Raw genomic sequence first — 56,305 nt, forward strand, 5'->3', positions numbered from 1 at the left:
GTTCCACATGGTCGGCACGCCGGCCATGATGGTGAGGCGGTCGCGGCGCAGCATGTCCAGCATCGACGCCGGGTCGAAGCGGGCCAGCAACGACATCGAGCCGCCCACGGTCAGGGTCGCCATCATGACCGATGCCTGGCCGAACACATGGAACAGCGGGAGTCCGGTGCCGGTGCGGTCGGCGCTCGAGGCACGGCTGCACTCGGCGCCGATCTCCCCGGCGGACAGCAGGTTCCCGACGCTGAGTTGGGCACCCTTCGGCCGGCCCGTGGTTCCCGAGGTGTACAGGATGGCCGCGGTCTCGTCGCGATGCCGGTCGACGACGACGACAGGCGCAGCGGCGACCGACGCGCCCGGGGACAGCGTCCAAGCGGGCACCGAGAGCGCCGCGGCCGCCTCCGCCACAGCGGGGCCGAGGGCGTGCCATGCGATCGCCGTTGCGCATCCGGCGTCGGCGAGAACGTACTCGACCTCAGCCCGGGTGGACATCGTGTTGACCGGCACCACGACACAGCCCGCGGCCTGAATCCCGAGGTAGGCCACCACGAACTCGGGCACCGACGGCGCCGCGAGCAGCACCCGGTCCCCCGGGGCAAGGCCCGCGGCGACCAGGGCGCCCGCGTACCGCAGACTCGCGTCACGCAGCTGAAGGTAGGTCCACTGATCCGTGGCGCCGCGCAGTGCGATGTTGTCGGGGGTGGCGGCCGCGTGGCGGCACACAGGATCGAAGACGCTGGTCATGGGTGTGCCTTCCGGTGGATCGTCAGGTGGTGATCCCGAAGCGTTCGGCGAGTTGGCGGCGGGTGTCGGCGGCGCTGGTGTGCAGTACGCCCTCGATTCCGATCCGCGCCGCTCCGTCGAGGTTGTGCTGCAGATCGTCGATCATGACCGCCTCCTCGGGGTCAATGCCGAGGCGTTCACATGCGATCGCGTAGATCCGCCGGGAGGGTTTGCGGATCCCGACCTCCGCGGAGATGACGATCACATCGGCGACAGCGGCGAGTTCGACCCCGTCGTAGGTTCCGGTACCGAAGGAGTTCGACACGAGCGCAACGGGACGGCCGGCGGCTCGGAGATCACCGAGCAGCGCGAGCATGTCCTGGTCGATCGACATTGCCGCCTGCATGCGGGCCGTGAGCCCCTCGGCCACCACGTCGGCGCCGTGCGCACGGAGCCGTTCGGCGAATCCTCGCTCGAACGCCTCGGCGTCGATACGGCCGCACTCGTGGTCGACGAGGAGGGTGCGTGATGCCTCGTCCCGGCGGAGGAGGTCGAGCGGCAAGCGCGGGTCCCCGCCGAGCGAGGCGCCGAAGTCGGTGAAAGCCTGCAACACACTGGAGGTGATGACCCCACCGAAGTCCACGAGGACCGCGGTTCGCGCCTTGTCCGTCACTGTCGACACCTCAGGCAACCTCGAACAGTCCGGCTGCGCCCATTCCGCCGCCGATGCACATCGAGATCACCACGTACCGGACGCCCCGGCGCTTGCCCTCGATGAGGGCATGCCCCACGAGTCGGGCGCCGGTCATTCCGTACGGATGGCCGACCGAGATGGCGCCGCCATCGACGTTGAACCGCTCCGGGTCGATGTGCAGTTCGTCCCGGCAGTACAACGCCTGGGAAGCGAACGCCTCATTGAGTTCCCACAGGCCGATGTCGTCAATGGTGAGGTCGTGCTGCTTCAGCAGCTTCGGAATGGCGAACACCGGCCCGATGCCCATCTCGTCCGGCCCGCATCCGGCAACGGTCATACCCCGGTAGACGCCCAGCGGTTCCAGCCCGCGGCGCTCGGCCTCCTTCGACTCCATCAGCACCGACGCCGAGGCCCCGTCCGACAACTGCGAGGAGTTGCCCGCCGTGACGCCGGAATGCTCGCTCACCTGACCGTCCGGCAGCACCGGCACCAACCCGGCCAGGCCCTCGAGCGTCGTCGACGCGCGGTTGCCCTCGTCCCGGGTCAGGGTCACAGCCTCGTCCCGCACCTCCCCGGACTGCTTGTCGAGGACCTTCTTGACGCTGTCGAGCGCGACGATCTCATGGTCGAATCGGCCGGCGTCCTGCGCGGCAGCGGTGCGCTGCTGCGACACCAGCGCGAACTCGTCCTGGCGTTCCCGGCTCACGCCGTAGCGCTCGGCGACGATCTCCGCCGTGTGCAGCATCGGCAGATAGATGTCCGGCTTGTGCTCGACGAGCCAGGGATCCGCCATCCGGTGGGTGTTCATGTGGTCGTTCTGGACCAAGGAGATCGACTCGACACCGCCGCCGACGGCGACCTGCATTCCGTCCGCGATTATCTGCTTGGCGGCCGTCGCAATGGCCATCAGACCCGACGAGCACTGACGGTCGATCGTCATCCCCGACACGATGTCCGGAAGTCCGGCGCGCAGAGCGGCCTGACGCGCGACGTTGAAGCCCGAGGACCCCTGCTGCACAGCGCAGCCGAAGATCACATCCTCGACCTCACCTCCCTCGAGCCCGGCGCGCTGCACGGCGTGCGAAAGGGCATGGGCGGCAAGTTCCTGCGCCGGGGTGTCGTTGAACGCACCGCGGTAAGCCTTTCCGATCGGCGTCCGTGCCGTCGAAACGATGACTGCTTCCCTCATGTCGCCTCACTGTTTCCTGTTGGTCCGGTTCGCCCGGGACCGTCGGGGCCGGAACTCCGAATGCCGCGAGCCGGCTCGATTGCGCATGTCATGGCCGCAGGGGTGACAGGGGTCGGCCTGGCCACTCGTTATAGTTGAATTCGACGTCAGATTCAATCGGCCCGGGAGTCTTGACAGTCCGCCTCCTTCCCGGGAGGGTACCGACCAGTCGGTACAATGAGGTGGATCGTGACTCAGCTGAGCATCTCCACGGGTGCGGGCGTGTTCGACGCGATCGTGGCGGGCCCGCCCGAGGGCCGCCCGGTGCTGCTGCTGCACGGCTTCCCGCAGACGGGGCTGGTGTGGCGACGGCAGATCGAGGCGTTGGCCGCACACGGCTACCGGGTGGTGGCACCCGACCAGCGTGGGTACTCCCCCGGTGCCCGCCCCCAGCGGCCCGAGGACTATCGCATCGGCCTTCTCGTCGATGACGTGGTCGCGATCAGTGAGGAACTGGGCTGGCCGGCGTTCGACCTGGTCGGCCATGACTGGGGAGGCGCGGTGGCCTGGTGGACCGCGCACACCCACCCCGGCCGCGTACGCACCCTGACGATTGTCTCGACCCCGCACCCCGGCGCTCTGGCCACCGCCCTGCGCACCGACCAGGATCAGCGCAAACGCTCCCAGTACATGCTCGACTGGCGCGACACACCCGCGACCGAGGAGCGCATGCTCGCCCACGATGCCCAGGAGCTTCGCGGTTTCTACGCCGGAGGGGTCCCGCAGGACAGTGCGGACGCCTATGTGCGCCACCTGTCCCGGCCGGGCGCTCTCACCGCGGCACTGAACTGGTACCGGGCAGGCCGCCCCGACGGCGCGATCGACGTCATCGACCTGCCCACGCTGTACGTCTGGAGCACCGAGGACATCGCGTTCGGCCCGGCAGCCGCGCAGGAGACCGAGCGATGGGTCACCGGGCCGTACCGGTTCGAGACGCTCCAGGGCGCCGGCCACTGGATCCCCGAGGAGGCGCCCGAGACACTGAGCCGCCTGCTGCTGGAACACCTGCGCGCGCACGGCGAGTACTGACCCCGCAGCTCATATCCCGTTCGTCGACTCTCCGCAAAGGTGACCCCATGGAGACTGCGCGTGCGGCCTGGCGCCGCCTCGAGCCCGTCCACGCAATGATCTACTTCGTCCCCGAGGGGAGGCGACGGTACGCGGACCTGGGCCTGAGCCGTCGCGCCGGGTACTTCACCTCCAGGAGCGCCGCGTTCGGCCGCTCATCCGCCGAACTGGTCATCTCGACCTTCTACAACTTCAACCCCGATTTCGTACGGCAGGCGGTGGACGGAGCCTGGGACGCAACTACGCCGCAGCAGGTGTTGGACGCGCGGTACGCAGCGGCGGGCGATGCCCTGCGACGGGCGGGAATCCACGGGTTGCCCAACTTCGACGAGGTGCTGGCACTGACCCGTCGGGCCGCCGAGGCGGCCTGCGAACACGCGCAGGGCCGCCCGCTGTTCGCCGCGCATGCCGCACTGCCGTGGCCGGAGGAGCCGGTACTGCAGCTGTGGCACGCTCAGACACTGCTCCGGGAGTTCCGTGGAGACGGCCATGTCGCGTGTCTGCTGAGCGAGGGCGTCGGAGGATTGGAGGCCCTGGTTCTGCACGCCGCGACCGGTGAGGTTCCCGTCGACTTCCTCAAGGCGAGCCGTGCGTGGCCCGAGGAGGAGTGGGCCGGCACCCAGGAGCGCCTACGCACGCGAGGTCTCCTCGACGGCGACTCCCTCAGCCCGGAAGGCGTGCACCTGCGCCGGCACATCGAGGACCGCACCGACCGCCTGGCCCTCCCCGCCTACGCCGTCCTGGGTGACGCCGACTGTGAACGTCTCGCCGAACTCGCTGGCCCCTTCGGCCGCGCCGTCGTCGAAGCCGGCCTTCTCAGTCTCGGCTGACCGGATCTTCGTCCACTCGCCTGGACGTAAAGACGCCTGTGTCAGGAGCTCTCAGAAGGCGAAGGAGCGTTCAGTCGACCTCGCCGGTCTCACGCAGGAGGTCGTGGTCCGCCTCCGGAGCCGTCAGCGGGCCGGCCTTACGCGTGACCGGGACGCACGCTTCTCCGGCATCCTCCAACAGCTTCTCCAGGTCCTCGATGCGGAGATAGCAGTCACCATCGACGCCCCAGTCACGGCCCCATGAGTTGCGCAGCCGCACAACGGGGATCGTGCCGTTGTGTCCGTTGAGACGCGCCTTGAACGAGACGCCGCGGACGAGGATCGCATGGCCACCAGTGCCACCCTCAGACACTTCGAGCAGTCCGTTCGGGGCCGGCTCCATCATCGAGTCGTACCAGTTGACACCGATGACGACGGGGCCGAAGTAGCCGAGCGTGCGCAGCACGTCGTCGACACCGAACGCCCAGCGGTACTCCTCCATGTATCCACGGGCAACGACCGCCTTGGCGCCCGCCAGCACCGAAGTACCTTCGTAGTTCTCACCGGGCCACTCATCGAGCCGCTGCGCTTCCCGGTACACCTTGCGCGCGAATCCGTCGTCCACGCCGGGTACCTGCACGGGGGTGGCGATGAGCTCATGAGACCAGGCGAAGCCGACGCAGGCACCCTCGCGGCCCTGGTCGAGCCAGCTCGGACAGGCCCATCCGGCCGAGCGCAACGGTGCCCGCTCGGCAACCAGCGCCCGAATCGGAAAGTTCCTGCTGCGCTCGTCGAACTGCGGGACCCGGTCAAGGCGCGGATCGAAGGTCGTGTAGCCGTTCTTCAAAGGCAGGGCACTCATGTGGCTCCTCGTATCGCTGCAACGGTAACCAGTTGACCGGAGCCCGCACCGGAGCGCACCCGGAGTGCCTGGTTCTTACGCCAAGCGAGGCGGGTGCATGTCGAGAACGCGGCGTAGGACGAGCGGAGAAGCGCCCCCTGCGCGTCACGCGCGGGGCGGCACCGCCGATGACACCTCGGCCAGGAGGCGTTCCACCTCGGTGCCCCAGCGCGAGGCGATCACCAGGTCGCGTGCCGGGTCCACCCACAGCAGGTGGTTGCCGCCATTGCCGCGGGCGCAGCGGCCCGTGCGCGGTGCCCCGGGCCATACCGTGCCCTGGTCGTTGAGCCACCACGACAGGCCGTACTCGGGCTTGACCCGGCAGGGAGTCCACAGCTCCTCGATCCAGCCCCGCGACAGGACCTGACGCTCCCCCCATCTCCCGCCGCGCAGACACAGCATGCCGATGCGGGCCAGGTCCAGGGCGCTGATCCACAGGCCGCCACCCCAGTGCGCGCCTCCGGAGACCACAGGTACGTCCGTGCCGTCGATGTCGACCACCGAGTTCTCGTAGCCGTGCCAGGACCAGCCGTCGGAGGCGCCGACCGGCGTCATGACCCGCTCGCGCAGCACGTCCGGCAGGGCACGGCCGAACAGGACCGTGAGCGCCAGAGCCGTCAGGTTCACCCGCACGTCGTTGTAGGCCCAGCCCGCGCCGGGCGCGCCGCCCGCCGACTCCGTGCCCTCGCGGGTGCTCTGCGCGTCCACCCAGGTCGGCTTGGACCACAGCTCTCCCTCCCACTGGCTGGTCTGGTCCAGCAGGTGGCGCCAGGTGATCGCACGCCCGTGGGCCGTGCCGAACTCGGGCAGGTCCACCGACTCCGACACGGGCTCGTCCAGGCGCAACGCCCCGTCGTCGAAGGCGACTCCCGCCACCAGCGACAGCACGCTCTTCGTGGCGCTGTAGGCCATCTCCGCCCGGGTCGGGTCGCCCCACGAGGCCAGAACCCCGCCGCGCCGCACGACGACACCGCAGGCACCCTGACCGTCGAGGAGCGGACCGAGGACCTCGCGGTGGGAGGCGTCCGACACCTGGCGGGCGAGATACGCCGCCATGTCGTCGATGCCCGCCACCGCCCGCCCCGCCTGGGCCCGCACGGCCTGCGCGAGAGCTGCCGCGGCCACTCCCTCCCAGGGGTCGCCGGCCCGGTCCCGCTCCAGCAGCACCTCACCGCCGTACCGCGATGTCCCCGCTTCCACGCCACACACCTCCGTCATCGTCGGCGCACATGTCATCCGCCCTGCCACTCGCCGACGTGCTCAACGCCTACCCTCAACGGAGCGCGTCCTGCAGGCCGCTCCTGCACTGCCGGCGCCCTACTGGGCCTGCGCTCAACGAAGTTGTCGCAATACACCCTGGTAGACTTCCCGGCCTCGATCCGCAGCCGTGAGGCCCTGCGGCCATGGACACGGCAGAGCCGTCCGGTGGCCGGGGCCGGTCCCGGTGCAAGATCTCCGCTCACGCGTTGGAAGGTCTTGCTGTGGACAGGTTCGAGCAGAGTGAGAAGAAGCCGGTCACCGAAGGCATCTGCCTGCTGACCGTCGTCAGCCCGCGCAGGGACGAAGGCAACAGCCCGACCGGGATCGTCGGCCGGTGCCTGGCCCGACAACTGCTCGCCATGGGGCGGCACGTGCGGGTGATCGCGGAGCCGGACCAGTGCGATGGCTGGCCCGACACCGTCGACGTCGTGGAAGGGTCCATCACCCGGCCGCTGGAGTGTGCCCGGGCCTTCGACGGTGTTGAGGCCGTGTTCCTCGCCGGTGCCCATCCGTCGACGGTCCAGGACGCCCTCGCCCTGGCGCGAAACGCCCGCGCCACCAAAGTCGTCGTGTTGTCGTCTCATGGCCCCGAGTACGAGGCGGCCCATCCGCCGGAGACCTGGTTCTGGCTGGCGATCGAGAAGGCGGTGGAGCGCTCGGGCATCGCCTGGACGCACATCCGGCCGTCGGCTGTGATGGGTGCCGTCCTTGAGGGCACCTACCCGGCAACAGGGTCGGACTGGTCCGACACCGTCCGCGCCGACGGAGTGGTCCGGGAGGCCTTCCTCGATCAGGGCCACTACCCCTTCATCCACGAGGAGGACCTCGCGGCCGTAGCGGCCGCAGCCCTGATCAGCAACGAATACACCGGGATGGTGGTCGAGGCCGCGGGCCCACCGTTGAGCACACGTGCACGGATACGGAGCATCGCGACCGCTCTCGGCCGCGACATCGGCACGGTCGATCTGGCGGCGGATGAGAGTCGGGAGATCTGGCGGCGCCGTGGCTGGCCGGACGGTGCGATCGACGTGACCTTGTACGCACTTGAAGAGTACGGCGCCCGCTTCGACGAACTCGTTCAGTGGACGGCCGACCAGCGGCCGTCCGTGCAGGACATCATCGGCCGCCCTATGCGGACTTATGACGACTGGGTGAGCGAGAACATCGACTCATTGCGCTGACCTCAGCTGTGCGGGACGTCCGGGACGTCCTTCACGAACACGATGCCGTCGGTGTCCGCCAAGTGGGCCGGGTCGAACGAGGCGTAGCCGAACCAGGAGGATTCGCGGAGCGGGGGCGGCGTTTCGCCGAGCGCGGCGGCCAGGCGCGGGGCGTCGATGACGCAGCGGTCGTCCGGGAGCGCGTACAGGAGCCCTTCGAGGGTGTCGGGGGGCGGGGTGTCCACTCCTCGGTGTCGGATCGTGCCGAGGGTCGTGGCCACGAAGGCGTATTCGTCACCGAGTTGGGCGCTCACCAGTGCACCGGCGCTCCACCATTGCACGGGCCCCTGCCACATCTGCATCGTGCTCTTCTCCCGCTGGAGATGGGAGTTGTGGGCGTGGATGAATGCCGGGCCGCGAGTGGCAACGGCGAGGAGGTTGTGGGACATCAGCAGATCCCGTTGTGCGCACAGCCGGGTCATGCGCGCCGGTGAGGTGTCGGCCATCCAGTGGTGGTAGCGCAGCAGGCCGGTCGCGGTACGTCCGTACAGGCGTGCCCGGTCCCAGTCGTCCCGTGCGGTCGCCGTGAGCAGGTGAGGGGTCTGGGCGTCGAGCAGCGCGACCAGATCGTCGGCGAGCAGGCGCAGTTGACCGGCGTCGGCGGACTGGCCCACGGACTGGGCCGGGTCCATCATCGCGGCGGGCTCGGTCCACCGGTCGTCGGCACCGAGCAGGCGGTTCAGTGTCTCCGCGGTGCAGGGGAGCAGATCCGCGTCCACTCGGGCCGCGAGGTAGCCGTGGAGTGCGGTGAGGGCCTGTCGGGGGCTCGCGGCGCGGGTGATCTCCAGCGGGCCGTCGAAACCGGCGAAGCGGAGTTGCTCGGACGCGGGCCGGCCGTCGTTGTGGGCGCGCATCCAGCGCACGAGCTCGCGGTTGCCCGCGTAGGCGCCCCAGCCGTGGCTGAACCCGTACTCCATGACCTCATCGAGAGACCCGCTGCCGGAGGTGACGTAGTCGTCCACGAGCAGGCCCATCATGCAGTCGCTCTCGATCGCGATCGTCCGGTAGCCCTCCTGCTCGACGAGTTGCCGGAACAGCTCGTTGCGCAGTTCGAGCAGCGTGTCCTCCCCGTGGGTGGGCTCGCCCAGGGCGAGCAGCCGGGGCCGGGCGGGCAGCAGCCTCATGACCGCCGCAGCCTCGAAGGATTGGACGGCATCCTTGATGTGAGTCGCCATGCCTTCAACGGTATCGTTGAATCTCCGGTTGAAAGTTTCTCGCGATATCGGCAGGGACATGGGACAGAACCTTCAAACCGAGGAACGGCTCAGGCCGGTCGATCTGGCGCGCGGGCACGGTCTGTCCACGCAGGCCGTCCGGAACTACGAGGAGGCCGGCATCCTTCCGGCCGCCGGCCGCACACCCCACGGCTACCGCACCTACACCTCGCTGCACGCGGGGGCTCTGCGCGCCTTTCTCGCGCTGGTGCCCGGCCACGGCCACCAGACGGCGACGTCGATCATGCGGGCCGTGAATCGGGGCGCCGTCGACGAGGCGTTCCGTCTCATCGACGAGAGCCACGCCCAGCTCCTCGACGACCGGCGGACCCTCCAGGCAGTGGAAGGCGCCCTGCGCGACCTGGCGCCCACTACAGCGGCCGAGCCGGGTGGGCGGTCCGGGCCAGTCGCGGTGTCCGGGGCCGGCGGAACCTTCATCGGGCCGCTGGCGGAGGAACTGGGAATCCGGCCCGCGACGCTGCGCAAGTGGGAACGCGTCGGCCTGGTGACGCCCCGCCGTGACCCGCGGACCGGGTACCGCCGCTACGACGAGACCGACGTGCGGGACGCCCGGCTGGCCCATCAACTCAGGCGGGGCGGCTACCTGCTGGAGCAGATCGCCCCGCTGATCGCCCAGGTGCGGACGGCCGGCGGTCTGGAACCCCTGGAGGCCGCCCTGTGTGACTGGCGCGGCCGACTGTCCGCCCGCGGACGGGCGATGCTGACCGGGGCCGCGGAGCTGGAGGCATACCTCCGTCAGCGAGGATAGGTTCTGGCCGCGGGCTTCTACGTCGCTGAAGCCGGCCTTGCTGCTGGAGAACTCGGCCCGCTGAAGCCGACCACTGCGGTGCCGGCTATCGGAGGCATTCCCCGGAACGTGGGCGCGGTCTGCCTTGAACGCGAGGCACGAGCAGGCGGCTTCGAGGTAGACGTGAGGCTTGCTCGCAGCGGATGGGCGACGAAGCCTCGCCAACTGCGCGGCAGCCGAGGCGCCACTCCGCCGCGCAGCTACTCAAAGACGTCAGCGCTGCGCGATCGCCGCTTCAGCCGCTGCCTTGATCCGGGCACCGAAGGCGTTGGCATCCTTGCGGGCGGCGGCGAGTGCAAGGCCTACCAGGAGCTTGCCGACGCCGTGGCCCTCCAGGACGTTGTAAATGCGGACCCGGGTCCTGCCCTCGGCAAGGGACTCCAGGTCGTAGCCGCCTTCGCGGACCGTGACGGTGTTCTTCGATGCCTCGGCCCACCGGATTCGCACCGGGGCTTGGAGGTCGGTGATGCGGAACTCCCTGGCAGTCTTCATGCCGGCGTCCTTGACCGTGCTGCGGAAGACCGTACCGACGGCGGTCGGGGCGTCCGGAACCCGCTCGATCCCGAGCACTCGGGGGCTGAACTGCGGATCGTTGCGTCCGTCGGCGAGGTACTCGAACACCGCCTCGACAGGTCGATCGACCTCGACCGTCGCTTCAAACTGTCCTGACATCAGCGCTCCTCGTATCGGCACCGTGACCCTATGGGACCACCGAGCATCTCGCGAGGCGAGGAGCGCAGCAACGAGGGCGGCCAATTGGGCAGTACGGCAACGTCCGCCACCGAGCCGAACGGGGTCGGGCCGCGACGGGTCCCGACCGTGCCGGTTCATGTGCCGGCAGGAGCGGGCGGATAGGTGAACATGGTCGGCATGGACGCGTTCACTGCCAGGCTCAACCCCGACATGTACGTCGTCACGGCCACGGCCGGGGACGAGCGGGCGGGCTGTCTCGTGGGGTTCGCCTCGCAGTGCTCCATCCGGCCGGTGCGGTTCGTGGTGTGGCTGTCGAAGGTGAACCGCACTTATGAGGTGGCCTGTGCGGCCGACTTCCTCGCCGTGCATCTGCTGACCCGGGAGCAGCAGGAACTCGCCGCCTTGTTCGGTGGCGAGACCGGTCACCAGGTGGACAAGTTCGCGCGTACCGCTTGGGCCCGGGGGCACAGTGGGGCCGCCGTGCTGCAGGACGCGTGCGCGTGGTTCGTCGGCAGTGTCGAGCAGAAGATCGACGCCGGCGACCACGTCGGCTTCATCCTGGCTCCCGTGCAGGGCAGCGAGGGCGGGAACGCCGACGGCCCGGCGCTGCTGCGGCTCTCCGATGCCCTCTCCATTGAGCCCGGGCATCCGGTGGGCTGAAGGGGGCTACGGCCCCCAGCCCTACCTGGTCCGGTAGGCCCGGAGAAACGTCCGCACTCCCTCGACGACGAGCGGCCGGACACGGGCATCCTCCGTGGCGTTCGCCGAACCGAGCCTGTCCAGCGCGACGCCGAACGTCAGGGCGATGAACTGGTCGGCCGCGAGGCGCGGGTCGGGGACCTCGAGCAGCCCGGCCGCGGCGAGGGCGGCGAATCGCTCGGCAATTGCCTCGTCGGGGGTGTCGGCCATGGAGTTGTAGCCCCGGTGCGGCAGGTGGGCGGATTCCGCCCGGACCAGTCGTTGCAGGGTTGCGTACTCCGCCGAGCCGAGCATGTCGGTCGCGATGCGCATCGAGGACGTGACCAGGGCGTCCTCGAGTTCGGCGTCCTCGGTGAGGTCGGTGAGGGTGTCGTCGAGAGTGCGCCGGATCGTGGTGACCAGTGACTGGCCGACGGCGTCGACGACCGCTTTCAGCAGCGTCTGCTTGTCGCCGAAGTAGTCGTAGACCGTCCGCTTGGACACCTCGGCCCGGGCGGCGACCGCGTCGACGCTGGACCGGTCGAAGCCGTCGGCGAGGAACAGTTCCTGGGCCGCCGAGAGGATGGCGGCCCGCTTCGGCGTGGACCCCTCGCGCAGCGTCTTCGTGGTCGGCATGGGTACATCGTAACCGTCCTACACTGCACGGTGTAGTGTAATCTCGAACTCATGGCACGGGCCGCACTCGTACACCCGCTCCGCCCGGTGGGGCCGTTCATGCGCCAACTCGGCCGCCACTGCCCCGGGTTGCACTGGCAGCACTATGCGTGCGGCCGATCCCTCACTCGCCCGGCTATGACGGAAAGGACGTCCATGACCGCAACGCTCGCTCCTTCGGTCCGCATCGGGAGGGCCGCTGTCGGGGCCCTCGGCATGCTGGCAGTCGCCACCGGTGCCTTGGAGTCGGTGGTGACGCCGACGCTCCCGCTTCTGCAACGGGAGCTGGATATGAGTCCCGCCGAAGGCGCGTTACTCAGCATCGTGCTCCTCATCACCGGCGCGCTCATCACACCCGTCGCAGGCAAGTTAGGCGACCGCTACGGCGGAAAACGGGTCCTGATACGGCTGATGGCGGTGGTCTCGGCCGGCGGCCTGGTGTCCGCCCTGGCACCGAACTTGCCCGTGCTGCTGCTCGGCCAGGTACTGCAGGGGGCGATGGTGGGCGCGCTGCCCCTGTCGTTCATCCTGGTGCGCGAACACCTCCCCGCGGGCGAGTCGAAGGTGGCCATCGGGGTGGTCAGCGGGTTGTTCGTGGGCGGCGGGATGGCGGGAACGCTGTCGGCCGGGCCCGTGGCGGAAGGGCTGTCCCGGCACTGGATGTTCGCGCTGCCGACGATCGCGGTCATCGGGGCCACCCTGCTGGTGAACAAGCTGATGCCGCATGATCTGCCGGGCCGGTCCGGCCGGTCGGCCGCCGCCGGGGTCGACTGGCCCGGCCTGGGTCTCCTGAGCGGAACGCTGGTCACTCTCATGCTCGTGCTCGCGCTGGCGCCCGACATCGCCGCGCAGCCCCTCGTGCTCGGCGCCCTCCTCGTGGTTCTGGCCGCGTTCGTGACCGGATGGATAGCCGTTGAGCGTCGTGCGGCCGAGCCGATGGTCGATCTGCGCATGCTGGCGCGGCCCTCGGTGTGGAAGTCGTGCGTGCTGACGTTCGTGATCTGCGTCGGCACCGCCGTGCCGGTCTACCTCGTCCCGCAGCTGTTCGCGGTGTCCTCCGACGAATACGGCTTCGGGGCCGGCGCCACCGAGATCGGCTTCTATCTGCTGCCCGGCGCCGTGGCCGCGTCGCTGGCCGGGCCGCTGGGTGGGATCGGGGCTCGGCGTTTCGGCTCGCGTGCCGTGGTCACCGCCGGGATCGTCATCATGGCCGCCGGACTGATCGCCCTGGCAGCCGTGCACACCGAGGTCTGGCACCTCGTCATCGGCAAGATGATGATCGCGCTCGCCAACGGCCTGTGCGTCACGGCACTGGTGACCAGCACCGCCACAACCGTCGAGCAGAGCGACACCGGCATCGCCACCAGCCTGGTTCTGGTGACTCGCGTGCTCGGCTACGCCGTGGGTGTGCAGGTCAGTGGCGCCATCCTCACCGCCGGGACCCCCTCCGGGTCGGATGTCCCGGCCGAATCGGCCTTCGTCACCGGCTTCGTCATAGCCGGCGCCGTCACGGCGCTGTGCCTGCTTGTCGTCCGGACCATGAGCAAAGGAGTCAAGGAATGACGCGCACTGACCTGCCGAGGGAGTCGACAGGGTCGCGGGAGTCGAGGGACGTCCGTACGACACCGAAGCGCAAGGTCCTGATATCCGGGGCCAGCATCGCGGGGCCCGCCCTCGCGTTCTGGCTCAACCGCTACGGATTCGCCGTGACGGTGGTCGAGAAGGCAGGCGCACTTCGTGGCGGTGGGTACCCCATCGACGTACGCGGCACCGCACTTGAAGTCGTCCGGAGGATGGGAATCCTGCCGCGACTGCGGGACGCCCACATCGACCTGCGCCGGCTGACCTTCCTCGACAGGGACGGCAGCGAGGTGGCCTCGGTCAGCCCGCACTCCGTCACCGGCGGTGTCGCGGGACGGGACCTGGAGGTGCGGCGCGGGGATCTGACCGACGCGCTCCATGCGGCGGTCCGTGACGACGTGGAGTTCTTGTTCAACGACTCCATCGACACCCTCGACCAGTCCGGCCACGGGGTCGACGTCACCTTCCGCGGGGGCGGCAGGCGTACGTTCGACATGGTCTTCGGTGCGGACGGTCTGCACTCACGTACCCGCGAGTTCCTGTTCGGCCCCGAAGAGCAGTTCCACCGATACCTCGGCTACTGCTTCGCCGGGTTCACCATGCGCAACACCTTCGGGCTCTCCCATGAGGCCGTGCTGTGGAACACCCCGGGCAGGGCCGCGGTGCTTTACGCCGTGGGGGACAACGACGACGTGCACGCCTTCCTGAACTTCGCCCAGCCGGAACCGCCGTTCGATGCGTTCCGGAATCCGGAAGCCCAACGGGACCTGGTCGCCTCGGTCTTCGCCGACGCCGGATGGGAGGTCCCGGGCATGCTTGCCGCCATGCGCGATGCGGATGACCTGTTCTTCGACGGGGTCAGCCAGATCCGCCTGCCCCGCTGGTCCAGCGGCAGGGTCGCGCTGGTGGGCGATGCCGCGTACGCGCCCTCGTTCCTCACGGGACAGGGCTCCAGTCTCGCGCTCGTCGGCGCGTACATGCTCGCCGGTTCCCTGGCCGCCCGGCACCACGCCGCGGGCTTCGCCGCCTACGAACACCACACCCGTGAGTTCGTGACCGCGAACCAGGATTTGGTCGGCGACGGTGATGCCGCACTCTTCCCGACCACCGCCCGGGCTTTGGAGCAGCGCAACGACATGCTGCGCACGCTCAGCGCGATGCCCCCCGCGGAGGGACGACCGGCCCATTCGGCCCTCACCCTGCCGGAGTTCACGCCGGTACAGGCCCCTGACATCTGTCAGGGACCGTTGGGACCGGTGGCCCTCTAGGTTGCTGTCGGTCGCCCCCTCGCAGCTGGTGCCCGTCGGCGATCACATCACCTGCGACACGGGCAACTTCTGCGCCGGCGTATGGGACCCCACGGTCGGCCAGTGGCGGGTCTTCTTCCTGTACGCCTGCAACCGTTACTACCTGGCGAACTGGCACGGCACGGGCGAGGTCATGAACAGCCAGACCGACAACGCCCAGGCGACGATCTACGGGCAGAACGGCAACGTGATCCAGACCTTCCCGGTCAGCACCGAGTCACCGGACGTGGACTGGGAGCCGGTCTGGTCGATCCGCAACTGCTGACCAGCGCTTGGGCGCCTACGCCTTGGGACGGACAAGGTCTGGTCCGGGTCATCGGGCAGGGCGAGTGCCTCGGTTCGAAGGGTGAGTTCCCCGACCACCGGGTGGTGAATGGGCTGATGCCGCCCGCGGCCATCTGACGCGACGGAGGGCTGGTCACGCTGGTCGGTGCTGTGATCATCCATGATTCCTGGATGACGCGGTCGGCCGTTGAGGGCGTACGGCCCGGAGGTCAGGGGCTGCCGGAGTCCGGCTCGCGGAGAGTGATCGCCCCGGAGGGGCAGACGCCGACGGCCATCCGTGCTGCCGCGAGCTGGGCTGTGGACGGCTCGGTATGCAGCAGGAGCACGCGGCCGTCGTCCGGATCCTGGTCGAAGACCTCGGGGGCGGTCAGGGCGCACATCCCGGCGCCGATGCAGCGCTCGCGGTCGACGTGCAGGTGCGTCGTTTTCATGACCCCGCCTTGTCCCAGGTGACGGGGAGGCTCTTCACTCCGTAGATGTCGGCGGTCTCCGGGCGCAGGCCGACCTCTTCAGCCGGTACGGCCAGACGCAGCGTGGGGAACCGCTCGATCAGCGCGCGGAAGGCGACCCGCATCTCGACGCGGGCCAGTTGCTGGCCCAGGCACTGATGGATGCCGTGGCTGAAGGCCAGGTGCCCGGCCGTGTCCGGCCGTTGGAGGTCGAGCGCGTGAGGGTCGGCGAAGCGCTCGGGGTCGCGGTTGGCGGTGTTGTAGGACAGGACGACGGTGGTGCCGGCCTTGATGGTTCGGCCGCCCAGTTCGACGTCCTCGAGGGCCGTCCTCATGAACGTCTTGGCGACGCTCAGGTACCGCAGCAGTTCCTCCACGGCCCGGTCGGTGAGCGCGGGGTCGGCGCGCAGCGCGGCCAGTTGTGCCGGGTTCTGAAGGAGCGCGAAGGTGCCGAGGGAGAGCATGTTCGCGGTGGTGTCGAATCCTGCGGCCAGCAGGATCAGGCTGATCCCCTTCAACTCCTCGTCGGTGAGATCGCTGTCGGTGAGTTCGCTGAGGACGTCGTCGGTGGGGTTCGCGCGCTTGGCGGCCACCAGTTGGGCGAGGTACTCCTGCGTTGCGGTGTAGGCCGCAATCAGTTCCTCGTCGCTCGTCTCGCCTCCCATGAACGTGTCGATCTGCTCCTGGAACGAGCCCCGGTCCTGGTACGGCACGCCCAGCAGCTCGCAGATGACGATGGTCGGGATGGGCTTGGCGAACGCGCTCACCAGATCGGTCGGCGGCCCGGCCTTCTCCATGGCGTCCAGGCAGTCGGCGGTGATCTGCTCGATCCGCTCGGTGAGAAGTCGCATCAGCCGCACGGTGAACTTGCCCACCAGTGGCTTTCGGTAGCGCCCGTGCTGCGGCTCGTCCATGAGGAGGAACTCGCCCGGCGGTGCCGGAGGAACCTCGAAGTCGCCCACGTTCAGCAGCTCCTTGCGCGAGCTGAACCGCGAGTCGGCCAGAACCGACCTGACCAGGTCGTATCCGGTGATCAGCCAGCCGGGTTTTCCGCCTTCGTGGGTGAAGCGGCTGATGGGCCCGTGCCGACGGGCATCGAGCAACTCTGCCGGCGGGTCGAAGGGGCACCCGGACTGACGAGCCGTCGGCAGCGTCGTGACGGTGTGGAGGGACTCGCTCATTGCCATTCCTCATCTCGCGATACGACGTGTTTGACGTTGCTCGAAAGCTACGTTGCATTCACGATCGCGTCAATCTAGGTGAGTACGTAATGCCAGGTGAGCAACGCCAAATTGAAGCAATGGCTCTGCCGACAAACGCAACGACTCGTTGCAATGAATGAAGCCGAAGGCAATAGCCGAAATGCTCGACCCGGGGCGGAGCTCGCCCGCGACTGGCGAGCGGCACACGACACGCCGACCCTGACGCCAATCACCATCGCCGCACCCGATTTGTCATATTTTCTGATCGTTCTCCGCCTCCCCAACAGGAACACCGAGGCCTGCCCTGCCATGCACGACGGACAGCCCAACCGGATGCACCCAACTCACGACCTCCTCGCGCACACCCTGAGGGTCTGCGCCGTCTGCGCTGCCACCGCAGTCGTGGTGTCGCTCGCGGCCTGCTCCGCCACCGGCACGCCTCACGCGCACGAGACGCAAACGCCCTCCGCGCGGGCGGGCGCACCCGCCCGCGGGCTCGCGGCGCCGCCGCGAGAGAACCTGCGTGCCACTCTCGCGCGGGCGCTCCGGCCCGTCCTGCCGGACGGCGACACGCGGTTGGCGGTGGCGGTGCTCGACCTGGACAGCGCCAACCAGCGGATCACCTCGTACGGCGAGGACACGACCTTCGTCACGGCGAGCATCAGCAAGGTGAACATCCTCGCGACGCTGCTGCTCCAGGCACAGGACGAGGGCCGCGAGCTGACGTACCCGGAGCGCATGTACGCCGAGGGGATGATCCGGACGAGCGACAACGCAGCGGCTGACGCCCTGTGGCGGGTGATCGGCAAGGCCGAGGGACTCGACGCAGCGAACGAGCGGCTGGGGCTCTCCTCGACACAGGGCGGCCCCAGCAGCTGGGGCCTCACCCGGACCACCGCAACGGACCAGGTCAAGCTGTTGCGGGCGGTCTTCGCCGAGGGCCGGTCGGCTCCGCCCGCTCCCAGAGGGCTGACCCAGGCGTCCCGCGCCGCCATCGGGAACCTGATGGGCGGCATCACGGACGACCAGGACTGGGGCGTGTCCGCCGCCCGCTCCCCCGGCTCTCGATGGGCCCTCAAGAACGGCTGGCTGCAGCGCAACACGACCGCCCTGTGGGTCATCAACAGTGTCGGCCAGGTCAGGGTCCACGGTCACCGGTATCTCGTCTCGGTCCTCAGCGACGGCAATCCGACGATGGAAAGCGGGATCTCACTCGTCGAACGAGCGGCGAGAGCGGCGATCGGCGCGGCCAGCACACATGCACGGCCTTGGCCGGAGTGAGGGTCCTCGGTTGTCCCACCCGCGCTCACGGCAGCCCGCATACGCACGCGGTTCAGCGCCGCGCTCGTCCCCGCCTACGTCGTAAGAGGTATCGCCGCACCGGCGGACTCATCCGCACGGCGGAAGACATCGCGACCGGTGACTGACGTGTGCGGGGCGGGCGTTGAGCAGGATCGGTCGTGGCGGAGCGAGGGTCGTCCACTCGCTCCGGCGCTGCGTTCCACGACCCCGAATGGAGTTCCGTGATGTCCCGATCCAAGCCGCGCGGCCGCGCCGTCACGTTCCTCGCGGCGACCGCCGTGGTGGCGACCACCGCGGGGATCGCCTCCGCGTCAACAGCCCCCGCGTCCACGCCCGGCAAGCCCCCGCGGGCCTCCGCCTCTTCCGCGGCTCTCATCTCCAGCCTGAAGGGCTGGGGCCGCATGGACTACCCCGATGCCGGTCACGACATCCAGGTCACCGTCGACGCCCATGCCACCTTCAAGGGCGTCGGCTGGACCAAGCCCGACAAAGCATGGGGCAGCTTCCGCATCTACCACCGGATGCCTGCCGCCAACGGCGAGCCCGCGAAGGTCAATTGGGGTGACTTCGAGGTCGACTGCCTGACCAGCGGCGGCCCCACCGCCACGGTGACCGGGCGCATCGTGCGCACCGGGGGCAACGTCGGCGCCTGGGACGACTATCTGAAGCGCCGTGTCCGCATGGGGATCAGCTTCTACGTGGGAGACGGCTCGGGCAGCGGTCCCAGCCGCATCGGGCTCTCCGGAGGCACAACGGACGGCGAGCCGCTGCTGAGCAAGTGCATGGCGCCGGCCGCCGACTCCAAGGTGATCAAGGGCGGCTACGACCTCACGGACAGAGCGCCTGCCCGGTAGGACTGCTCGTTGCAACGGCCGGGGCCCCGACCCTGATCCGCCGGCCGTCGCGCTCGCCGAAGAACTCGCCTTACGGCCGAGTCCGTTACGCGTCCCGCCGGTCTCCACCGGACAGCAGGTCCTGACGGCGCAGGATCAGCATGTCGGCGACTAGGCAGGTGATCTCGCCGTCGGCGTCCCGGCCGATCCACACCGGGTACGAGCCGTCTCCCATGCCGCTCGGGTAGCCGATGAGGTTGCCCCCGGATTCCGGGTCGTCGAGGGTGAAGATGCCGTCGGCGCTGTCGCGGTCCGGGAGGGTGTCCTCCCCGCCCGCGAGCGTGCCCGCCGCCACGGCGTCGACGAAGCAGCCGGTGCCGGTGTCCACGCCGAAGCCGTAGAACTCACCCTCTCGCAACGTCCGCACGTCCTCACCGGGCCGCAGCGCCAGCTCCCAAGCCGCCGTGGGTTCCTCGGAGACGAGAATGCGCGCTCCGATGAAATCCTCCATGCGCAGCGACTTGCCCCAGTGCTCGACCGGGTAGACCGCGGTCGCGATCTGCATGCGGTAGCTGCCGGGCCGTACGGCCACAGTGAACGGCTCGTCGGGATCCGTCCAGCCGGGATCGCATGCGACGACCCGGCCTGTGGGCAGCCGTAGCAAACCGGCATCGATGATGCGCTCGACGACGTACGGGCCGGTCGCGTGGCTGTCCGGCGGTGAGAAACAGGTGCCGGGTACGAACATCTCGTCGACGTGGCGGGGGCGCAGCGGGCGGGGCGGACTCCACCCGGGGGCGACAGCTCCGCCGTCCTCCTCCCGGTCCTGCGCCGTACCGTCTCGCTGAGGAGTTTCCTCCGGTACGTCCCGCAGGTCGACGTCGTCAGCAAGTCCGCCGGTAGCCAGGGCCACCGCCCATGCCCAGTCACCGAAGGCAGAGGGCGACACCCAGCGCTCCTCGTCCGGAACACCGGCCAGGGTGTGCAGCGAGCTGCCCAGGGCGCCCTTCGGTTGGAAGACCTTCCCGCCCGTGCCGTCCGGGTAGAGGTCGACGAGGACGCGTCCCGCGTCGTCATCGAACTCCTTCATCGTCTCGGTGGCGTAGTGCCACTGCGCGATGTGGCGGGAGAAGAGCCGGCCGGGTTCCAGGCGCCGCAGGTCGAACTCACGGAAACGACGGCCGTGCTCGTCGTACGCCCAGACACCGACATAGTCGTGAGCCCATGCGATGTTCAGCACGGCGATCGGCTGCGGGCGCCCTCGCTCGCGCAGCACCACGGCGTACTGCTCACCGGCGGCGTCACGGCTCGCGGCGAGCTTCCGGCTGATGGGTCCGAGGACCGTACGGGAGGCGGAGTCCCAGCCCTCTCCGTACGTCACGTCAATGATCACGTTGATCTCAGCGTAGGAGAGGACGGACTCGTCACTGCGGATGCCGTCCCTCAAGAGTCACCAGCTCGCAACGCGAGGTCGGCCCCGCTACGCGGCCAGCGTCTTGTCCTCTCGCGTGGGGCCCTCACGGTCGGCGCAGTACCTCTGCAGCAGCGCATCCGCTGCGAACAGGGCGTCGGCGGCGGTGCGGGCGTCGGTGATGACGCAGAGCGTGTACGTGGCGTGTTCGAGAGCGCGGCTGGTGCGACCGGTGGGGAGCACGTCGTGGGCGATGCGCGCCTCGGCGAACCGGGCCAGCGCGGCACGCAGTTCCTTCTCAGCCGGAAGGAGCATGGCGATTCCTCTCTCAGGGCACAGCTCGCTCGGCGGCCGACGCCGCCGCGAGGAACAGGCTGCATACATGGCTCACGCCCGTGATCGACACAGAGCAGCGCGAGCAGAAGTCCAAGTGCCCCGCCTGGAAAGGTCTATGCCTGTGGACCGCCGTGATCCCTCGCTCGGGGGAACAGCCGGCCGGCCTCACCTGCCCGGTCCGGGGTCCGGCCGGACCGGTGATTCGATGCCGGCGCGGGCCGCTTCCAGCTGGGCGGCGAACGCGATGCCGAGGAAGAGCGCGACGGCGGTGAGGTTGGCCCACAGCAGCAGGGCGATGAAGGCGGTGAGAGGGCCGTACACGGCGCCGAAGGCACCGCTCTCCTTGACGTACAGCGCGAGCAGCCAGGTGGCCGACACCCACAGCAGCAGGTGCACGGCCGAGCCGAAGGCCAGCCACGTGTAGCCGGGCTGGACGCGCCGCGGTGACCAACGGAAGATCACGGCGGAGGCCACCCAGGCCAGCGCGAGCCCCAACGGAATGTCGAGCACACTCCACCACTGCGGCACGCTGTCCGCCCAGCCGGCGGCCTCCGCCACCGCGTCGCCCACGGCCTCGCCGGCGACGAGTACCACGAACCCCAGTACCAGCGGCAGACCGGCCGCGACCGCGAGAACTGTCGCCCGCGCGTATTTGCGCGGGAAGGGACGGTCGCGCTCGATGCCGTAGATACGGTTGGCGCCGCGCTCGATCTGGCCCATGGCCGAGGCGAGGTTAAGCAGCGCGAAGCCCAGACCGAGCCACAGGGCGAGCGTGCTCCAGACATCGCCGTGCGCGGTGCGCCGCGTCCCGTCGAAGGCATCCTCGACGATCTCCGCACTCGCGCCCGGCACAATTCGGCCGAGCGTGAGCTCGACGACCCGGCCCACGCCCTCGGTGTGCACCGATGTCGCCAGGCCGACCAGCGCCACGGTGCAGGGAACAAGCCCGAGCACCACCTGGAAGGCCAGCGCCCGGGAGTTGGTGAACCCGTCCGCGTAACGGAACCGTGCGAAGGAGTCGGCCAGCAGCCGCAGCCCCCCGTAGTGGCGCAGAGCGGCGAACGCCTCGTCTCCGGAGAGCTCCTCCCCGATCATGTCCCGGGTCTGCGGCACGTGGACGGCGGTACCCATGGCCTCGCCCCTCCTTGTCGTACGACTGCTCCCTGACCGAATGCCCACCGAACCCGTTCGTCCGACCTCGGATTTCAGGTATGCCCTGGAGCCGGGTCCACGTCTCGAGCCCGGCATCCCTTGCCTCACGCGCATCGGCACCGTACGCTCACGGGCCATACCGACCGGATGGTATGCCTGTCGACAGGTCACCGCGAGGACTGAGGAGTCGCCGAAGATGAGCCGAACCAACCACCAGGTGCGCCTGGCCGCGCGTCCCGTGGGCGAGCCGCGGTCCACCGACTGGGACCACGTGGAGGAGCCGGTCGGACAACCGGGCGACGGGGAGTTCCTGGTGCAGGTGCTCTGTCTGTCGATCGATCCGGCGATGCGCGGCTGGATGAACGCGGGCAGGTCTTACATCCGCCCGGTGGAGATCGGTGAGGTCATGCGTGCTGGTGCGGTGGGACGCGTGATCGCCTCACGGCACTCCGGATTCGCGGTCGGCGACCATGTGTCGGGGTCGTTCGGCGTGCAGGAGTACTGCATGTCGGACGGGCGAGATGTGATCAAGGTCGATCCGGCGGCGGCCCCGTTGCCGACGTATCTCGGCACCCTCGGGATGTCGGGGCTGACGGCCTACTTCGGCCTGATCGACATCGGGCGTCCCGAGCCGGGCCAGACGGTCGTCGTCTCCGGTGCGGCGGGAGCGGTCGGCAGCGTCGTCGGCCAGATCGCCAAGATCATGGGCTGCCGGGTCATCGGCATCGCCGGTGGCGAGGCCAAGTGCCGGCTGCTGGTCGACGAGTTCGGGTTCGACGCCGCGATCGACTACCAGAACGAGGACATCCGCAAGGCGCTGCGCACCCACGCCCCCGACGGCGTCGACGTGTACTTCGACAACGTCGGCGGTGACGTCCTGGACGCTGTACTGCTGCGGCTCGCACGCGGCGCCCGCGTCGTCGTCTGCGGCGCGATCTCCCAGTACAACAGCGTCAAGCCGCAAGGCCCCGCGAACTACCTGTCGCTGCTGGTCAACCGGGCCACCATGACGGGCATGGTGGTCTTCGACTACGCCGACCGGTACGCCGAGGGAATCACCCGGATGGCCACGTGGCGGCAGGAAGGCAGGCTGAAGTCACTCGAGGACGTGGTGTCCGGTGACGTGGCGGCGTTCCCCGACACCCTCATGCGCCTGTTCCGCGGTGAGAACCGGGGCAAGCTCGTGCTGAAGATCGCGGACTGACCCGGCAGGGGGAGGAGCGATCCGATGAAGGCACTCACCTACCACGGCCGTCACGACATCCGTTACACGGACGTCCCCGATCCGGCCGTCACGAGCCCCACCCACGCGGTCGTCCAGGTGACCACGGCCGGGATCTGCGGCAGTGACCTGCACATTTACCAGGGCACGCCGTTCAGTTCGGAACTGGGCTACACGCCGGGACACGAGTGTGTCGGCGTGGTCGTCGACGTCGGCGACCAGGTCACCCGCTTCAAGCCCGGCGACCGGGTCCTGGTTCCGGCCTCGGCCGGCTGCACCCGGTGCAAGACCTGCGCGGCCGGGTTCACCGCCCGGTGCGAGTACGCCAAGTCCAGTATGGAGCTCTGCTACGGCGTGAGCCCACAGCTCCCCGGCAGCCAGGCCGAGGCGCTCGCGGTGCCCCATGCCGACATCAACCTGGTGCACCTGCCCGAGGGCATCTCCGACGAGGCCGCCGTCGTCCTGACGGACAACGCTCCGACGGCCTGGTACGGCTGCCGTCGCGCCCGGATCCAGCCCGGCGAGACCGTACTGGTGATCGGCCTGGGTCCGGTCGGCCTGATGGCCGCGCAGTCCGCGTTCGCGATGGGCGCCGCGCGTGTGCTCGGTGCGGACCTGGTCGCGGAGCGACGCGCGTTCGCCGCATCCCTGGGCGTCGAACCGGTGGAGGGCGAGGACACGAAGGCCGCCGTACGGGAGATGACCGGTGGACGTGGCCCGGACGCGGTGGTGGAGGCCGTGGGCTCGGACGCCACCATCGAGCTGGCCCTCAAGGCGGTCCGGCAGGCCGGCCGGGTCAGTGTCGTCGGAGTCAGCCACAGCAAGGCGTTCCCCTTCCACATGGGACTGGCGCAGATCAAGGAACTCGAGTTCGCCATCGGTCTGTGCTCGATCCACTACGAGCTTCCGACCCTGATCGCGCTGGCCCAGGCGCGCCGGATCGAGCCGGAGGTCGTGGTGTCGCACCGTTTCCCCCTCTCGCAGGGCCCTGCCGCGTACGAACTCTTCGCCGACCGCTCGGACGGGGTCCGCAAGATCCTCCTCGATCCCACCGGCTGACCTTGATCGGCCCACACCCGGTTCGTGACGACTCGCTAGAAACGCAACGCCCGTACGGTGCAGGGTGTTTGGGTGTGGGTATCTCCATCTGATCCGGGAGGGCCGGGTCGGGCGGATGCGACGGGGGCGGAGCGAGTGGGCAGAGAGGTGTGGAGCGGCAGCGCCGGGATCGAGGCGGCCGACGCCGTGTTCGAGTTGATGAGGCGACTCATCGACAACTTCCGGGACAACCCGCCGGTGACGCCGCTGGTGGTGCTGCAGGCCACCGAGGAGGACGACAGCGGGACCCTCGACCGGCGGGTGGAACAGGTCGTGGACTTCGTCCGCCAGGGCCATCAGCCGCGGGGGCTGATCGCCAAACGGCTGGACGGCGGAGGCGGCGTGGACGCCTATTCCTCCGCGATCGACATGGTGCGCCAGCTGTGCGAGCACCCTTGGGACAACCAGAGCCAGTCGCAGTACAAACCGTTCACCTTTCCGCGCTCGCGGCTGCTGCGGGCCATCGAGCAGGCCGCGCCGGAGGTCGGCGGTGAGGTCAGCACGGTGTGGTCCGCAGCCCAGCGCCGCGAACGGCTGATGCGACGGCTGGCAGAGCTGCGCTGGCGTCCGGGGCGCGACCCGGACGGCGCCGATGAGGAGAACCGGGCCTCGGCGCTGACGGACACCGTCGGCGCCGTGGTGAACCCGTCCGGTTTCGTGGGGGCGATGTTCATCGCCTGCCTGAGCGTGCTGTTGGGCGAGGGCGGTTGGCAGACGGCAGTGTGGGGCGGCGCCCTGGCCTTGGCGGCGTTCGGCGTGGCGCATCTGCTGGCGCGCAGCGCGCCGCCGCTGCTGTGGCTGCGCCGGGCCAGCCGGTGGTTCGCGACCACGACGTTCCTGGCGCCTTCGAGCGACCGGCCGGCCGCCGCCGAGTGGTCGCGGTGGCGGCCCACGAAGTCCTGGGAGACCATCCGCGGCCGGGCTTTCGCCGCGGCCCAGCAGATCGTCGCCGCCGAGAGCGGTGATGTGACGGCACGTCAGTTCCACTTGGAGCTACGGGTGCTGGCGTTGCTGGAGGACCTTCGCGAGAACTTCCGGCCGCGGACGCTGGACCTGCGGCGGCGTAAGCGCACGGTCCCGCCCGTGGTGTACCTGCCGTGCGCCACCGAGGACGACGGCGGCCTGCTGTTGCTGCGCGCGATCAGTAACGTACGCAGCCGTCGCAGCGAAGTGGACCCGCTGCTGGTGCTGGCCGCGATCCCGGCGGCCGAGCGGTTGCGTCCGCCCGGATCCGAGGAGCCCGGGCTGCCCACAAGGGAGCCCGGCCTGCCCGCCGCACCGTCTCCGGACGGGTCGGCGGGGCAGGATCCGGAGCGCGCCTACGGAGCGGACGCCAGGTACCAGGAGTGGGTGACCGGCCTCAACGTCGGCCAGTCCCCCGGGCGCGCGGCCGCGCTGCCGTGGATCCTGCGGATACCGCTGTCCGCCGACGAGTTGGTCCGCCGGCACTCCACGCAGCACTCCACCACCAGGATCCGCCGTACGCCGGCCTGGCTGCTGTGGTCCAGGCCCTGCCTGGCGGTGGTCCTCGCCATCGCCCTCGCCCTCGGCTTCCTGGGCAACCGGTGGATGGCCCAGCGCTACTGCGAGGGCCGGCTGGTCGGCTCCAACACGGACTCGGTCCTGGTCGGCGGCGAGTGCGTGGGGGTCGCGACCGGGGACGTCCGGCTGGCCGCGGGCAACGCGCTGGAACTGTACGGCGCCGGCAAGGGCGTCACCTTCGACGCCGTCGAGCAGGCGATCCGGGCCGAGAACGCGAAGATCGGCCCGCAGGACAAGTACGTGACGATCGTCTACGCCGGCCCGGTCACCGCGGCGGACGAGTCCGGCACCCGCAAGGGACTTGAGGAGATCACGGGCGTCTACCTCTACCAGAGGTACGCCAACGTCAGCACTCATCAGCCGACGAAGATAAGAGTCCTGCTGGCCAACGCGGGCGAGAACATGCTCCAGGTGCTGCCCATGGCCCGCCACATAGCCGAGCTGGCGCGGCGCGACCGTTCGGTCGTCGGCGTCGTCGGCCTGGGACGGGACACCACGGAGAGCGATGACGCCGTGGAGATCCTCAAGGGCGCGGGCCTGCCCGTGGTGAGCACCACCAACTCCGGGAGTCATCTGGCGCGCAAGTTGTCGAACTGGTTCGGTCTGGCCGCCACCGACGAGGAGGAGGCGAACGCACTGCTCGTCGTCGCCGAACAGCTCGCCGAGCGCGAGGGCGGCGGCCGGGGCGTGGTGCTGGCCCGCAAGGTCGGCAGCGAGAAGGACTTCTACACGACCGAGCAGGCCAGAGTGGGCAAGGGCATGCTGGACCGGGCCGGCTTCACCCTGCTGCCCTCCCGCTCCTACCGGCTCAGTCCCAACGGCGAACCGGAACTCACCGACCCGGTCGAGGACATCTGCGCCAGTGACCCCGTGCCCCGGGCCCTGTACTTCGCGGGCCGGGTGGAGGACGTGCCCAACCTGATGTCCCAACTCGGCTCCACGCCGGGCTGCTCCGGCCGGCACATGACCGTCTTCACCGGCGACGACCTGACCAAGAGCAACTACGACGAGGGTGAGAGTCTGCGCATCCCACCGGAGGTCACCCTCTACCACTTCGCGCTGGCACCGATGGACCTCGTCGGCGCGACCGGCTTCTACCAGGACTCCCACCGCGTGCTCAGCGAGCTGCTCCCGGCGGGCACGTCGGCGACCGCGCTCGCCGACCCTGCCCGGCCGTGGAACGACGCGCTGTTCTCCAGTGGTCAGTCGGTCCTGGCCTACAGCGCCACCGCGGTGCTGTACCGGGCCTCGAAGAACGGCGACGCCCCGCAGACCGCTCCGGAGACCTGGGCCGACCTGCGCTGGCGCCCCAACCCGAACCTGCCGGTCGGCACGGTCAGTTTCGCGGGCAGCCAGCCGTACGCCGACCAGCAGGGGCACGGCTACAAGATCGTGCGGGTCACCTACCGCGACCACAAGGTGCGCTCGGCGACCGTGTGCGGGCGGCCGGCGGGCAGCGACCAGCCGCTCTCCGCACCGCCGGGCCGCAAGGGGGCCGATCCTCGTACGGTGTGCCGGGAGGAGTGACCCCGACGGCACGGCACCTCGCGCAGGCGCCCTGTGTATGCTGACGGCTGTTCGTGTCAACAGGTGATCGGTGAAACAGGGAGGTGGGGTTGATGACCGCGCTCGTGGCCACCGTGTGCAGTGTCCGGGTCTCCCTCACGTCCCGGGCCGTGGCCTGACGTCACCCTGTCCGCCCTCGCTGGGAGCGTGAGCTCGCGGGGCGCCCGCACGAACACCACCTCGAAACGGATCATCATCCATCATGCGCAACTGGATCACGCGCGCTGAGACCAGCGCCGACATCCCCGCCGTCCGCGACATCAACCTGGCCGCGTTCGAGACTCCCTTGGAGGCCGACCTCGTCGACGCACTGCGCGCCGACCCCGCCTGGATCGAGGGCCTGTCCCTGGTCGCCACGGACGACGACGGCCGCCCCGTCGGCTACGCCCTGCTGACCCGCTGCCACATCGGTGAGGTCCCGGCCCTGTGCCTGGCCCCGTGCGCCGTGCGGCCGGAGCAGCAGAGCAGCGGCGCCGGCTCCGCGGTCATCCGCGCCGCCCTCGCAGCGGCCAAGGAGAGGGGCGAGCACTACGTGGTCGTCCTCGGGCACCCGACGTACTACCCCCGGTTCGGCTTCAACCGCGCCTCCGCCCACGGCATCGGCCTGACCATCGACGTCCCCGACGAGGCCCTGATGGCCCTCACGTTGGACGCCACCCACCCGCTGCCGGGCGGAACCGTCCGCTACGCCGCACCGTTCGGCATCTGACCGACCCGCGGTGCGAGGCCACGACATTCGGCCTCGCACCGCGGCCGTGGGGGTGTTGGCCGCCGCTCAGTCGCGGCCGCCCCGCACGGCCGCGAGGCAGTCGTCGTACAGGTCTGCCAGGTCGAGTCGTCCGTCGTGGCCGGCCCAGAGCTCGGTCGCTGTGTCGATACAGGCGAAGACCGTCGCGACGATCGCCTTGGCACGCGGGTCGGGGTCCGGGCCCGGGCCCGAGCCGGACGCGGCGCCCAGCCGTGCCTGGATGACCGGGACGAGCTCGGCCTGCCAGCGCAGCCGCTTCTCGATGTAGCGGGCGTGCAGCGAGGGAGTGTCGAAGATGAGGCGGGACAGCTCCAGCACCCGCTCCGGGGCGTGGTTGGCGGTCAGGACGACCTCGAATCCGGCACGCAGGGCATCCCAAACGGACGCCTCGGCCGGCTGCTGCTCGACGGTCCGCTTCAGCAGCTCGCCCAGCGCTTCCTGGTCCCCGCAGACCAGGTCCTCCTTGGTGCCGAAGTAGCGGAACAGAGACCGCTGCGAGATCCCTGCCTCCCGGGCGATCTGCGCGATCGTCGTCTGCTCATAGCCCTGCTCGCCGAACAGGCGAACCGCCGTGTCCAGGATTTCCTGGACGGCGACCTGTCGCGAGCGGTCCCACAAGGTCGTCATGAACATCAGGCTACTCCTCTAGACAGCAGCCGCCTACCTGGCATTAACTGCCAGAAAAGCAGCGACTGAAAGAAGGGCAGCCATGACAGCCGTCGACTACCACGGGCAGACCACACTGATCACCGGAGCCAGCGCGGGTCTCGGCGCAGAGTTCGCCCGTCAGCTCGCCGCCCGCGGTTCGGATCTGGTGCTGGTCGCCCGCCGCAGGGAACGTCTGGAGGAGCTGGCGGCCGAGCTGCGCGCGGATCGCCGGATCCAGGTCCACGTGGTCCCGATGGACCTGGCCACGGACAACCCCGGGCAGGCACTGGCCGCGCACGTCGAGGGGCTCGGCCTGCACGTCACCAGCCTGATCAACAACGCCGGGTTCGCCACCTTCGGCCCCTTCCACCGCACGGATCCGGAACGGATGCGCCGGGAGATCGCCGTCGACGTGACCGCGGTGGCCGACATCAGCCACGCCTTCATCGAGCAACTGCGTACGGCAGGGCGCGGGGTACTCGTCAACGTGGCGAGCATGGCCGCCTACCAGCCCAACCCGCGGATGGCGCTCTACGGGGCGACGAAGGCGTTCGTACTGAGCCTCACCGAGGCGTTGTGGGAGGAGTCGCGCGGCACGGGTCTGCGGGTGCTGGCCCTGTCCCCCGGCGCCACCCGGACCGAGTTCTTCGACGTCGCGGGCACCACGCAGGCCGCCGGAGGAATGCGGCTCGCCTCCCCCGTCGACGTCGTCCGCACCGCGCTTGGCACCCTGGACCGCAGAAACCCCCCGCCCAGCGTCATCGCAGGCCGCATGAACCGGGTGTTGGCCTTCCTCGCCCGCCGCCTGGCCAGCCGGCGGCAGGTCATCAGGGCCATCGGCCGGCTCACGGCCGACGCGGCATGACGAGGGGCACGGTCGGATCAACCAGGGGCGACAAGGTGGACGGCCCAGACGCCCCGCCTCACCCGTCCGCCCCGGTCAGCGCCGGGGTCAGCCCGGACCAGGGGTTCGGTGGTTCGCCCGTCACCGGGCCGCACACGCCCGCGCCCCGCTCCTGTGCGGTTCTCATGGCGAGCGGCACGAGCGGTTCGGGTACGCCGTAGACCAGGTGGCACAGCCGGTCGGCGGGCAGCCGCTCGGTCCACGAGGGGCGGCTGAAGTCCGACACGTATCTCGACCAGGGGCCCTCGAAGGTGACCGTCAGGTCGGCGAGCCGGGCGTAGCCGGGCGCGGGATGGACGCCGGGGTTGAGGACGACGGTCGAGGCCCCGAGCCGGCGGGCGGAGCGGACCAGGCGGCGGCAGTCCGGCAGTGCGTCCGGGGCTGCCGGTACCTGGTCCAGGAAGCAGCCGTCGACGGCGTACCACTCCTGATGCCGGCGCAGATCCGCGGTGATCTCGGCGGGTTCACGGGCTCCGTAGTCCGTGTCGAGGTAGCCGAGCAGGCGGGCTCCCGCCGCGCGCAGTGCCTCGGCGGCCTTGACGAACGCCGGATCCGGGGCCCGGCCGGGGCCGTTCGCCGGGTTCAGCACGACGGCGTAGGTGCGCGCGGCGCGCGTGATGAGCCGGTGCCAGGCGCCCGGGTCCTCGGCCGGATGCACGTACAGCGGAATCAGCAGGCTCACCGCGCCGGTGCCCCCTCGGCGCTGCGGGCCCGTGGGCGGACGGCCGCCCACAGTGCCGCCAGGGACGCGTCGAGGGTGTGGGACGGCGACCAGCCCAGGGTGTCGCGGGCGGCGGTGATGTCCGAGCACTGCCACGAGACCTGCGCGGAGCGGGCGGATCCGCCGGACTGCGCCTCGTCGATCCGGCCGCGGAAACCGGCCGCGTCCGCCAGCCCCCTCACCAGGTCCCGCACCGGGCGGGCGTCACCGCCGCCGATGTTGAGCACCGGCGGCAGTGGTCCCGCGGCGGTGACCGCCAGTTGGGCCGCCCGCGCCACATCCCGTACGTCCACGAAGTCGCGGTACGCGGAGAGGTCACCGAGCCGCAGCGTCGCCGCCGGGTCGTCCCCGGCGGCGGCCAGCAGAGCGGCGACTCGGCCGGGCAGCCCGGTGGGCGGCGCCCCCGGGCCCACCGGGTTCCCCACCCGCAGCACCACCGCGTCCAGCCCGGACGCGGTCACCGCCACCGTGCCGGCCAGCTTGGTCGCGCCGTACGGGCCGGCCGGCCGGGTAGCCGCCGACTCCGTCACCCGCGCTCCGGCCTCGGTGGGTCCGTACTCGGCTGCCGAGCCCAGATGGACCAGGCGGGCCCCGGGCGCCGCGTCCCGCAGTGCCGCGCACAGCACGGCCGGGCCGCGGGCGTTCACCTCCGCGAGGGTGACGGTGTCGCCCCCGGTCGCGCCCGCGCAGTTGACGACGGCGTCGGGCGCGATGTCGGCCAGAGCTGCCGCCAGTTCCTGCGGACGGTCGGCGGCCAGGTCCACCCTGACGTCGGCGGCAGGCGAGCGGCCGCCGACGAGGACCCGCGCGTCGGGCAGGGTGCGCAGGTGCTCGGCGACGTGCGTGCCCAGGTAGCCGGTGGCGCCGAGTACGAGGATGTGCATGGCTCCTCAGGCCCCCTTGAGCAGCAGCGACTTGCGGCTGGTGAACTCCGCGTTGGCCCGGTCGTAGTCGTCGGGGCGGCCGATGTCCAGCCAGTAGCCGTCGAACTCGTAGGCGTGCGGCGGGCGTTCGGCCGCGAGCAGGTCCATCACCAGCTCGTCGAAGCCGAGCGGCAGCCCGGGCGTGTAGCCGTCGAGGGTGGCCCGGGAGACGCCGTAGACGCCCATGGACACCCGGTAGTCGATGCTGGGCTTCTCGGTGAAGGCGACCACCCGGCTGTCGTCGGTGGTCAGCACCCCGAAGTCGATGTGCACCTTGCGGGCGTAGGTGGCGATGGTCAGGGGCGTGCCGGACGCCTCGTGCCTGCGCAGCACGTCGGCGTAGTCGAGGTCGGTGAGCACATCGCCGTTCATGACCAGGAAGTTCTCGGGCAGGCGGTCGCGCAGGGTGAGCAGCGGGCCCATGGTGCCGAGCGGGCTCTCCTCGGTGGCGTAGTCGACGCTCAGGCCCCACTGGGTGCCGTCGCCGACGTAGGCGCGGATGATCTCGCCGAGGTGACCGATCGCGATGGTGCAGCGGGTGAAACCGGCCGTGGACAGCTGGCGCAGCACGATCTCCAGGATGGCGTGCTGGTCGCCGATGGGGACGAGCGGCTTGGGCAGCGCGGTGGTGTACGGCCGCAGCCGGACGCCCTTCCCTCCGGCCAGGATGACTGCATGCATGACATACCTCCTGCGGGTACGTGCCGGTCGGGTCAGATGTTGTAGATGCCGGTCTTGTAGCGGGCCAGGTTGGCCGGATCGACGAACCACCGGGCGGTTCGCGCGAGCCCTTCCTCCAGCGTGTGGCCGGGCTGCCAGCCGGTCGCGACGGTCAGCCGGCTCGCGTCGGCGACGAGCCGCATCACCTCGGAGGCCGCGGGCCGCAGGCGTTCGGCGTCCTCGCGGACGTCGAGGGGGGCGTCCATGACCTTGCCGATCAGCGCGACGAGGTCACCGACGGAGATCTCGCCGCCGGTCCCGGCGTTGAAGGTGCGGCCGACGACCTGCTCGGCCGGGGCGGTGCCCACCGTGAGGAACGCCCGCGCGGTGTCCTCGACGAAGGTGAAGTCCCGGGTGGGGCGCAGGTCGCCGAGCGTGATGGTGCGCTGCCCGGCCGCCACCTGCCCGATGACGGTGGGGATCACCGCGCGCATCGACTGCCGCGGGCCGAAGGTGTTGAAGGGCCGCAGCGTCACCACGGGGGTGCCGAAACTGGCGTGGTAGCTGTCGGCCAGCCGGTCACCGCCCGCCTTCGAAGCGGCGTACGGGGACTGCGTGTTGATGGGGTGGTCCTCGGTGATCGGCACGGTCTGGGCGGTGCCGTACGTCTCGCTGGTCGAGGTGTGCACCAGGCGCGGGGTCTCCAGGGTGCGCACCGCCTCCAGCACGTTGAGGGTGCCGGTGACATTGGTGTCCACGTAGCTGTGCGGGGCCTGGTAGGAGTACGGGATCGCGATGAGCGCGGCCAAGTGGTAGGCGCAGTCGGCGCCGTCGAGCAGGCCGCGTACCGAGCCGGGATCTCGTACGTCGCCGAGGACGATCTCCACCTCGTCGAGGACGTCGGAGGACAGGGTCTCCAACCAGCCGTAGGAGGAGAAGGAGTTGTACTGGGCCATGGCCCTCACACGGTGGCCGGAGGCGACGAGCGCCTCGGTGAGATGCGAGCCGATGAATCCTTCGGCCCCGGTGACGGCGGCGAGCGGTGCGGAGGTCAACTCTTTTCCCTTCGTAGTGGTCGTCAGACGCGAGACCCGGCGTGGACGGACTGGGGTCTGTGGTCTGCCAGGGGTGGTGCGCGTGGTCAGGCGTGCGGGGAGGGCCGGCCGAGCAGGCGTATCGCGCAGGCCGCGAGACAGACGGCGGCCACTCCGCAGGCGGCCGGCAGTACGGCCGCTCCCGGTGGCAGGTGCAGCAGGGTCACCGCTCCGGCCGCTCCGGCGGCTGCCAGGCAGAGAACGGCTGGTGGCCAGGCCACCCCGAACGCCTGCAGGAGCAGGGCGGTCCACAGGGCCGCCGCGAGCAGGAGGAGGGAGGCCTCGGTATCGGTGAGCAGGGCCGCCGGCAGCAGCAACAGCAGATAGCCGGACAGGCACAGGCCGAGCACGGCGGCCGAGCGCAGCAGGAACGTGCCGGGGGTCGCGCTGACCCGTAGCGCGGCGACCGACCAGCCGCGGTAGCGGTACAGAAGCCATTCTGCGGGGCCCATGCTGAGGGTCAGCGCGATCACCGCGTACGGCTGCCGTCGGCCCTCCAGCATGACGAGCACCGCCGCCGCGAGTCCGAACAGGCCGTACGGCACTGATGCGCGAAGTCGCGGCCGCCCGGCGTCGGAAGCGGCCGGGCCGGCGCGCCCCGCCCACAGGACTCGTCCCGCGGCCACCGAGGTGGCCAGCAGGGCCAGAAGAGGCAGCCCGACCCGTAGCACCGGTCCGGGCTCCCACCACGGGAGCACCGCGGCGCCGGCAATGAGCGGGCTGAGCGCGGCCAGGAGCAGTCGCTCGCGGCCCAGGACGAGCAGCACGCTCGCTCCGGCCAGGTACAGCGACTGGGCCGCCGCCACTGCGATGGCCAAGGGGCCGTCGGCAGGGAGTGCGGCGAGGGTCGTGGCCACCGCGGCGCCGAGCACGGACCCGGTCAGCAACGTGCCTGACGCCTCCCGGCGTCCGGTCACCAGCCGCAGGTGCGCGCGATGGCCCAGTGCCTGTCCCCACGCCCATGAAGCGATGCCCGCGACGATCAGTACGGGGGCGTGCCGGTCGATGGGCCACAGCGGCGCGATGAGCAGGTAGGCCAGGGCGGGCAGCGCGAAGAGCACGCCGCGCAGCAGGCAGCGCAGGGTGTCGGGTCGCCACGGGTCGGTCGCGGGTGGCGGCTCGGGGAACGTCCGGGGCACCCGCTCGTACAGCGCGGTCGCCAGCGAGAAGAGGTTGGGGTGGCCGTACCGCTCCTTGATCAGCGAGGCGGACAGGCCCTCCGCCTCCAGGAGCGCCGCAACCTCGTAAGGATGGACGGCGGGCCCTATGGCGTCGGCGAGTTCGGCGGCGAGCGTACTCACCGCCTCCTCGTCGGGGCCGTGGCCGGGCAGCCGTATGGCGAGTGTGGCGTCGTCCAGGGCCCAGCGTGGGCGGCGGCGCGGCGGGCGGGGTTCGGCCAGCCGCAGGGCGAGGGTGTCCTGCCCTGCGTCGCCGGGTTCGAGGGATATCGGTCCGCTCATCCGGTGAGGCTCCTCGTGCCGGTGACCGCGGGGGCGGGCAGCACGACTCTGGCGGGCAACTCCGCTTTCTCTGCGGCCAGTTCGTGGTAGATGGCGCGGAACGTGTCGATGGTCTGCCGCAGGGTGAACTGCTCGATCACCCGCAGCCGCGCCGCCTCGCCCATCGCCCGGCGCCGGACGGGGTCGTCCAGCAGCTCCAGCGCGGCGGCGGCCATGGCGGCCGGGTCCCGCGGCGGCACCACGAGGCCGGTGTCGCCGACGGCTTCGCGCACGCCTCCGACGTCGGTGGAGACGGTCGCCCGGCCGCACGACATGGCCTCGATCAGCGTGAACGGGAAGCCCTCGCTGATGCTGGACAGCATCACGACGTTCCCGGCCGCGTAGGCGTCCTTGATGTCGTCGACGCGGCCCTCGAAGGTCACCGCGTCGCCGTGTCCCAGCTCGGCGGCCAGGGCCTCGCAGCGCTCGCGGTATGCCTCTCCGCCCCTGGGCGTGCCCCCGAACAGCCGCAGGCGGGTGTCCGGCAGTCGGTCCCGGACGAGGGCGAAGGCGCGGATCAGGGTCTCCAGGTCCTTGATCGGGTCGACCCGCCCGGCCCAGCTCAGGGTGAGGGCTTCCGGCTCCGGACCGGCCGGCGGGAACGCGGCGGGATCAACGCCGTTGTAGACGGTGCGGATCGACTCCGGGTCGGCGCCGCCCTGCTCCTCCCACAGCCGGTTGTAGCGATTGCCGGGGGTGATCAGGGCCGCCTGGCGGTAACTCTCCTCCGCCAGCAGCCGGAAGAAGCCGAGGATCACCGCCTTGACGGGCCAGCGGTACGGCGCGGTGCGGTATCCGAGGTAGCGCTCGCGCAGGTAGACCCCGTGCTCGGTGAGCAGCAGCGGGACCCCGTGCCGCTCGCGGGCGGCGAGCCCCGGCAGGACGGCGACGCCTCCACTGACGGCGTGCGCGACGCCGTCCTGCGGGGACGGCGCGGCCAGCGGGCGCAGCGCGTGTTCGAGCAGGGCGGTGGCGGTGAGCGCGTCGTGCAGGGTCGGCCGCGCCTCGCGCACGGCCAGCCCGGGGCGCGTCCATACGGCGGTCAGGATCGTGATCGCCGTGTCGCCCCGCAGGAAAGGGCTGAGCTCGCCGCTCGCCGCCGCCCGCGCCATGGCGTGCAGGGCGGATGCGAAGCCGCCCTCGGCGCCGGGGTCGACGAGCGCGGTCAGGAACCGCTCGTACGCGTCGGTGAGCTGCCTGCGGGACCGGCCGCGCGGTGGGCGGCCCTCCGGAGCGGCGCCCCACATGGGAACGGAAAGGACACCGCGGACATGGTCGGGGAGGTCCCACACGATCGGCTCCCGTCCGGTGCCGGTGACGGCGATGACGTCGAACTCGATGTCGGGCATGCCGGTGACGAGTTGGTCGCACCAGACGCTCACACCGCCGTGACTGTGCGGGTAGGTGCCTTCGGTGAGCAGGGTGACGCGCGCGGCATCGTTGCGTCGCGCGCCGTGGTGAACGTGCATTGATGTGCTCCACGGCCGAAGTGTGGGGAGGGGTGCCGGTCCCGGCCTGCCGACGGGCGGCCGGGACCTCGCTGCCGGTGCGCCGGTCAGTTCCCCGCGGGAAGGACCGGCTCGGCCACGCCCTCGGGCACGCGGGCGTCCGGTGCCGGGTCGGTGGCCGGCGCGGAGCCGCCCGTGCCGGGGGCCGTGGAGGAGGCCGCGGACTGCGGCAGGGTGAGGGTGAGCGGCTCGGCGGCCGGGGTCGTCCACCCGGACCGTTCGCCGGCGTACGCCTCGCCGAAGGCCGAGCCGGCCCGGGTGGTGCCCTCGGGCATGGTGGCGGGGACGGTCACGCCGTCCGGGCTCTCGACGGTGACGGTGTCACCGATCCGGTAGGCGGTGACCTGCCCGTCGCCCACTGCGGTCCGCCAGGAGGCGCGCTGCTTCAGCTCGTTGCCGATGTCCTTCATCCGCAGGTTGACCAGCGGCGTGTTCTGCGCGAACAGCGTGTCGTAGGTGTCGAGCACGCCGTCCAGGACCGGGTAGGCGATCCGGTCCTCGGCCAGGTTGGACTGGTGGATGAAGTGCGGCTTGGGGTCGTTGCCGAGGACATGGCCGAGGGCGATCTGCCGCTCCAGGGGCACGATGTGCTGCGCGTAGCCGGTGGCCGTGTCGAGCGGCGCGGGCAGGCAGGTCGTGGTGTCCGGGTTGTCCTCGCAGATGCCGCTGCCGCCCTGCGCGCGGCTGGTGTAGATCCAGTTGTACTCGTCGACCTGCTCGGCCGCCCGGCCCGCGTTGTAGAAGATGTTCATCGGGTAGCGCGGGACCGTCGTCGCGGGACCGACCTGCCGCTGGCCGGGCTCGCGGGAGTTGTCCGAGGCCAGCCAGCCGATGCCGGTGTCGGCGAGGGCGAGCGCCAGGTTGGGATTGTCGGCCGACTGCTGCGGCAGCACCCGCAGCCCGGAGTGCTCACCGGTCACCAACTCGGCGTTGTCCAGCGGCAGCTGGGCCTGCTGCCCCCACACCTGGTTGTGAGCGATCTCGTCTGCGACGTCCGCGCGGCTGACCCACTTGGTGCTGCCGTCGGCGTTGGTGGCGCACCGCCACGGCACGACCGAGGTGTCCTGTTCGCAGCCGAGGAAGGCATGCGTGTAGGTGTGGTTGATCCAGCGGAACTCGGCGCGCTCGGCGATGAGTCGGTCGGCCAGCGGGTCGGCCCCGTTGTTGTCCTCGCGGTGGTCGACGCTGCCGGCGCCGTTGTAGGCGAGGTCGAGGGTGAAGTCCCGCTCGCGCTGCCAGGCGACGGCGTGGTCGACATCGGCAGGCGTCATCCTGATCGGATCGGGCGTGGCGTCGGGGTCGGTGCAGTCCACGTCACCCGGTGTGCAGTTGAGCGTGGAGTTCCACCGGTCGTCGGCAGCGAACACGTCGTCGACGTGTACGGCGAAGTAGTTGCGGGAGGCCCCCAGGTGCACCCCGCCGGTCATCCACTCGACGATGCCGCGGGCCAGCAGCCGGAACTGCTGCTGGTACTGGTTGTAGACGAAGGTGACGACGAGTTCACGCCGCCCGTCGTGCCGGTACTCCCCCACCAGCGAGCCCTGCTTGCTCGTGCCCGGGATCGTCGCCTGCACGTACGGGGTGAAGTCGGCACCGGCCATCGGCGTGGACAGGAAGGCGTAACTCTCGCCGACGGTGGGCGAGTTGTCCTCGAACGGCACCGGGCCGTCGAGGTAGTCGAACGGACCCGACCGCCCGGCGTCCGTCACCTGGGCCTGCACACCGTCGACGCTGCCCGAGTAGCCGCCGTACACCGGGTACTGGAGTCCGGCCTCGGGGCGCGCGTAGGTGTACGCGTCGACCTGCGGGATGTCGTAGGCCTTCTCGTAGGCCACCAGTGCGGCCATCTCGGGCGAGTTCGCCGGGAACGGGTTGTCGTTGGGCAGGACGACCGCCTGGAACTTGGCGCGGTCCCGGCCGTCCACGGTGTCCGCGAGATATCCGGCATCGATCACCGGGCGGCCGGACTGCGTGAGGTCGATCTCCGTGTACGGCGTTCCCGCGGTGTCCAGTTCGGCGGCGATGGCGTCGGTGGCCGGCCCTCCGTCGCTGACGACGAGCACCCGCAGGTCGATGCGGGGCGGCGGCGGGTCCGCGGCATGTGCGGCCGGTACACCGAAGGCGGCTATGAGCGCGCCCGTCGTGAGCAGAGTGGTGCTTAAGGTCCGCTTCATGCGGTGCTGTCCCCTCCCAGGGCAGGGGTGAGCACGGCTCCGCTGAGCGAACGCACCCCCGCGCGTGACGCCGGCTTCCCCCTCAGAGACCGGTCGTCGACGCATCCGTCGCGTCAAATAGTGAGGTATCTGTGGAGCTTTCGTGGTCTTGCTGCGCAACCTGACGGAAAAACGCAGGTGCGTCGCGAACGCCCCCTCCGGGCCGACGGCGTCCTCGATGGTGGATCACGGAAGACGGCGGCGGGGGGCTTCGGGATCTGCGGCCCAGGTGGGAGGGGGGAATACAGCATCTGCGGGCTGCTCGGGTCCGCCTGTTCGACCGCCACTGGTATGGACCGGTGGGCGGGGGTGGGCGCGGGCCGGTTTCAGGTCATCCTCTGCGTCAGTCCATGTTCGAGCTGGACAGAGCCTCGGTGACCATGCGGGTGGCGAAGTCGCGGTCGTCGGTGATCCGGTTGATGTGCTCCGCGAGCAGGAAGGCCGTGGCTTCCAGGGGGTTCATCTCGTCCCCGGTCCAGTCTCCGAACTGCTTGCGCCACAGGCCGGGGCTCAGGCCGGTGCCGGCCGCGACGACCAGAGCGGCCATGGTGGGGATGGACTCCGGCGGGATGCTCTTGGGCATCATGCGCAGCGATCCCACGAAGCTGGGCACCACGCACTCGATGACGTCCTTGTCGTGGTCCTCGTACGCCATCCGCAGCCACTGCATGAACATGTAGATGAGCGTGCACGCGCCGTCCACCAGGTCATCGACTTCCTCGGGGCCCAGTGACGCGATGAACTGGTCGACCAACTGCTGCTGTTCGGGGTCGGTCTCGGCCCTGCCCTCGTAGATGGTTCTGAGCCGAGAGTCGATCATCATGAGCGCTGCACCTACATCGCCGACCGGAGCGTACTGGGGGTCGCAGGGCGATGACACAGGATTCCTCCTCGGACGACCGTGAACAACGCAAACGCAAACGCAACGCACCACAGCGCGTCCGTACCGTAGCCCGCCGATGTGACGACGTCCTGACGAATCGGGATGGAGTCCTCCTGGTCTACGCCCAGCTGACCAATCCCCAGTAGGAGGGCCGTACAACCCCTGGCCGCGGTGACGTGTCTTCACCACTGACCGGAACGCCTCCGGGCGTTTCTTCCCAACTCGTTCCAACGGGGGAACACATGAGCTTGGTACGCACCCGCACCCGATCCCGCCGCGGCACGGCCGTGGCCCTCACCATGCTGATGGCGGCCGCGCTCGGCGCCGCCGGTGCCGGATCCTCGACGGCCGGCACCGCAGCGGCAGCCGCAGCGCCGCAGACACGGCAGATCGCGTCGTCCGTCCTCGGCGGTGACTACAAGATCACACTGACCGCGCTCCGATCGACGCAGGACGAGTACGCCGCCTCCGTACGCCTGCAGGTCTACACGCAGTCCGGCGGCGCCTGGAAGGAGTCCGACCGCGTCACCGTGGGCGATGTGGACGGCTGGTTCTGGTTCCCCCTCACCGGTGCGAACGCCGTCTGCCAACTCTCCACCGCAAGCACCGAACCCGCCCCGCTGACGGTGAGCCTGCTCCTCACTCCGTCCCTCGGCTGCTCCGAACCGACCCACTTCGTCATCAAGGACGGCCGGGTTTACGCCGACTGACCAACGCCCCCCTCCCTGGCCCCCGGCGGAATCACAAGCCCTCACCACCACGCACAGTTCCCGCGCCGTACGCTGATCGACAAATCGACGCGGTTCGTACGAGGGGGATGCCTGGTGGGTGTGGCGGACGTGTTCGAGGTGCGGTCTGTCCCGGAGTTGCTCGTCGGCAACTCCGTACGCCATGGCGACAAGGTCGCGTTCGCCGACGACCGGCGCGCGGTGAGCTGGGCCGAACTGGAGCGTCGGACCGCTCGGTTGGCCGTGCGGCTGGCGGTCGGCCGGGGTACCAGGGTGGCGTTCTGTCTGGACAACGGCGTGGAGGTGGTCGAGGGCCTCCTCGCCACGGTGCGGGCCGCCGCGGTCGGTGTGCCGTTGAGTTCCCGCGCCACCGACGCTGAGCTCGCGGCGTTGCTGGCCGACTGTGATCCGACCGTGCTGGTCACCGACCGGCGGAATCTGCCGCGGATCGCCCGACTGACGGCAGGTCGGGCCCTACGGCTGGTGGTGACCGGCGACGGCCCGGCGCCCGACGTGGCCTCACGCTTCGAGGACCTCGTCGCCGAAGCCTCGGCCCCGCCCCCTGACGATCTCGGTCTGGACGAGCCGGCGTGGCTGTTCCACACATCCGGCACCAGCGGCACGCCCCGGGCCGCGGTGTCCAGTCAGCGCTCGGCACTCTGGTCCGCCGTCGCCTGTTACGTCCCCCGGCTCGGGCTGTCGGCGACGGACCGGGTGCTGTGGCCGTTGCCGCTGTCGCACACCTACGCCCACTCGCTGTGCGTACTGGGCACAACCGTGGCCGGCGCGAGCGCACGGATCACCGCGGCACCGGAGCCGGGCGAACTGGTCCGACTGGTCGAGGAGTACGCGCCGACGGTCCTCGGTGGAGTCCCCCTCACGTACCGCCAGCTACTCGATGCCGGTCTGGGGGCGGTGCCCTCGCTGCGGTTCTGCGTCACCGCCGGCGCGCCCAGCGGGCCGGATCTGCGGGAGCAGGTCGGGATGCGGTTCGGTGCCCCGCTCCTCGACGGCTACGGCAGCACCGAGACCTGCGGCAAGATCGCCGTGGAGCTGCCCGACGGGTCGTCCGTACGCGGTAGCAGCGGGCCACCGTTGCCCGGTACGGACGTTCGGCTGGTCGATCCCGAGAGCGGACGGGCGGTCACCGGCGGCGCGGAGGGCGAGATCTGGGTCCGCGGCCCGGGCGTCATGCTCGGCTACCACAACCGGCCCGAGGAGACCGCCGCTGCCGTACGCGACGGCTGGTACCGGACAGGTGACCTGGGCCGGCTCGACGAGGACGGCAGCCTGACCGTCACCGGCCGGGTCAGCGACCGGATCGTGCGCGGCGGCGAGAACGTCGACCCCGCCGAGGTCGAGCAGGTGCTGCGCGGCCTGCCCGGGGTGCGGGACGCGGCCGTGGTGGCGCGGGCCCATCCGCTGCTCGGCGAGGTTCCGGTGGCGTTCGTGGTTCCCGCACGGTCCACCCTCGACACGGCAGGCCTGCTGCGTGCCTGCGCCGCGGTGCTCTCCGCGCACAAGGTCCCGGACGAGGTCCTGTTCACTCCGGCCGTTCCGCGCACCGCTGCCGGCAAGCCGCGCCGGGCCCTGCTGCGCGAGGCCCTCGCCGAGCGGACGGCCGAGCCGACGCTCGAGTTGCTGGCCGACCGCACGCCCGGTGAGCGGCGGGCCGCGCTGACCGACCTGGTGTGTGCGGAGGCGTCTGCCATCCGCGGGTCGGCCGCCGATCCCGGCACCGCGTTCGCCGATCTCGGTCTGACCTCCATGGACGCGATGTCCCTGTGGCACCGGCTCAGCCTGCGCACGGGACTGCGGCTGCCGGCGACGCTGGTCTGGGACCACCCCAACCCCGCCGCGGTCGCCGCCCATCTGGACACCCGCCTGCACGGGACTGCCGCGCCCAGGACCACGTACCCGACCACGCACACGCCCGCGGTACCGCAGCGCGGTCCGCATGCCGAGCCGGTGGCGATCGTGGCCCTCGGCTGCCGATACCCGGGCGGGGTGGGCTCGCCCGAGGATCTCTGGCGCCTGGCGGCCGACGGAGTGGACGCCACGGGCGAGTTCCCGACCGACCGGGGCTGGGACATCGACTCCCTGCACCATCCCGACCCCGACCGGATCGGCACCACGTACACCCGCCGCGGCGGCTTCCTCGACAACGTGGCGGACTTCGACCCGCTGTTCTTCGGTATGTCACCGCGCGAGGCGATGGCCACCGATCCCCAGCACCGCCTGCTGCTGGAGGTCGCCTGGGAGACGCTGGAACACGCCGGCATCCCCGCGCCGGAGATGCGCGGCACCGACACGGGCGTGTTCGTCGGACTGATGCACGTCGGCTACGGCCACGGCATCGCGCCGCACGAGCTGGAGTCGCACATCGGCATCGGCTCGTCGGGCAGTGTCGCCTCCGGCCGTATCGCCTACGTCCTGGGGCTGCGCGGCCCGGTCATGACCCTGGACACGGCCTGCTCGTCCTCGCTGGTCGCGATGGACCTGGCCGCCAAGTCGCTGCGCGCCGGGGAGTGTTCGCTCGCGCTGGCCGGCGGCGTGACGGTGCTGTCGAGCCCGCAGCCGTTCGTCGCGTTCAGCCGCCAGCGCGCCCTGTCGCCGGACGGCCGTTGCCGGCCGTTCGCCGCGGGCGCGGACGGCACCGCCTGGGGTGAGGGCGTCGGTCTGGTACTGCTGGAGAAGCTGTCGGACGCCCGGCGCAACGGCCATCCGGTGCTGGCCGTACTGCGCGGGTCCGCCGTGAATTCCGACGGTGCGTCCAACGGCCTGACCGCCCCCAACGGCGAAGCACAGCGGGAACTGATCCGGCTGACCCTGGCCGATGCGGGGCTGCGGGCGGCGGACGTGGACGTGGTGGAGGGACACGGCACGGGGACCGCGCTCGGTGACCCGATCGAGGCCGGCGCCCTGTTGGCCACCTACGGTCAGGACCGCGACCCGGGCGACCCGGTGTGGTTGGGCTCGGTCAAGTCGAACCTCGGGCACACCCAGGCCGCGGCAGGCGTGGCGGGCGTGATCAAGATGATCGAGGCGATGCGTCACGGCGAACTGCCCGCCTCGCTGTACGCGGAGCAGCCCTCCCCGCACGTCGACTGGTCCGCAGGCGCGGTGCGGCTGCTCGACCGGCCGCGACCGTGGCCACCCGGGGACCGGCCGCGACGTGCGGCTGTCTCGTCCTTCGGTATCGGCGGTACGAACGCGCACGTGATCATCGAGGAGCCGGCGGTGGCCGATTCCGGCGATGCGGCTGGGGGCGCCGGGTTCAGGTCCGATGCTGGAGCGGGCGCCGGTTCCGGTGTGGGATTGGGCACGGAAGCTGGCGTCGGCCCCCGTGCGTCATCGGACGCGGAAACAGTCGCCGGCCCCGGTACGGCATCAGACGCCGGGCTCAGGGACGGAGCAGGAGCGGAGCCGCGCGCCGAGTCGGAGCTGGCACCCGGTGCCGACGTCCTCCCGCCCCCGACCCTGACCCCGATCATGCCGGCAATCCGACTGCCGATCACACCCTGGCTGATCGGCGGCGGCGACGAGGCCGGCCTGCGCGCCCACGCCGCGAGGCTCGCCGCCGCGCTGGCCGACGTGGCGGACGGGTCGGCAGCGCTGGACGTCGCGTACTCACTGGCAACCACCAGGGCACCGCTGACCCGCAGGGCCGCTGTGCTGGCCCCCGATGCCGAGGGGCTGCTCGCCGGGCTGCGCGACCTGGCCGACGGTGCCGGCACACCGGCGCTGCTGCGGGGCACCGCACGTACCCGTCCGAAGGTGGCCCTGCTCTGCGCGGGCCAGGGCGCCCAACGGCCCGGTATGGGCCGCGAACTGCGCGCCGTCTTCCCGGTCTTCGACGCGGCGTTCACCGGGTGGTGCGAGGAGTTCACGCCGTGGCTCGACCGGCCGCTGCTGGAAGTCGTCGACTCCCCCGATGACGGCCTGCTGAACCGCACCGACTACGCGCAGCCCGCGCTGTTCGCCTTCGCGGTCGCGCTGCACACGCTGCTCGCCGACTGGGGGGTACGGCCGGACCACCTGGTCGGTCACTCGATCGGTGAGCTGGCCGCCGCCCACATCGCCGGTGTGTTCTCCCGCGCCGACGCGGTCCGACTGGTCGCCGCCCGCGGCCGGTTGATGGCGGCCCTGCCCACCGGCGGCGCGATGATCGCGGTGCGGGCACCGTTGGCCGAGGTGACTCGCCATCTCGGCGAGGAGCCCGGCCCGGTGGCGGTCGCGGCGGTCAACGGACCGACGTCGGTCGTGCTGTCCGGCGACGAGGATGCCGTGACGGCGCTCGCCGCCACCATCGGACGCCCGTCCCGCCGGCTACGGGTCAGCCACGCCTTCCACTCACCGCTGCTGGACCCGATGCTGGCCGAGTACCGGTCCGTCGCCGAGACGGTGACCTACCACCGGCCGTCCGTCCCGGTGGTGTCCACGCTGACCGGCCGTCCGGAGCAGGACGCGCTCGCCGACGCCGAGCACTGGGTACGGCAGGCGCGTGAGACGGTTCGGTTCGCCGACGCGGTGCGGTGGTCGGCCGACAACGGCGTGACGGCGTTCGTCGAGGCGGCACCCTCCGCCTCGCTCGCGGTGGCGGCCGAGGACTGTGTCGCGCCGGACGCGAGCGCGGTGTTCACGTCGTGCCCCGATCCGCGTACGGCACTCGATGCGCTGGCCGCGCTGCATGTGCACGGGGTGCCGGTGGCCTGGCGGCAGGTGTACGCGGGCAGCGGTGCCCGTCGGCGTCCGCTGCCCACCTATCCCTTCCAGCGACAGCGCTACTGGCTGAACGCCGTGCGGCACCGCACCCCGTCCGGCCACCCCCTGATGGGGCAGCCGCAGCACGATGCCGACGGGCCCGGGATCCGGCACACAGCCGTACTGTCCACCACGGACCACCCCTGGCTGGCCGACCACGCGATCGGCGACCGGGTGGTGGTGCCCGCCACCCTCTTCGCCGAACTGGCCTGCCGGGCCACCGGCGCCCCCGGCGCCGTCCGGCTGGCCGAACTGGCCTTCCACGAGCCGCTCGTGCTGTCCCCGGCGGACGGAATGCAGGTGCAGGTGGTCGCCGGGGCACCGGACGCAGCGGGCGGCCGGCCGGTCACGGTCTGGGCCCGCGCGGTCGGCGCCACGGGGCCGTGGACCCGGCATGCCACCGCGACGACCGCCCCGGCCCAGGATCCACCCACCGATCCGAGCGAGTCGTGGCCGCCCGCGGGCGCCGAGCGGATACCCGTCGACTATCCGCGCCTCGCGGCGTCCGGCCATCACTACGGGCCCGCCTTCCGCGCGGTGAGCGCCCTGTGGCGCCGGGACGGTGAAGTCTTCACCGAACTGGCGCTGTCGCCCGGCGAAGCGGCGACGGCGGACTCGTACACCCTGCACCCCGCTCTGTTCGACGCGGCGCTGCACGCCGCGCTGCTGGCCGAGGAGCCGGGCGAGCGACCGCGTGAGCCGCGGGCGCCGCTCGCCTGCACGGGCCTGACGGTGTACGCCACCGGTGCCTCGGCGGCGCGGGCCGTCGTACGGCGCCTCGGCGAGGACGAGTTCCGGGTCACCCTCACCGACCCCGCAGGCCGGCCGCTGGCCGCCGTGGAGTCCGTGGTCACCCGCGCGATCCCCACGGCAGCCACAGCACGTGCCGAGACATACCGCCTCACCTGGCGGCCCGCGGCGCCGGTCCACGACGCGAGCCCGGAGCACGAGTTGCTCGACGTGGCCCAACTCGCCGCGGCCCTGCCCGAGGGCGCCACCCCGCCAGAACGCGTCCGCGAGCTCCTCACCGCCGTGCTGGAGGCCGTACGCGAATGGACCTCGGATGCGCGGCCGGGCCGTCTGGTGGTGCTCACCCACAACGCCACCGGCGACGACCCGGACCTCGCCGAGGCCGCGGTCGCAGGGCTGGTGCGCAGTGCCCAGTCCGAGCACCCGGACCGGATCGTGCTGGTCGACCGGGCTGGAGTCCCGGCCTCACCGGGGGACTTGGCGGGAGCACCGGGAGACCTGGAGACAGCGCTGCGATCCGGCGAGCCACAGCTCTGCCTACGTGACGGTCTCGTCCTGGTGCCCCGGCTGGTCCTCACGGATCCGCCCACCGCCGAGCCACCGGCGCCGGACCCCGAGGGGACGGTGCTGATCACCGGTGGCACGGGCGCGCTCGGAGAGAGCCTCGCCCGGTATCTGATCGCCGAACGCGGCGTACGACACCTGCTGTTGACCGGCCGCGGCGGCCGCGTCCCGGACTGGGCGGGCGGCCTGCCCGCGAAGGTGAGCGTGGTGGCATGCGACGTGAGCGACCGTGCGGCCGTCGACGCCCTGGTCGCGTCCTGCCGACCGGCTCCGACGGCCGTCTTCCACCTTGCCGGGGTGGTGGACGACGGCGTGGTGGACGCCATGACCCCCGACCGGCTCGCGACGGTGCTCGCGCCGAAGGCGGACGGTGCCTGGCATCTGCACGAGGCGACGAAGGACCTCGGCCTGTCCGCATTCGTGCTGTACTCCTCGGCAGCCGGAGTCCTGGGCCGGCCGGGCCAGTCGAACTACGCCGCTGCGAACGGCTTCCTCGACGCGCTCGCCCGGCACCGCGTGGCCCACAAGCTGCCCGCCCAGGCCTTGGCCTGGGGGCCGTGGGCCACCGCGGACGCGGACGGGATGGCGGCCCGCGTCGCGCCCGCACGTCTCGGTGAGGGCGGCGTCCTGCCGGTCACGGAGGGAGAGGGCGTGCGTCTCCTCGACACGGCCATGCGCCTTGCGGAACCGGTGCTGGTGCCGATCCCGTTGGACCTCGACGCTGCGGGCGGCCCGGCCGCGCCGTCCGTCCTCGCGGACCTGGTGGCGCAGCGTGCGGCTCGGTCCGAGCGGTACGTCACTGACGTACCGCCCCCTGGGACTGCTGGGGCTGAGGGGGTCGTCAGGGCCACTGCGCAGGCGCCTGGCGCGTGGCGCGAGCGGCTCGCCACCGTCGCCGCGCCCGAACGCGAGACCGTGCTGGCAGAGCTGATCGGCGTCGAGGTCGCCGCGGTCCTGGGCTTCGCCGACCCGGCCGCACTCCCCGCCGAACGAGCCTTCACCGAGCTCGGCTTCGACTCCCTGACCGCCGTACAGCTCCGCAACCGCCTCAGCGCGTTCACACGCGTGCGACTGGCTCCCACCGTCGTGATGGAGTACCCCACGCTGCCCGAGTTGGCGGCGCACGTCCATGCCGCCCTGATCGAGGCGGGCGCGCTGCCGCAGGACGGAGCCGGACCACCAACTCCCGCGGCCGCCACGGCGGGCAGTAGTGCGGAAGCAGAGAACGGACGGGACGCCCCCGACCTCCAGTCCCCGTCCTCCTCCCCCTTCCGGTTCAGCACCCTTTACCACCGAGTGCTGTGCGAACAGGGACCGTTGGAGGCGATGGCGCTGCGCCACCTCGCGTCATACGCCCTGCCGGCCTTCTCCGACGGGGAACGCACCGAGCATGCGGTCCCGCCGGTCCGGCTCGCCCACGGCGACGGCACTCCGCTGGCGTACATCCCGGACTACCTCTCACCGCTCTACCGCGAACCGACCACTCTGGCCGAGCAGTTCGACGGCGAACGCGACCTGTTCCTGCTGGAGCATCCCGGATTCGGAACGCGCCGTGCCGTCCCCGACAGCGTGGCCACCCTGGTGCGGACGCACGCCGAGACCGTGCGCGCTCTGCCCACGGACCAGGCACCGGTCATCGTCGGCTACTGCGCCGGCGGTGCGATCGCGCACGCCGTGGCCCGTCATCTCGCCCGCGCGGGGCACCCTCCGGCCGGCGTGATCCTGATCGACTCCCATGCCGGAGTGCTGCGCCGCGACGACCCTCGTGGGCTGGCCCTGATGGCCGCCGGCGCCGCTCTGCCGGACGACGTGGTCGACGAGTTGGACGACTCGTTGCTGATCACCGGAGGCGGCTATGCGCGTGTGCTCGAGAACTGGCAGCCCGAACCGTCCGTGGTCCCTGCCCTGTTGCTCCGCGGCCGGCCCACGCCGCACATGCGGCAGTCGGCCCCCGACGGGGACTGGCAGCCGCGCTGGCCGCTGCCCCACGACAGCGCGGACCTGCCCGGCGACCACTTCTCCGTGCTGAACCGCGACGCCGGCAGCACGGCAGCGGCTATCCGTACGTGGCTGACGAGGTGACCTCGTCCCACACGTCTTCTTCCTCAGCGGTCGATCGCCGGCACCCGGTCCAGGCCCGTCTCGCGCATGATGCGGTCCACGGTCGCGTGCAAGGAGCTTCCGGCGTCGATGACGGTCTCGATCCCGTCGGGCAGCAGGTCCCGTTCGCGGTACCAGTCGCGCAGGTGCTGGTCGGTGACCTCGGCCAGCAATGCCGGGTCGGGCTTCGTCGCATGCCGTGCGAGGGTCTCCTGCAACGGCACGTCCAGGTAGTAGCAGCGCGTGGTGCCGCGATGGTCGTGGATGAGGTCCTTGAGCATCGGACCGTACCGGTCGGCGTACAGGATGCCCTCGACGACCGTGTGGAACCCCGCGGACAGTGCGTAACGGACCGTCATGTCGATCAAGCCGATGTTGGCTGCGCCGGGCCGATCGCGCTCGCGCAGCACGATGCGGCGCAGGTTGTCCTGGCCGACCAGGGCCAGATTGCGGCCGAACCGCTCGCGCAGGCCGGCCGCGACGGACGACTTCCCGGAGGCGCTGTTGCCGCGCAGGACGACCAGCCGGGTGTCATCCGTTCCCACCATCACGAACGGACACGTTACCGACGGACGGCTACTGCTGCGGGGCACACATCAGGGATGCGGGCAGATAACCGGACCGTACGCCCAACTGCCGGCCGTGCGCGAGGGAGGCAAGCGCGGCCGGCGCTACGGCACCCACCGGCAGCAGGCTCCGCGGGGCCGGGTCGCTTCCGGCGTTCTCGTGGTGCGCCACAAGCCGCTCTTCAGACAGCACGCGTGCGTGTGGACCTTGAGGTGCCTCGCCGGCCCGAGTCAGCTGTCGTCGGTCGAGTCCGGCAGGATCAGATCCCGCCCTCGACCTCGCGCCAGAAGTCGCCGACCCGTGTGTTGTACGCGTCCGGAGACTCCTGGAAGGGCTGATGAGCCTCCCCGGCCAGGATCTCGAAGCGGGCGCCCGGGATGGCGTCGGCCACGATCCGCCCGAACCGCGGAGGCGTGGTGATGTCCAGCTCCCCGGCGATGACGAGGGTCGGTGCCGTGATGCCGGGCAGCCGGTCGAGTGTGTCGTGGGGTGTGAAGCCCTCCAGTTGACGCTGGAAGGCCTCGGCGGACTGCGCGTACGGGAAGGCCAGCGTCTCCTCGATGAACCGCTCGACCGTGCCGTCGGCGTGGGCGCGGGGCGTGTAGATCCACAGATAGAACGCCTCCAGCATGGCCCGCTCGTCCGGCGCCTGGGTCGCCAGCCACTGCCAGAAGCGGGTCATGCCGGTGAAGTAGGCATCCGCTCGCGCCCACGTACTCGTGAGGACGAGGCTGCGGACAGCTTCCGGGTGACGGAGCGCCAGCTCCTGCGCGATCGCACTGCCGCCCGAGAAACTGACCACATGCGCCCTGTCGACCTGGAGCGCACGGAGCAGTTCCGCGGCATCGTCGGCCATCATCGCGACGGACAGGGGCCCGTCGGGCAGCGGCGTCCGCCCCGCCCCCCGGTTGTCGAAGGCGATGACCTGGTACCGGTCCGACAGCCCGTCGAGCTGCGCCTGCCACGCCTCGGCGGGATCGCTCAGCCCTGCGATCAGCAGAACCGCGGGCCCTTGGCCACGGCTCTCGGTCCAGATCGTGGTTCCGTTGGCTTCCACGTACGCGCCCATGGAAAACACCTGCCCCAGGACGCCGACTTCGTCACCGCAGCGGCCCTGACCGACCGGAAATTCCCCTGGCCGGCGGCATGGCAGCGTGTGTGACGGCCTTGCCGGGGCATTCGGTCTGCCGGGAGGTCTCCATGGACACGAGTGCGTTGGCACGGACAGGACGGTTCCGGGCTGAGCGGGCAGCGCGAGGTTCGGTCACCGAGGGGGCGGCGCGGGCGGGTCTCGCCGCCCGGGGAGTGATCTATCTGCTCGTTGGTGCGCTGGCGCTGCAGATCGCCTTCGGCAACACCGGCGAACAGGCCGACCGAGGTGGGGCGTTGGAGGAACTGGCGCACCAGCCCTTTGGTGCGGTGCTGCTGTGGGCGCTGGGCATCGGCCTCGTCGGGATGGCCCTGTGGCGGCTGTCCGAGGCGCTGTTCGGCTCCGTCGGGAAGGACGGCCGCAGCGCGCGCAAGCGAGCGCTGGCGACCGTCCGCTTCGCCTTCTACGTGTTCGTCGCCTACTCGGTGCTGTCCTTCGCGGCGAGCCGGAACCAGAGCGGCGGATCCAGCGACCAGCAGTCGCGGGACGCCACCGCCAGGGCACTGGAGATACCCGCCGGTCAGTGGCTGGTCGCGGCGGCCGGCATCGGCGTCGTCGTGGCCGGCGGCTGGATCGCCGTACGGGCCGTCCTGCGCAAGTACCACGACAAGCTCAAGCTCGGGCAGCTGAGCCGCCGGGCACGGCAGCTGGTGGACGTCACCGGTGTGGTGGGCGGTGTGGCGCGCGGGCTGGTGTTCGCCGTGGCGGGAGTCTTCGCCGTCCGAGCGGCGATCGACTACGAGCCCGACCGGGCAAAGGGGCTGGACGACACTCTGCGTACATTCGCCGACACTCCGCTCGGCCCCTGGCTGCTGGCCTGCGTCGCGACCGGTCTGGTGCTGTTCGGTGTGTTCTCGTTCGCCATGGCTCGCTGGCAACGTGTGTGAGCGGCGTCGTGCTGGAAACACGAAGCAGATGAGCGATTCCGAGATTCCGAATGGCGACGGCCGGCCCGTGGACGCGTACCTGGACCTCCTGCGCATCCGGATGGACACGGAGGACTACCGCCTTCTGCGGCGCCTGGTGGAACCGGTCCTCCAGGCGATCGCCGAGGAGCGCCTCTCCGGCCTCGACGTCGCGCTCGACTCCGGGGCCGGCGACGAGCTGCCCCAGGAGGTGCGCGACGAGGCCGCACTGGTCATCGCCACCGCCGTCACCGGTCGAATGGACAACGAAGTGGTCGAGATCGACGTCGACGACACCGGCCCGGTCCGCATCGTCACGGACGCGACCACCGCTGCCGACCCCGCCCGCCTCAGCGAGATCGCCGACTACATCAGGGAACGACACAGGGAGACAGAAGAGCTGCGGGGAATTGCCGAGGCAAGCGGGCTGCCCACGGACTTCTGAGCAGCGGCGACAGCGGCGGGCATCACCCGATCGGGCCATGCCCGCCGCACCGCCGCAGGGTCCCGAAGCCCGAGTACGCGCACTACGAGGCAGGTGCGCTCGGCGACGAGGACGATCCGCTGTCGCCCCCCGTGCCCAGGACGCCACGTCCGACGGCGAAGAGCCGCGCACACCGTTGCGCCATGGCCTCGGGCGACTGGTCGGGGTGGGTGATCCACCAGCGGACCAGGGCGGTGCACAGGCCCCGCCAAGCGTGCTTGAGCGCGTCGGCGTCGAGCGGATCGCCGGCACCGTCCGCGTGCACGAGATCGGCGGTGCCGATCGCCGCCAGGTCGTCGATGGCACCGCGGTAGTACGCCGCGCGCTCGGCGGCGTCGCTGTCGGGCGGCAGTGACGCGTCGTACAACACGAACCACGCCTCGCGCTGCCCGTCCAGAGCCGTGAACAGGCCTTGCAGCACACGCAGGGGCGTGGGCGGCCCACCCGTGTCGCCCGCAGCCATCGCGGCGCGGATCGCTTCGAGCAGCCGGTCGCCGATCGGGGTCAGGCAGGCGAGGTAGAGATCCTGCTTGCTGCCGAAGTACTGGTGCACCAGCGGTTTGGTGACGCCCACGCGCGCGGCGACGGCCGCCACGGTCGTGGCTTCGTAGCCGTGCCGACCGAACTCCTCCGTCGCCGCGGCCAGGACCTGCTGTTCGCGCGCGGCCCGTGGCACGCCCTTGGTACCGGCCTTGGAGCCCAGTCTTGTCATGCCCTCCAATTTACCCTACGGTAATTTACCGTTGGGTAAATTCGAGTCCCCTGGGAGTGCCGCCATGCCCGAGTCCGCGATCCACCCGATCGACCCCGGCGCCTCCCGCCTCCGCTCCTGGTGGGGCTGGGGCTACACCGACGCCCACCCGGACGACGCCGAATGCGCCGCCCTGGGCGCCCTGCTGCCGGGCACCCTGGCCCGCCCGCTGCCGGTACCCCGGGTCTCCGACCTGGCCATCGGCCGTCCCGGTGTCAAGCCACCGGCCGCCCTGGCGCACCTGGTCACCGACGACCCGGAGGCCCGCGCTGCGCACTCCATGGGCAAGGCTTACCGCGACGTCATCCGGGCCCTGCGCGGCCACCCCCGCCGGATCCCGGACCTGGTCGCCCGCCCCACCGACGACCAGGAGGTGGCCGACCTGCTGGAATGGGCCGGCGAGCACGGCGTGGCCGTCATCCCCTTCGGCGGCGGCTCCTCGGTGGTCGGCGGTGTGGAGTACCGCGGCGACGCCCACCAGGCCGTGCTGTCGCTGGACCTGACCTCGATGGACCGGGTCCTGGAGATCGACACCGCCAGTCGCGCCGCCCGCATCCAGGCAGGGGCCCTCGGTCCCGCCCTGGAGGCACAGCTGCGGCCCCACAACCTCACGCTGCGCCACTTCCCGCAGAGCTTCGAGTTCTCCACCCTCGGCGGCTGGCTGGCCACCCGGGCCGGCGGCCACTACGCCACCCTGCACACGCACATCGACGACTTCGTACAGTCCCTGCGCGTGATCACACCCGCGGGCGCGGGCACGTCCTGGCGGCTGCCCGCGTCGGGCGCCGGGCCGTCGCCCGACCGGCTGTTCCTCGGATCCGAGGGCACGCTCGGCATCATCACCGAGGCGTGGATGCGGCTGCAGCAACGCCCCCGCTTCAAGGCCTCGGCGTCGGTGGCCTTCGCCGACTTCCAGCGCGCACTGGACGCGGTGCGCGTGATCGCCCGGTCCGACCTCTTCCCGGCCAACTGTCGCCTTCTCGACCCGGGCGAGGCCGCGCTGTCCGGCGCCTCGCACGACGGCTCCGCCGTCCTGGTCCTGGGCTTCGAGTCCGCCACCGCCCAGGTCGACGATCGCCTCGCGACCGCCCTGGACCTGGCTCGCGCCCACGGCGGTCGCGGCGAGGCACCGACGGCCCACGGCGACGCGCCGGCCGACGGGCCGGTGAACGCCTGGCGCTCCGCCTTCCTGCGTATGCCCTATCTGCGCGACGGCCTGGCCCGCATGGGCGCCGTGGTCGAGACCTTCGAGACCGCCACCACGTGGGACAGGATCCCCGCCCTGATCGAGGCCGTCCGCACCGAGGTCGGCGCCGCCGCGTTGAAGGCCACCGGACACGAGGCCGCCATCAACTGCCGCCTGACCCACGTCTACCCCGACGGCGCGGCCCCCTACTTCACCGTGGCCGTGGCCGGCCGTCCCGGCGACGAGGTCGAGGTCTGGGACGACATCAAGGCCGTCGTGACCGACCTCCTGCACCGCCACCGCGCCACGGTCACCCACCACCACGCCGTCGGCCGCGACCACCGTCCCGGCTACGACCTCCAACGCCCGGAGCCCTTCGCCCTGGCCCTGCGCGCCACCAAGAACACCTTGGACCCCCACCACATCCTCAACCCCGGCGTCCTGCTCGACTGACGCAAGGGCGCTGCTTGTCCGGGGATCTCCTCTCCCGCCACAGGCAGCGCATCAAGCGGGAGTACCGGCCCAGGCGGTCAACGCGCGGGCCCGCTGATCATCACGTTCGTCGGCATCCCCGGTCCGGGTGGCCCAGGCCACGTGCCCGTCGGGTCGTACGAGGACCTCGCGCACCCCGTCCAGCTCCGCATGCTCGTCGTACGTGTCGACACTCACGGCCGTGACCCGATCGGCGTACCCGGAGTCGACGGCACCCTTCGGGCCCTGGTCCCCGGCCGGCGAGAGCAGAACGAAGCGGCCCTGGTGGAGCAGCTCGTACACCCGTGTCGCCGCCGAATCCACGGCTTTGAGTCCGACGTCGGGCATGCGCCGCCCCACCAGTGGATCGGCGTCCGGGGCCGTCGGCGGATAGACGGTGCCGAGCGCCGAAATCCGGTCGGCGAGCCGTCGGTTGACCTCCGGCATGCCCAGCAGCTGGTCGAGCAACCCGCGCAGCGCGGCGCCCGGCCGCTCGTATCGCGGGACGAGTGTCAGCTCCACGAGCAGGGTCTGGACCTCGGTGTTCTCCGTGACCGCCTGCCCGACCGGCCGACGCTCCGCGTCGTAACTGTCGAGCAGTCCGGGCGGCGCCCAGTTGTTGATGACGGCCGCCAGCTTCCAGCCCAGGTTCATGGCGTCCTGGAGCCCGGTGTTGAGCCCTTGCGCGGCCGCCGGGAAGTGGATGTGGGCGGCGTCGCCCGCCAGCAGGAGGCGCCCGGAGCGGTAGTTCGCCGCGAGCCGGGTCGCGTTGCCGAAGCGCGACAGCCAGCGGGGCTCAGCGATGCCGCAGTCGGAGCCGACGATGCGGATGAGGGACGTACGGAACTCCTCCAGCGTCACCGGCTCCGGGGACGGCACCCGCATCCGTTCCGGGTCCAGGTAGACGATCCGGGTCAGCCCTTCTTCGAGCGGCGCGATGATCAGCCCACGGGCCCGCGCGTCGTCGAGCGCTCCGGGCTGCGGGTCCATGACGGCGAAGTCCCCGAGCACTCCGGTCAGAGTCTCGTCCGTACCCGGGAAGTCGATCCCCGCGGCCTGTCGAACGACGCTGCGTCCGCCGTCGCAGCCGACCGCGTACCGCGCACGCAGTGTCTCGGTACGGTCCCCGGGGCCGCGCACCTCCACCGCGACCCCGGTGCTGTCCTGACGCACGCCGACGGTCTCGTGTCCCCGGCTGATCTCCACACCCAGCTCGCGTGCCCGCTCCTGGAGGAGGGCCTCGGTACGGGCCTGGGCCAGGAACAGCGTGTAGCCGTGCCGGGAGTCCAGGCGGCTGAAGTCCAGGTGTGTGGGCAGCCCTGCGAAGTGCCAGCCCGGCACGGTCCGCCCGAGCCGGAGGAACCGGTCGAGCAGCCCCCGCTGGTCCATCAGCTCCACGCTGCGTGGGTGCAGGCTCAGCGCCCTCGAGTCGCGCTGCGCTTCGGTGCGGCGCTCCAGGATCCGGGTACGTACGCCCGCCAGTGCCAACTCGCAGGCGAGCATGAGCCCGGTCGGTCCGGCACCCACGACGATCACATCGACGTCCATCAGAATCGCGCCTCCCATTTAGTGAACAGTGTTCACGTGAACGCCGTTCACTATAGTGAGAGCCATGAGTTCCACGTCAACCCCCGCTCGAGGACGGCCCGCGCGACTCGACCCTGTGCGCACCGTCGAAACGGCACTTGACCTGCTGGATCAATCCGGTCTCGAAGCACTGACCATGCGGCGGCTCGCCGATGCGATGGGCGTCCAGGCCGGTGCGCTGTACCGCTACTTCGCGACCAAGCAGGACCTGCTGACGGCGATGGCGGAGAGGATGCTGGCGGGTTTGGCGGAATCAGACGGGGAGGCGACTGACGGCGACTGGAGCGAGCAGCTGGCCGCCCTCGCCCACGCGATGCGCGCGGCACTTCTCGCCCATCGCGACGGGGCGCGCGTCTTCGCCGGCACGCACTCCACCGGGGCGAACACCCTGTGCTTCGCCGACCGCCTCGTCGGAGTTCTGCGCGATGCGGGATTCGCCGACGAAGAGGCCGCCCGGGCCCTGTTCGCGGTGGTCAACTTCACCGTGGGACACACCCTGGAGGAACAGGCGGCCGTCCAGCCGCAGAGCGGGGCTCCGGCAGCTCCGGAAGTCCTGCACGCCGCGGTGACGGCAGGCTCGTATCCGCATCTCAGCGCCACCCTGCCCACGCTCACCAGCACCGACTTCACACCCCACTTCGAGTTCGGGCTCGGCCTGGTGGCGGAGGGGCTGCGAGTGCGTCGGGGCTGAGCTCCAGTTCCGGCTCACCGGGGCCCCTCAACCGGCACTGCACTCCTCGACAGGACCCGGACCGCCGCGTCCCACTCGATCTTGTCGGTCGGGCGGCATACGGTGTTCGTGTCCCACGCCCCTTTCCACGCCACCGCAGTCAGGCACCGACGGGACGAAGGAGTCCGTGATGGGAATGTACGAGGATGTCTTCCGTGCCAGCACAGAGGACCCGGAGCGCTTCTGGCTGACGGCGGCGGAGGCCATCGACTGGGACGTCGCTCCGCAGCGCGCCCTGGACTCCTCGGGCGCCCCGTTCTACCGCTGGTTTCCCGACGGGCGGCTCAACGTCTGTTTCAACGCGCTCGACCGGCATGTCGAAGCCGGCCGCGGCGACCAGCCCGCGCTCGTCTACGACTCCCCCGTCACCGGAACCCAACGCACGTACACCTACGCGCAGTTGAGGGACGAGGTGGCGGCCTTCGCCGGGGCGCTCGCGCAGCTCGGCGTGGGGCGGGGCGACCGGGTGGTGATCTACATGCCGATGGTTCCCGAGGCCGCCGTCGCGATGCT

At 70.9% G+C, this 56,305-nt stretch carries 50 protein-coding genes (2 of these 50 only partly in view); 22 read left to right on the plus strand and 28 right to left on the minus strand.

Features of this window, described 5'->3' with window-relative positions:
* The 3 genes in view from ACZ7M7_RS15900 to ACZ7M7_RS15910 are tightly spaced (at most 22 nt apart) and all read right to left on the minus strand, a layout consistent with a single transcriptional unit that may run on beyond the window.
* Nucleotides 1-741, minus strand: partial view of a class I adenylate-forming enzyme family protein gene (locus ACZ7M7_RS15900; protein WP_472116880.1) — the 5' end (the start) only. It extends 783 nt beyond the left edge of the window; only the first 741 of its 1,524 coding nucleotides appear in the window; it begins with the start codon at nt 739-741; its stop codon lies off the left edge, out of view.
* 22 nt (nt 742-763) lie between these two features.
* Nucleotides 764-1,402: an HAD family hydrolase gene (locus tag ACZ7M7_RS15905; protein WP_472116883.1), complete on the minus strand. Its 639-nt coding sequence runs from the start codon at nt 1,400-1,402 to the stop codon at nt 764-766.
* A gap of 1 nt (nt 1,403) precedes the next feature.
* Nucleotides 1,404-2,603, minus strand: a complete 1,200-nt coding sequence (locus ACZ7M7_RS15910) for an acetyl-CoA C-acyltransferase (protein ID WP_383627799.1) — start codon at nt 2,601-2,603, stop codon at nt 1,404-1,406.
* A 228-nt stretch (nt 2,604-2,831) separates the two neighbouring features.
* Here ACZ7M7_RS15910 and ACZ7M7_RS15915 point away from each other — a divergent pair, with 228 nt between their 5' ends.
* Nucleotides 2,832-3,671 carry an alpha/beta fold hydrolase gene (locus ACZ7M7_RS15915; protein WP_472116886.1) on the plus strand — a complete coding sequence of 280 codons (840 nt, stop codon included), beginning with the start codon at nt 2,832-2,834 and terminating at the stop codon, nt 3,669-3,671.
* 47 nt (nt 3,672-3,718) lie between these two features.
* Entirely contained in the window at nt 3,719-4,540 is an 822-nt protein-coding gene (locus ACZ7M7_RS15920; protein WP_472116889.1) for an SCO6745 family protein, read from the plus strand.
* Between the two features lie 70 nt (nt 4,541-4,610).
* Here ACZ7M7_RS15920 and ACZ7M7_RS15925 read toward each other — a convergent pair whose 3' ends face one another.
* Both ACZ7M7_RS15925 and ACZ7M7_RS15930 read right to left on the minus strand, forming a co-directional pair.
* A complete protein-coding gene (locus ACZ7M7_RS15925; RefSeq protein WP_472116892.1) occupies nt 4,611-5,381 on the minus strand; it encodes a hypothetical protein in 771 nt (256 codons plus the stop codon).
* A 144-nt stretch (nt 5,382-5,525) separates the two neighbouring features.
* A complete protein-coding gene (locus ACZ7M7_RS15930; protein ID WP_472116895.1) occupies nt 5,526-6,620 on the minus strand; it encodes a serine hydrolase domain-containing protein in 1,095 nt (364 codons plus the stop codon).
* 281 nt (nt 6,621-6,901) lie between these two features.
* On the opposite strand from ACZ7M7_RS15930, the gene ACZ7M7_RS15935 reads away from it, so the two are divergent.
* Nucleotides 6,902-7,861: an SDR family oxidoreductase gene (locus ACZ7M7_RS15935; protein ID WP_472116897.1), complete on the plus strand. Its 960-nt coding sequence runs from the start codon at nt 6,902-6,904 to the stop codon at nt 7,859-7,861.
* A 2-nt stretch (nt 7,862-7,863) separates the two neighbouring features.
* Here the strand turns inward: ACZ7M7_RS15935 and ACZ7M7_RS15940 are convergent, their stop codons facing one another.
* Nucleotides 7,864-9,075, minus strand: coding sequence for an erythromycin esterase family protein (locus ACZ7M7_RS15940; protein WP_472116900.1), 1,212 nt, complete (start codon nt 9,073-9,075; stop codon nt 7,864-7,866).
* A 58-nt stretch (nt 9,076-9,133) separates the two neighbouring features.
* Here ACZ7M7_RS15940 and ACZ7M7_RS15945 point away from each other — a divergent pair, with 58 nt between their 5' ends.
* The gene (locus tag ACZ7M7_RS15945; RefSeq protein WP_472116903.1) at nt 9,134-9,883 is read left to right on the plus strand and encodes a TioE family transcriptional regulator; all 750 of its coding nucleotides are present in this window, start codon (nt 9,134-9,136) and stop codon (nt 9,881-9,883) included.
* A 252-nt stretch (nt 9,884-10,135) separates the two neighbouring features.
* Here the strand turns inward: ACZ7M7_RS15945 and ACZ7M7_RS15950 are convergent, their stop codons facing one another.
* Nucleotides 10,136-10,594 carry an SRPBCC family protein gene (locus ACZ7M7_RS15950; protein WP_383602371.1) on the minus strand — a complete coding sequence of 153 codons (459 nt, stop codon included), beginning with the start codon at nt 10,592-10,594 and terminating at the stop codon, nt 10,136-10,138.
* 189 nt (nt 10,595-10,783) lie between these two features.
* Here ACZ7M7_RS15950 and ACZ7M7_RS15955 point away from each other — a divergent pair, with 189 nt between their 5' ends.
* Complete coding sequence (locus tag ACZ7M7_RS15955; RefSeq protein ID WP_472117983.1) at nt 10,784-11,275, plus strand: flavin reductase family protein; 492 nt, start codon at nt 10,784-10,786, stop codon at nt 11,273-11,275.
* Nucleotides 11,276-11,296: 21 nt separating this feature from the next.
* On the opposite strand, the gene ACZ7M7_RS15960 is transcribed toward ACZ7M7_RS15955, so the two are convergent.
* Nucleotides 11,297-11,929 (minus strand): TetR/AcrR family transcriptional regulator, encoded by a 633-nt coding sequence (locus ACZ7M7_RS15960; protein ID WP_472116906.1) that lies wholly within the window; start codon nt 11,927-11,929, stop codon nt 11,297-11,299.
* Between the two features lie 195 nt (nt 11,930-12,124).
* Between ACZ7M7_RS15960 and ACZ7M7_RS15965 the strand changes: the two genes are divergently transcribed.
* From ACZ7M7_RS15965 to ACZ7M7_RS15975, 3 genes are read left to right on the plus strand one after another with little or no spacing between them, the layout of a single operon-like run.
* A complete protein-coding gene (locus ACZ7M7_RS15965; RefSeq protein ID WP_472116909.1) occupies nt 12,125-13,531 on the plus strand; it encodes an MFS transporter in 1,407 nt (468 codons plus the stop codon).
* Nucleotides 13,528-14,817: an FAD-dependent monooxygenase gene (locus ACZ7M7_RS15970; RefSeq protein WP_472116912.1), complete on the plus strand. Its 1,290-nt coding sequence runs from the start codon at nt 13,528-13,530 to the stop codon at nt 14,815-14,817. Before ACZ7M7_RS15965 ends, ACZ7M7_RS15970 begins: the two co-directional genes overlap by 4 nt.
* Nucleotide 14,818: 1 nt before the next feature.
* Nucleotides 14,819-15,121, plus strand: coding sequence for a hypothetical protein (locus tag ACZ7M7_RS15975; protein ID WP_472116915.1), 303 nt, complete (start codon nt 14,819-14,821; stop codon nt 15,119-15,121).
* Here the strand turns inward: ACZ7M7_RS15975 and ACZ7M7_RS15980 are convergent.
* The 3 genes from ACZ7M7_RS15980 to ACZ7M7_RS15990 are packed head-to-tail and all read right to left on the minus strand — an operon-like array spanning nt 15,025 to nt 16,771.
* Nucleotides 15,025-15,303: an MmyB family transcriptional regulator gene (locus ACZ7M7_RS15980; protein WP_472116918.1), complete on the minus strand. Its 279-nt coding sequence runs from the start codon at nt 15,301-15,303 to the stop codon at nt 15,025-15,027. The two genes, ACZ7M7_RS15975 and ACZ7M7_RS15980, sit on opposite strands and share 97 nt — an antisense overlap.
* A 47-nt stretch (nt 15,304-15,350) precedes the next feature.
* The gene (locus ACZ7M7_RS15985) at nt 15,351-15,572 is read right to left on the minus strand and encodes a ferredoxin (RefSeq protein ID WP_472116921.1); all 222 of its coding nucleotides are present in this window, start codon (nt 15,570-15,572) and stop codon (nt 15,351-15,353) included.
* A complete protein-coding gene (locus ACZ7M7_RS15990; RefSeq protein ID WP_472116924.1) occupies nt 15,569-16,771 on the minus strand; it encodes a cytochrome P450 in 1,203 nt (400 codons plus the stop codon). The genes ACZ7M7_RS15985 and ACZ7M7_RS15990 overlap by 4 nt, the downstream gene beginning before the upstream one ends.
* Nucleotides 16,772-17,125: 354 nt before the next feature.
* Here ACZ7M7_RS15990 and ACZ7M7_RS15995 point away from each other — a divergent pair, with 354 nt between their 5' ends.
* Both ACZ7M7_RS15995 and ACZ7M7_RS16000 read left to right on the plus strand, forming a co-directional pair.
* Nucleotides 17,126-18,073: a serine hydrolase gene (locus ACZ7M7_RS15995; protein WP_472116927.1), complete on the plus strand. Its 948-nt coding sequence runs from the start codon at nt 17,126-17,128 to the stop codon at nt 18,071-18,073.
* Between the two features lie 245 nt (nt 18,074-18,318).
* The gene (locus ACZ7M7_RS16000; RefSeq protein WP_472116929.1) at nt 18,319-18,948 is read left to right on the plus strand and encodes a hypothetical protein; all 630 of its coding nucleotides are present in this window, start codon (nt 18,319-18,321) and stop codon (nt 18,946-18,948) included.
* Between the two features lie 85 nt (nt 18,949-19,033).
* Here the strand turns inward: ACZ7M7_RS16000 and ACZ7M7_RS16005 are convergent, their stop codons facing one another.
* The 3 genes from ACZ7M7_RS16005 to ACZ7M7_RS16015 all read right to left on the minus strand — a co-directional run bounded on the left by ACZ7M7_RS16005 (nt 19,034) and on the right by ACZ7M7_RS16015 (nt 21,805).
* The gene (locus tag ACZ7M7_RS16005) at nt 19,034-20,320 is read right to left on the minus strand and encodes a DUF4241 domain-containing protein (protein ID WP_472116932.1); all 1,287 of its coding nucleotides are present in this window, start codon (nt 20,318-20,320) and stop codon (nt 19,034-19,036) included.
* A gap of 87 nt (nt 20,321-20,407) precedes the next feature.
* Nucleotides 20,408-20,653 (minus strand): DUF5133 domain-containing protein, encoded by a 246-nt coding sequence (locus ACZ7M7_RS16010; RefSeq protein ID WP_472116935.1) that lies wholly within the window; start codon nt 20,651-20,653, stop codon nt 20,408-20,410.
* A 186-nt stretch (nt 20,654-20,839) separates the two neighbouring features.
* Nucleotides 20,840-21,805 (minus strand): YihY/virulence factor BrkB family protein, encoded by a 966-nt coding sequence (locus ACZ7M7_RS16015; protein WP_383602340.1) that lies wholly within the window; start codon nt 21,803-21,805, stop codon nt 20,840-20,842.
* A gap of 217 nt (nt 21,806-22,022) precedes the next feature.
* On the opposite strand from ACZ7M7_RS16015, the gene ACZ7M7_RS16020 reads away from it, so the two are divergent.
* From ACZ7M7_RS16020 to ACZ7M7_RS16035, 4 genes are all read left to right on the plus strand, one after another.
* Entirely contained in the window at nt 22,023-23,030 is a 1,008-nt protein-coding gene (locus ACZ7M7_RS16020) for an NADP-dependent oxidoreductase (protein WP_383602338.1), read from the plus strand.
* Nucleotides 23,031-23,054: 24 nt separating this feature from the next.
* A complete protein-coding gene (locus tag ACZ7M7_RS16025; protein WP_472116938.1) occupies nt 23,055-24,107 on the plus strand; it encodes an alcohol dehydrogenase catalytic domain-containing protein in 1,053 nt (350 codons plus the stop codon).
* Between the two features lie 135 nt (nt 24,108-24,242).
* Entirely contained in the window at nt 24,243-27,215 is a 2,973-nt protein-coding gene (locus ACZ7M7_RS16030) for a type 1 periplasmic-binding domain-containing protein (protein ID WP_451168620.1), read from the plus strand.
* 241 nt (nt 27,216-27,456) lie between these two features.
* Entirely contained in the window at nt 27,457-27,963 is a 507-nt protein-coding gene (locus ACZ7M7_RS16035; protein WP_383602332.1) for a GNAT family N-acetyltransferase, read from the plus strand.
* A gap of 66 nt (nt 27,964-28,029) precedes the next feature.
* Here the strand turns inward: ACZ7M7_RS16035 and ACZ7M7_RS16040 are convergent, their stop codons facing one another.
* The gene (locus ACZ7M7_RS16040; RefSeq protein ID WP_472116941.1) at nt 28,030-28,629 is read right to left on the minus strand and encodes a TetR/AcrR family transcriptional regulator; all 600 of its coding nucleotides are present in this window, start codon (nt 28,627-28,629) and stop codon (nt 28,030-28,032) included.
* Between the two features lie 82 nt (nt 28,630-28,711).
* Between ACZ7M7_RS16040 and ACZ7M7_RS16045 the strand changes: the two genes are divergently transcribed.
* Complete coding sequence (locus ACZ7M7_RS16045; RefSeq protein ID WP_472116944.1) at nt 28,712-29,515, plus strand: SDR family NAD(P)-dependent oxidoreductase; 804 nt, start codon at nt 28,712-28,714, stop codon at nt 29,513-29,515.
* A gap of 58 nt (nt 29,516-29,573) precedes the next feature.
* Here ACZ7M7_RS16045 and ACZ7M7_RS16050 read toward each other — a convergent pair whose 3' ends face one another.
* The 8 genes from ACZ7M7_RS16050 to ACZ7M7_RS16085 all read right to left on the minus strand — a co-directional run bounded on the left by ACZ7M7_RS16050 (nt 29,574) and on the right by ACZ7M7_RS16085 (nt 39,052).
* Nucleotides 29,574-30,236 carry a spherulation-specific family 4 protein gene (locus ACZ7M7_RS16050; protein ID WP_472116948.1) on the minus strand — a complete coding sequence of 221 codons (663 nt, stop codon included), beginning with the start codon at nt 30,234-30,236 and terminating at the stop codon, nt 29,574-29,576.
* Nucleotides 30,233-31,159 carry an NAD-dependent epimerase/dehydratase family protein gene (locus tag ACZ7M7_RS16055; RefSeq protein WP_472116951.1) on the minus strand — a complete coding sequence of 309 codons (927 nt, stop codon included), beginning with the start codon at nt 31,157-31,159 and terminating at the stop codon, nt 30,233-30,235. Before ACZ7M7_RS16055 ends, ACZ7M7_RS16050 begins: the two co-directional genes overlap by 4 nt.
* Before the next feature lie 6 nt (nt 31,160-31,165).
* On the minus strand, nt 31,166-31,879 hold the full coding sequence (locus ACZ7M7_RS16060) for a nucleotidyltransferase family protein (RefSeq protein WP_383602317.1): 714 nt from the start codon (nt 31,877-31,879) through the stop codon (nt 31,166-31,168).
* A 32-nt stretch (nt 31,880-31,911) separates the two neighbouring features.
* The gene (locus tag ACZ7M7_RS16065; protein ID WP_472116954.1) at nt 31,912-32,913 is read right to left on the minus strand and encodes a GDP-mannose 4,6-dehydratase; all 1,002 of its coding nucleotides are present in this window, start codon (nt 32,911-32,913) and stop codon (nt 31,912-31,914) included.
* 86 nt (nt 32,914-32,999) lie between these two features.
* A complete protein-coding gene (locus ACZ7M7_RS16070) occupies nt 33,000-34,412 on the minus strand; it encodes a hypothetical protein (protein ID WP_472116956.1) in 1,413 nt (470 codons plus the stop codon).
* Entirely contained in the window at nt 34,409-35,920 is a 1,512-nt protein-coding gene (gene pelF, locus ACZ7M7_RS16075) for a GT4 family glycosyltransferase PelF (RefSeq protein WP_472116959.1), read from the minus strand. Before pelF ends, ACZ7M7_RS16070 begins: the two co-directional genes overlap by 4 nt.
* Before the next feature lie 86 nt (nt 35,921-36,006).
* Nucleotides 36,007-38,133, minus strand: a complete 2,127-nt coding sequence (locus ACZ7M7_RS16080; protein WP_472116962.1) for a hypothetical protein — start codon at nt 38,131-38,133, stop codon at nt 36,007-36,009.
* Nucleotides 38,134-38,515: 382 nt separating this feature from the next.
* Entirely contained in the window at nt 38,516-39,052 is a 537-nt protein-coding gene (locus ACZ7M7_RS16085) for a hypothetical protein (protein WP_383602303.1), read from the minus strand.
* A 245-nt stretch (nt 39,053-39,297) separates the two neighbouring features.
* Between ACZ7M7_RS16085 and ACZ7M7_RS16090 the strand changes: the two genes are divergently transcribed.
* Entirely contained in the window at nt 39,298-39,765 is a 468-nt protein-coding gene (locus ACZ7M7_RS16090; protein WP_383602300.1) for a hypothetical protein, read from the plus strand.
* A 114-nt stretch (nt 39,766-39,879) separates the two neighbouring features.
* Nucleotides 39,880-47,943 (plus strand): SDR family NAD(P)-dependent oxidoreductase, encoded by an 8,064-nt coding sequence (locus ACZ7M7_RS16095; RefSeq protein WP_472116966.1) that lies wholly within the window; start codon nt 39,880-39,882, stop codon nt 47,941-47,943.
* Nucleotides 47,944-47,966: 23 nt separating this feature from the next.
* On the opposite strand, the gene ACZ7M7_RS16100 is transcribed toward ACZ7M7_RS16095, so the two are convergent.
* The 3 genes from ACZ7M7_RS16100 to ACZ7M7_RS16110 all read right to left on the minus strand — a co-directional run bounded on the left by ACZ7M7_RS16100 (nt 47,967) and on the right by ACZ7M7_RS16110 (nt 49,597).
* A complete protein-coding gene (locus ACZ7M7_RS16100; RefSeq protein ID WP_472117986.1) occupies nt 47,967-48,509 on the minus strand; it encodes an AAA family ATPase in 543 nt (180 codons plus the stop codon).
* A 28-nt stretch (nt 48,510-48,537) separates the two neighbouring features.
* Nucleotides 48,538-48,720, minus strand: coding sequence for a hypothetical protein (locus tag ACZ7M7_RS16105; RefSeq protein WP_451168613.1), 183 nt, complete (start codon nt 48,718-48,720; stop codon nt 48,538-48,540).
* A gap of 67 nt (nt 48,721-48,787) precedes the next feature.
* Nucleotides 48,788-49,597, minus strand: coding sequence for an alpha/beta fold hydrolase (locus ACZ7M7_RS16110; protein ID WP_472116969.1), 810 nt, complete (start codon nt 49,595-49,597; stop codon nt 48,788-48,790).
* 131 nt (nt 49,598-49,728) lie between these two features.
* Between ACZ7M7_RS16110 and ACZ7M7_RS16115 the strand changes: the two genes are divergently transcribed.
* Nucleotides 49,729-50,565 carry a DUF1206 domain-containing protein gene (locus tag ACZ7M7_RS16115; RefSeq protein ID WP_383627745.1) on the plus strand — a complete coding sequence of 279 codons (837 nt, stop codon included), beginning with the start codon at nt 49,729-49,731 and terminating at the stop codon, nt 50,563-50,565.
* 28 nt (nt 50,566-50,593) lie between these two features.
* Nucleotides 50,594-51,028, plus strand: a complete 435-nt coding sequence (locus tag ACZ7M7_RS16120) for a hypothetical protein (RefSeq protein ID WP_383602289.1) — start codon at nt 50,594-50,596, stop codon at nt 51,026-51,028.
* A gap of 82 nt (nt 51,029-51,110) precedes the next feature.
* Here the strand turns inward: ACZ7M7_RS16120 and ACZ7M7_RS16125 are convergent, their stop codons facing one another.
* Nucleotides 51,111-51,779 carry a TetR/AcrR family transcriptional regulator gene (locus tag ACZ7M7_RS16125; protein ID WP_472116973.1) on the minus strand — a complete coding sequence of 223 codons (669 nt, stop codon included), beginning with the start codon at nt 51,777-51,779 and terminating at the stop codon, nt 51,111-51,113.
* Between the two features lie 64 nt (nt 51,780-51,843).
* On the opposite strand from ACZ7M7_RS16125, the gene ACZ7M7_RS16130 reads away from it, so the two are divergent.
* Nucleotides 51,844-53,457, plus strand: coding sequence for an FAD-binding oxidoreductase (locus ACZ7M7_RS16130; RefSeq protein WP_472116976.1), 1,614 nt, complete (start codon nt 51,844-51,846; stop codon nt 53,455-53,457).
* 51 nt (nt 53,458-53,508) lie between these two features.
* On the opposite strand, the gene ACZ7M7_RS16135 is transcribed toward ACZ7M7_RS16130, so the two are convergent.
* A complete protein-coding gene (locus ACZ7M7_RS16135) occupies nt 53,509-55,023 on the minus strand; it encodes a monooxygenase (protein ID WP_472117989.1) in 1,515 nt (504 codons plus the stop codon).
* A 64-nt stretch (nt 55,024-55,087) separates the two neighbouring features.
* Here ACZ7M7_RS16135 and ACZ7M7_RS16140 point away from each other — a divergent pair, with 64 nt between their 5' ends.
* A complete protein-coding gene (locus ACZ7M7_RS16140) occupies nt 55,088-55,753 on the plus strand; it encodes a TetR/AcrR family transcriptional regulator (protein WP_472116979.1) in 666 nt (221 codons plus the stop codon).
* Between the two features lie 169 nt (nt 55,754-55,922).
* Nucleotides 55,923-56,305, plus strand: partial view of a propionyl-CoA synthetase gene (locus tag ACZ7M7_RS16145; RefSeq protein WP_472116982.1) — the start only. Its footprint extends 1,507 nt past the window's final position; the window shows 383 of its 1,890 coding nt (coding positions 1-383); its start codon is at nt 55,923-55,925; its stop codon lies beyond the right edge, outside the window.

Source organism: Streptomyces sp. NPDC111606, from assembly GCF_055656945.1.

Bases quoted from the DNA above. Each gene is read 5' to 3' on its own strand.
- ACZ7M7_RS15990 (WP_472116924.1), bottom strand. From the start codon at position 16,771: ATGAGCGAGTCCCTCCACACCGTCACGACGCTGCCGACGGCTCGTCAG.
- ACZ7M7_RS16120 (WP_383602289.1), top strand. From the start codon at position 50,594: ATGAGCGATTCCGAGATTCCGAATGGCGACGGCCGGCCCGTGGACGCG.
- ACZ7M7_RS15995 (WP_472116927.1), top strand. From the start codon at position 17,126: ATGCACCCAACTCACGACCTCCTCGCGCACACCCTGAGGGTCTGCGCC.
- ACZ7M7_RS15910 (WP_383627799.1), bottom strand. From the start codon at position 2,603: ATGAGGGAAGCAGTCATCGTTTCGACGGCACGGACGCCGATCGGAAAG.
- ACZ7M7_RS16040 (WP_472116941.1), bottom strand. From the start codon at position 28,629: ATGACGACCTTGTGGGACCGCTCGCGACAGGTCGCCGTCCAGGAAATC.
- ACZ7M7_RS16060 (WP_383602317.1), bottom strand. From the start codon at position 31,879: ATGCATGCAGTCATCCTGGCCGGAGGGAAGGGCGTCCGGCTGCGGCCG.
- ACZ7M7_RS16055 (WP_472116951.1), bottom strand. From the start codon at position 31,159: ATGCACATCCTCGTACTCGGCGCCACCGGCTACCTGGGCACGCACGTC.
- ACZ7M7_RS16070 (WP_472116956.1), bottom strand. From the start codon at position 34,412: ATGAGCGGACCGATATCCCTCGAACCCGGCGACGCAGGGCAGGACACC.
- ACZ7M7_RS16135 (WP_472117989.1), bottom strand. From the start codon at position 55,023: ATGGACGTCGATGTGATCGTCGTGGGTGCCGGACCGACCGGGCTCATG.
- ACZ7M7_RS16000 (WP_472116929.1), top strand. From the start codon at position 18,319: ATGTCCCGATCCAAGCCGCGCGGCCGCGCCGTCACGTTCCTCGCGGCG.
- ACZ7M7_RS15950 (WP_383602371.1), bottom strand. From the start codon at position 10,594: ATGTCAGGACAGTTTGAAGCGACGGTCGAGGTCGATCGACCTGTCGAG.
- ACZ7M7_RS16015 (WP_383602340.1), bottom strand. From the start codon at position 21,805: ATGGGTACCGCCGTCCACGTGCCGCAGACCCGGGACATGATCGGGGAG.
- pelF (WP_472116959.1), bottom strand. From the start codon at position 35,920: ATGCACGTTCACCACGGCGCGCGACGCAACGATGCCGCGCGCGTCACC.
- ACZ7M7_RS15945 (WP_472116903.1), top strand. From the start codon at position 9,134: ATGGGACAGAACCTTCAAACCGAGGAACGGCTCAGGCCGGTCGATCTG.
- ACZ7M7_RS16130 (WP_472116976.1), top strand. From the start codon at position 51,844: ATGCCCGAGTCCGCGATCCACCCGATCGACCCCGGCGCCTCCCGCCTC.
- ACZ7M7_RS16080 (WP_472116962.1), bottom strand. From the start codon at position 38,133: ATGAAGCGGACCTTAAGCACCACTCTGCTCACGACGGGCGCGCTCATA.
- ACZ7M7_RS15980 (WP_472116918.1), bottom strand. From the start codon at position 15,303: ATGGATGATCACAGCACCGACCAGCGTGACCAGCCCTCCGTCGCGTCA.
- ACZ7M7_RS16045 (WP_472116944.1), top strand. From the start codon at position 28,712: ATGACAGCCGTCGACTACCACGGGCAGACCACACTGATCACCGGAGCC.
- ACZ7M7_RS15955 (WP_472117983.1), top strand. From the start codon at position 10,784: ATGGTCGGCATGGACGCGTTCACTGCCAGGCTCAACCCCGACATGTAC.
- ACZ7M7_RS16025 (WP_472116938.1), top strand. From the start codon at position 23,055: ATGAAGGCACTCACCTACCACGGCCGTCACGACATCCGTTACACGGAC.
- ACZ7M7_RS16115 (WP_383627745.1), top strand. From the start codon at position 49,729: ATGGACACGAGTGCGTTGGCACGGACAGGACGGTTCCGGGCTGAGCGG.
- ACZ7M7_RS15920 (WP_472116889.1), top strand. From the start codon at position 3,719: ATGGAGACTGCGCGTGCGGCCTGGCGCCGCCTCGAGCCCGTCCACGCA.
- ACZ7M7_RS15970 (WP_472116912.1), top strand. From the start codon at position 13,528: ATGACGCGCACTGACCTGCCGAGGGAGTCGACAGGGTCGCGGGAGTCG.
- ACZ7M7_RS16090 (WP_383602300.1), top strand. From the start codon at position 39,298: ATGAGCTTGGTACGCACCCGCACCCGATCCCGCCGCGGCACGGCCGTG.
- ACZ7M7_RS16125 (WP_472116973.1), bottom strand. From the start codon at position 51,779: ATGACAAGACTGGGCTCCAAGGCCGGTACCAAGGGCGTGCCACGGGCC.
- ACZ7M7_RS16035 (WP_383602332.1), top strand. From the start codon at position 27,457: ATGCGCAACTGGATCACGCGCGCTGAGACCAGCGCCGACATCCCCGCC.
- ACZ7M7_RS16110 (WP_472116969.1), bottom strand. From the start codon at position 49,597: ATGGGCGCGTACGTGGAAGCCAACGGAACCACGATCTGGACCGAGAGC.
- ACZ7M7_RS15985 (WP_472116921.1), bottom strand. From the start codon at position 15,572: ATGAAAACGACGCACCTGCACGTCGACCGCGAGCGCTGCATCGGCGCC.
- ACZ7M7_RS16140 (WP_472116979.1), top strand. From the start codon at position 55,088: ATGAGTTCCACGTCAACCCCCGCTCGAGGACGGCCCGCGCGACTCGAC.
- ACZ7M7_RS15960 (WP_472116906.1), bottom strand. From the start codon at position 11,929: ATGCCGACCACGAAGACGCTGCGCGAGGGGTCCACGCCGAAGCGGGCC.
- ACZ7M7_RS16100 (WP_472117986.1), bottom strand. From the start codon at position 48,509: ATGGTGGGAACGGATGACACCCGGCTGGTCGTCCTGCGCGGCAACAGC.
- ACZ7M7_RS15965 (WP_472116909.1), top strand. From the start codon at position 12,125: ATGACCGCAACGCTCGCTCCTTCGGTCCGCATCGGGAGGGCCGCTGTC.
- ACZ7M7_RS16010 (WP_472116935.1), bottom strand. From the start codon at position 20,653: ATGCTCCTTCCGGCTGAGAAGGAACTGCGTGCCGCGCTGGCCCGGTTC.
- ACZ7M7_RS15940 (WP_472116900.1), bottom strand. From the start codon at position 9,075: ATGGCGACTCACATCAAGGATGCCGTCCAATCCTTCGAGGCTGCGGCG.
- ACZ7M7_RS15925 (WP_472116892.1), bottom strand. From the start codon at position 5,381: ATGAGTGCCCTGCCTTTGAAGAACGGCTACACGACCTTCGATCCGCGC.
- ACZ7M7_RS16020 (WP_383602338.1), top strand. From the start codon at position 22,023: ATGAGCCGAACCAACCACCAGGTGCGCCTGGCCGCGCGTCCCGTGGGC.